This window comes from Aquipuribacter aurantiacus, assembly GCF_051216895.1.
Taxonomy (GTDB): domain Bacteria; phylum Actinomycetota; class Actinomycetes; order Actinomycetales; family JBBAYJ01; genus Aquipuribacter.
Map to the genome: position 1 here is coordinate 211,294 of NZ_JBPKAO010000002.1, position 51,892 is coordinate 263,185.

47 protein-coding genes, 1 pseudogene and 1 riboswitch (1 of these 49 cut by a window edge) are annotated in these 51,892 nt (G+C 74.4%); of the genes and pseudogenes, 30 read left to right on the plus strand and 18 right to left on the minus strand.

The features are described from left to right. The 12 genes from ACR80Q_RS03795 to ACR80Q_RS03850 all read left to right on the plus strand — a co-directional run. Window positions 1–1,295, plus strand: partial view of a glycerol-3-phosphate dehydrogenase/oxidase gene (locus tag ACR80Q_RS03795; protein WP_435376438.1) — the 3' portion only. The gene continues 364 nt to the left of window position 1, outside the view; only the last 1,295 of its 1,659 coding nucleotides appear in the window; its start codon lies off the left edge, out of view; its stop codon occupies window positions 1,293–1,295. A gap of 87 nt (window positions 1,296–1,382) precedes the next feature. Continuing rightward, window positions 1,383–2,957, plus strand: coding sequence for a succinic semialdehyde dehydrogenase (locus ACR80Q_RS03800; protein ID WP_435376218.1), 1,575 nt, complete (start codon window positions 1,383–1,385; stop codon window positions 2,955–2,957). Further along, window positions 2,954–4,696: an FAD-dependent oxidoreductase gene (locus tag ACR80Q_RS03805; protein WP_435376219.1), complete on the plus strand. Its 1,743-nt coding sequence runs from the start codon at window positions 2,954–2,956 to the stop codon at window positions 4,694–4,696. Before ACR80Q_RS03800 ends, ACR80Q_RS03805 begins: the two co-directional genes overlap by 4 nt. A 70-nt stretch (window positions 4,697–4,766) precedes the next feature. Continuing rightward, a complete protein-coding gene (locus ACR80Q_RS03810; protein ID WP_435376220.1) occupies window positions 4,767–5,876 on the plus strand; it encodes a hypothetical protein in 1,110 nt (369 codons plus the stop codon). 9 nt (window positions 5,877–5,885) lie between these two features. After that, window positions 5,886–7,466: a glutamine-hydrolyzing GMP synthase gene (guaA, locus tag ACR80Q_RS03815; RefSeq protein ID WP_435376221.1), complete on the plus strand. Its 1,581-nt coding sequence runs from the start codon at window positions 5,886–5,888 to the stop codon at window positions 7,464–7,466. Window positions 7,467–7,599: 133 nt separating this feature from the next. Then, the gene (locus ACR80Q_RS03820; protein WP_435376222.1) at window positions 7,600–7,899 is read left to right on the plus strand and encodes a hypothetical protein; all 300 of its coding nucleotides are present in this window, start codon (window positions 7,600–7,602) and stop codon (window positions 7,897–7,899) included. Window positions 7,900–8,006: 107 nt separating this feature from the next. Continuing rightward, window positions 8,007–8,555: a peptidase gene (locus ACR80Q_RS03825; RefSeq protein ID WP_435376223.1), complete on the plus strand. Its 549-nt coding sequence runs from the start codon at window positions 8,007–8,009 to the stop codon at window positions 8,553–8,555. A 44-nt stretch (window positions 8,556–8,599) separates the two neighbouring features. Next, on the plus strand, window positions 8,600–9,475 hold the full coding sequence (locus ACR80Q_RS03830) for an SURF1 family protein (protein ID WP_435376224.1): 876 nt from the start codon (window positions 8,600–8,602) through the stop codon (window positions 9,473–9,475). Further along, window positions 9,472–9,813 carry a DUF3817 domain-containing protein gene (locus tag ACR80Q_RS03835; protein ID WP_435376225.1) on the plus strand — a complete coding sequence of 114 codons (342 nt, stop codon included), beginning with the start codon at window positions 9,472–9,474 and terminating at the stop codon, window positions 9,811–9,813. Before ACR80Q_RS03830 ends, ACR80Q_RS03835 begins: the two co-directional genes overlap by 4 nt. Beyond that, window positions 9,810–10,790 (plus strand): NUDIX hydrolase, encoded by a 981-nt coding sequence (locus tag ACR80Q_RS03840; RefSeq protein ID WP_435376226.1) that lies wholly within the window; start codon window positions 9,810–9,812, stop codon window positions 10,788–10,790. Before ACR80Q_RS03835 ends, ACR80Q_RS03840 begins: the two co-directional genes overlap by 4 nt. Then, a complete protein-coding gene (locus tag ACR80Q_RS03845) occupies window positions 10,787–11,773 on the plus strand; it encodes a glutathione S-transferase family protein (protein ID WP_435376227.1) in 987 nt (328 codons plus the stop codon). The genes ACR80Q_RS03840 and ACR80Q_RS03845 overlap by 4 nt, the downstream gene beginning before the upstream one ends. Before the next feature lie 22 nt (window positions 11,774–11,795). Next, entirely contained in the window at window positions 11,796–12,155 is a 360-nt protein-coding gene (locus ACR80Q_RS03850; protein ID WP_435376228.1) for a hypothetical protein, read from the plus strand. A gap of 28 nt (window positions 12,156–12,183) precedes the next feature. Here ACR80Q_RS03850 and ACR80Q_RS03855 read toward each other — a convergent pair whose 3' ends face one another. Next, window positions 12,184–12,906, minus strand: coding sequence for a PIG-L deacetylase family protein (locus ACR80Q_RS03855; protein ID WP_435376229.1), 723 nt, complete (start codon window positions 12,904–12,906; stop codon window positions 12,184–12,186). 126 nt (window positions 12,907–13,032) lie between these two features. Here ACR80Q_RS03855 and pcrA point away from each other — a divergent pair, with 126 nt between their 5' ends. Then, window positions 13,033–15,486 (plus strand): DNA helicase PcrA, encoded by a 2,454-nt coding sequence (pcrA, locus tag ACR80Q_RS03860; RefSeq protein ID WP_435376230.1) that lies wholly within the window; start codon window positions 13,033–13,035, stop codon window positions 15,484–15,486. A gap of 6 nt (window positions 15,487–15,492) precedes the next feature. Here the strand turns inward: pcrA and icmB are convergent, their stop codons facing one another. After that, window positions 15,493–15,870 carry a coenzyme B12-dependent isobutyryl CoA mutase small subunit gene (gene icmB, locus ACR80Q_RS03865; protein WP_435376439.1) on the minus strand — a complete coding sequence of 126 codons (378 nt, stop codon included), beginning with the start codon at window positions 15,868–15,870 and terminating at the stop codon, window positions 15,493–15,495. A gap of 258 nt (window positions 15,871–16,128) precedes the next feature. On the opposite strand from icmB, the gene sucC reads away from it, so the two are divergent. From sucC to ACR80Q_RS03880, 3 genes are all read left to right on the plus strand, one after another. Further along, a complete protein-coding gene (sucC, locus tag ACR80Q_RS03870; protein WP_435376231.1) occupies window positions 16,129–17,301 on the plus strand; it encodes an ADP-forming succinate--CoA ligase subunit beta in 1,173 nt (390 codons plus the stop codon). 16 nt (window positions 17,302–17,317) lie between these two features. Beyond that, window positions 17,318–18,217, plus strand: a complete 900-nt coding sequence (gene sucD / locus ACR80Q_RS03875; protein WP_435376232.1) for a succinate--CoA ligase subunit alpha — start codon at window positions 17,318–17,320, stop codon at window positions 18,215–18,217. Window positions 18,218–18,359: 142 nt separating this feature from the next. Beyond that, window positions 18,360–19,802 carry a cell division protein PerM gene (locus ACR80Q_RS03880; protein ID WP_435376233.1) on the plus strand — a complete coding sequence of 481 codons (1,443 nt, stop codon included), beginning with the start codon at window positions 18,360–18,362 and terminating at the stop codon, window positions 19,800–19,802. Here ACR80Q_RS03880 and ACR80Q_RS03885 read toward each other — a convergent pair. Further along, window positions 19,783–20,232 (minus strand): hypothetical protein, encoded by a 450-nt coding sequence (locus ACR80Q_RS03885; protein WP_435376234.1) that lies wholly within the window; start codon window positions 20,230–20,232, stop codon window positions 19,783–19,785. The genes ACR80Q_RS03880 and ACR80Q_RS03885 overlap by 20 nt on opposite strands. 68 nt (window positions 20,233–20,300) lie before the next feature. Here ACR80Q_RS03885 and purN point away from each other — a divergent pair, with 68 nt between their 5' ends. Both purN and purH read left to right on the plus strand, forming a co-directional pair. Further along, entirely contained in the window at window positions 20,301–20,936 is a 636-nt protein-coding gene (gene purN / locus ACR80Q_RS03890) for a phosphoribosylglycinamide formyltransferase (protein WP_435376235.1), read from the plus strand. A 10-nt stretch (window positions 20,937–20,946) separates the two neighbouring features. Next, complete coding sequence (purH, locus tag ACR80Q_RS03895) at window positions 20,947–22,605, plus strand: bifunctional phosphoribosylaminoimidazolecarboxamide formyltransferase/IMP cyclohydrolase (RefSeq protein WP_435376236.1); 1,659 nt, start codon at window positions 20,947–20,949, stop codon at window positions 22,603–22,605. 87 nt (window positions 22,606–22,692) lie between these two features. On the opposite strand, the gene ACR80Q_RS03900 is transcribed toward purH, so the two are convergent. After that, window positions 22,693–23,700 carry a malate dehydrogenase gene (locus ACR80Q_RS03900; RefSeq protein ID WP_435376237.1) on the minus strand — a complete coding sequence of 336 codons (1,008 nt, stop codon included), beginning with the start codon at window positions 23,698–23,700 and terminating at the stop codon, window positions 22,693–22,695. 141 nt (window positions 23,701–23,841) lie between these two features. Here ACR80Q_RS03900 and ACR80Q_RS03905 point away from each other — a divergent pair, with 141 nt between their 5' ends. The 4 genes from ACR80Q_RS03905 to ACR80Q_RS03920 all read left to right on the plus strand — a co-directional run bounded on the left by ACR80Q_RS03905 (window position 23,842) and on the right by ACR80Q_RS03920 (window position 27,833). After that, the gene (locus ACR80Q_RS03905) at window positions 23,842–25,059 is read left to right on the plus strand and encodes an NADP-dependent isocitrate dehydrogenase (RefSeq protein WP_435376238.1); all 1,218 of its coding nucleotides are present in this window, start codon (window positions 23,842–23,844) and stop codon (window positions 25,057–25,059) included. Window positions 25,060–25,146: 87 nt separating this feature from the next. Beyond that, complete coding sequence (locus ACR80Q_RS03910) at window positions 25,147–25,680, plus strand: NUDIX hydrolase family protein (protein ID WP_435376239.1); 534 nt, start codon at window positions 25,147–25,149, stop codon at window positions 25,678–25,680. Window positions 25,681–25,738: 58 nt separating this feature from the next. Further along, entirely contained in the window at window positions 25,739–27,235 is a 1,497-nt protein-coding gene (locus ACR80Q_RS03915) for a GntP family permease (RefSeq protein ID WP_435376240.1), read from the plus strand. Window position 27,236: 1 nt separating this feature from the next. After that, the gene (locus ACR80Q_RS03920; protein ID WP_435376242.1) at window positions 27,237–27,833 is read left to right on the plus strand and encodes a gluconokinase; all 597 of its coding nucleotides are present in this window, start codon (window positions 27,237–27,239) and stop codon (window positions 27,831–27,833) included. Here the strand turns inward: ACR80Q_RS03920 and aqpZ are convergent. Together aqpZ and purU are read right to left on the minus strand one after the other, a co-directional pair. Beyond that, entirely contained in the window at window positions 27,763–28,479 is a 717-nt protein-coding gene (aqpZ, locus tag ACR80Q_RS03925) for an aquaporin Z (protein ID WP_435376243.1), read from the minus strand. The genes ACR80Q_RS03920 and aqpZ overlap by 71 nt on opposite strands. Before the next feature lie 82 nt (window positions 28,480–28,561). Continuing rightward, complete coding sequence (purU, locus tag ACR80Q_RS03930; RefSeq protein WP_435376244.1) at window positions 28,562–29,464, minus strand: formyltetrahydrofolate deformylase; 903 nt, start codon at window positions 29,462–29,464, stop codon at window positions 28,562–28,564. 56 nt (window positions 29,465–29,520) lie between these two features. Next, a riboswitch (ZMP/ZTP riboswitch) is annotated at window positions 29,521–29,603 on the plus strand. A gap of 26 nt (window positions 29,604–29,629) precedes the next feature. On the opposite strand from purU, the gene glyA reads away from it, so the two are divergent. Then, on the plus strand, window positions 29,630–30,937 hold the full coding sequence (gene glyA / locus ACR80Q_RS03935) for a serine hydroxymethyltransferase (RefSeq protein ID WP_435376245.1): 1,308 nt from the start codon (window positions 29,630–29,632) through the stop codon (window positions 30,935–30,937). Continuing rightward, window positions 30,934–31,815, plus strand: coding sequence for a bifunctional methylenetetrahydrofolate dehydrogenase/methenyltetrahydrofolate cyclohydrolase (locus tag ACR80Q_RS03940; RefSeq protein ID WP_435376246.1), 882 nt, complete (start codon window positions 30,934–30,936; stop codon window positions 31,813–31,815). The genes glyA and ACR80Q_RS03940 overlap by 4 nt, the downstream gene beginning before the upstream one ends. A gap of 6 nt (window positions 31,816–31,821) precedes the next feature. Here the strand turns inward: ACR80Q_RS03940 and ACR80Q_RS03945 are convergent, their stop codons facing one another. Then, entirely contained in the window at window positions 31,822–33,057 is a 1,236-nt protein-coding gene (locus tag ACR80Q_RS03945) for a M20 metallopeptidase family protein (protein WP_435376247.1), read from the minus strand. Between the two features lie 24 nt (window positions 33,058–33,081). On the opposite strand from ACR80Q_RS03945, the gene ACR80Q_RS03950 reads away from it, so the two are divergent. After that, complete coding sequence (locus ACR80Q_RS03950; protein ID WP_435376248.1) at window positions 33,082–33,951, plus strand: exodeoxyribonuclease III; 870 nt, start codon at window positions 33,082–33,084, stop codon at window positions 33,949–33,951. Continuing rightward, window positions 33,948–34,874: an SDR family NAD(P)-dependent oxidoreductase gene (locus ACR80Q_RS03955; RefSeq protein WP_435376249.1), complete on the plus strand. Its 927-nt coding sequence runs from the start codon at window positions 33,948–33,950 to the stop codon at window positions 34,872–34,874. The genes ACR80Q_RS03950 and ACR80Q_RS03955 overlap by 4 nt, the downstream gene beginning before the upstream one ends. A gap of 12 nt (window positions 34,875–34,886) precedes the next feature. Here the strand turns inward: ACR80Q_RS03955 and ACR80Q_RS03960 are convergent, their stop codons facing one another. The 11 genes from ACR80Q_RS03960 to ACR80Q_RS04010 are packed head-to-tail and all read right to left on the minus strand — an operon-like array spanning window position 34,887 to window position 48,030. Beyond that, complete coding sequence (locus tag ACR80Q_RS03960; RefSeq protein WP_435376250.1) at window positions 34,887–35,042, minus strand: hypothetical protein; 156 nt, start codon at window positions 35,040–35,042, stop codon at window positions 34,887–34,889. Between the two features lie 50 nt (window positions 35,043–35,092). After that, window positions 35,093–36,016, minus strand: coding sequence for an aldose epimerase family protein (locus tag ACR80Q_RS03965; RefSeq protein WP_435376251.1), 924 nt, complete (start codon window positions 36,014–36,016; stop codon window positions 35,093–35,095). Then, the gene (locus tag ACR80Q_RS03970) at window positions 36,013–37,386 is read right to left on the minus strand and encodes a CysS/YqeB C-terminal domain-containing protein (protein ID WP_435376252.1); all 1,374 of its coding nucleotides are present in this window, start codon (window positions 37,384–37,386) and stop codon (window positions 36,013–36,015) included. The genes ACR80Q_RS03965 and ACR80Q_RS03970 overlap by 4 nt, the downstream gene beginning before the upstream one ends. Next, a complete protein-coding gene (locus ACR80Q_RS03975; protein WP_435376253.1) occupies window positions 37,383–38,375 on the minus strand; it encodes an alpha/beta fold hydrolase in 993 nt (330 codons plus the stop codon). Before ACR80Q_RS03975 ends, ACR80Q_RS03970 begins: the two co-directional genes overlap by 4 nt. Continuing rightward, complete coding sequence (locus tag ACR80Q_RS03980) at window positions 38,372–39,505, minus strand: Gfo/Idh/MocA family protein (protein ID WP_435376254.1); 1,134 nt, start codon at window positions 39,503–39,505, stop codon at window positions 38,372–38,374. Before ACR80Q_RS03980 ends, ACR80Q_RS03975 begins: the two co-directional genes overlap by 4 nt. Beyond that, window positions 39,502–41,202 (minus strand): Gfo/Idh/MocA family protein, encoded by a 1,701-nt coding sequence (locus tag ACR80Q_RS03985; RefSeq protein ID WP_435376255.1) that lies wholly within the window; start codon window positions 41,200–41,202, stop codon window positions 39,502–39,504. Before ACR80Q_RS03985 ends, ACR80Q_RS03980 begins: the two co-directional genes overlap by 4 nt. A gap of 10 nt (window positions 41,203–41,212) precedes the next feature. Next, window positions 41,213–42,748: a dihydrolipoyl dehydrogenase family protein gene (locus tag ACR80Q_RS03990; RefSeq protein ID WP_435376256.1), complete on the minus strand. Its 1,536-nt coding sequence runs from the start codon at window positions 42,746–42,748 to the stop codon at window positions 41,213–41,215. 23 nt (window positions 42,749–42,771) lie between these two features. Continuing rightward, on the minus strand, window positions 42,772–44,001 hold the full coding sequence (gene galK / locus ACR80Q_RS03995; RefSeq protein WP_435376257.1) for a galactokinase: 1,230 nt from the start codon (window positions 43,999–44,001) through the stop codon (window positions 42,772–42,774). Further along, complete coding sequence (gene galT, locus ACR80Q_RS04000; protein WP_435376258.1) at window positions 43,998–45,173, minus strand: galactose-1-phosphate uridylyltransferase; 1,176 nt, start codon at window positions 45,171–45,173, stop codon at window positions 43,998–44,000. The genes galK and galT overlap by 4 nt, the downstream gene beginning before the upstream one ends. Further along, on the minus strand, window positions 45,170–45,973 hold the full coding sequence (locus ACR80Q_RS04005; RefSeq protein ID WP_435376259.1) for a DeoR/GlpR family DNA-binding transcription regulator: 804 nt from the start codon (window positions 45,971–45,973) through the stop codon (window positions 45,170–45,172). The genes galT and ACR80Q_RS04005 overlap by 4 nt, the downstream gene beginning before the upstream one ends. Beyond that, window positions 45,970–48,030, minus strand: coding sequence for a beta-galactosidase (locus ACR80Q_RS04010; RefSeq protein WP_435376260.1), 2,061 nt, complete (start codon window positions 48,028–48,030; stop codon window positions 45,970–45,972). The genes ACR80Q_RS04005 and ACR80Q_RS04010 overlap by 4 nt, the downstream gene beginning before the upstream one ends. Before the next feature lie 281 nt (window positions 48,031–48,311). Here ACR80Q_RS04010 and ACR80Q_RS04015 point away from each other — a divergent pair, with 281 nt between their 5' ends. The 4 genes and pseudogenes from ACR80Q_RS04015 to ACR80Q_RS04030 all read left to right on the plus strand — a co-directional run. Further along, complete coding sequence (locus ACR80Q_RS04015; protein ID WP_435376261.1) at window positions 48,312–49,667, plus strand: ABC transporter substrate-binding protein; 1,356 nt, start codon at window positions 48,312–48,314, stop codon at window positions 49,665–49,667. Window positions 49,668–49,672: 5 nt separating this feature from the next. Further along, window positions 49,673–50,599 (plus strand): carbohydrate ABC transporter permease, encoded by a 927-nt coding sequence (locus tag ACR80Q_RS04020; protein WP_435376262.1) that lies wholly within the window; start codon window positions 49,673–49,675, stop codon window positions 50,597–50,599. Next, window positions 50,596–51,510, plus strand: coding sequence for a carbohydrate ABC transporter permease (locus ACR80Q_RS04025; RefSeq protein WP_435376263.1), 915 nt, complete (start codon window positions 50,596–50,598; stop codon window positions 51,508–51,510). The genes ACR80Q_RS04020 and ACR80Q_RS04025 overlap by 4 nt, the downstream gene beginning before the upstream one ends. Before the next feature lie 56 nt (window positions 51,511–51,566). Continuing rightward, window positions 51,567–51,892, plus strand: a pseudogene (locus ACR80Q_RS04030) (hypothetical protein); the annotation flags it as partial.

The following is a 51,892-nucleotide window of genomic DNA, read 5'->3' on the forward strand; positions in this document are numbered from 1 at the left end:
CCGGGGTGCCCTTCCACAAGCACCTGTCCGGCAAGCAGGTGCAGCGGCTCGTCCCGTCGCTGCGCAAGGACGCCATGATCGGCGCGATCCAGTACTACGACGCGCAGATCGACGACGCCCGCCACACCATGGGCCTGGCCCGCACCGCCGCCGCCTACGGCGCGCACGTCGCGAGCCGCACCCGCGTCACCGGGTTCCTGCGCGAGGGCGAGCGGGTGGTCGGCGTCATCGCCACGGACCTGGAGTCCGGGCGCACCATCGAGGTCCGGGCCAAGCAGGTCATCAACGCCACGGGCGTCTGGACCGACGACACCCAGGACATGGTGGGCGGGCGGGGCCAGTTCAAGGTCCGCGCCAGCAAGGGCATGCACCTGGTGGTGCCCAAGGACCGGATCCAGTCCACCACCGGCATGATCATGCGGACCGAGAAGTCGGTGCTGTTCCTCATCCCGTGGGGCCGGCACTGGATCATCGGCACCACCGACACCGACTGGGAGCTGGACAAGGCGCACCCCGCCGCGTCCAGCACGGACATCCAGTACCTGCTCGACCACGTCAACGCCGTGCTCGAGCGGCCGCTGCACAAGGAGGACGTCGAGGGCGTCTACGCCGGGCTGCGGCCGCTGCTGTCGGGGGAGTCGGACTCCACGTCCAAGCTGTCGCGCGAGCACGTCGTCGCCCACCCGGTGCCGGGCCTGGTCGTCGTCGCCGGCGGCAAGTACACGACGTACCGGGTGATGGCCAAGGACGCCGTCGACGAGGCCGTGCACGCGCTGCCGTTCCGGGTCCCGGACTCCTGCACGGAGAACATCCCGATGGTCGGCGCGGCCGGGTACACGGCCGCCTGGAACTCCCGCGTCCGCAAGGCGGAGGCGTCGGGGGTGCACGTGGCCCGCATCGAGCACCTGCTGGGTCGCTACGGCACCGACGTCGACGACCTGCTGGCCCTGGTGGCCCGGGACGAGGACCTGGCCCAGCCGCTGCCCGGTGCCGAGGACTACCTGCAGGCCGAGGTCGTCTACGCCTGCACCCACGAGGGTGCCCGCCACCTGGAGGACGTCCTGGCCCGGCGGCTGCGGGTGTCGATCGAGACCTTCGACCGGGGGGTGGGCGCGGCACGGCCGGCGGCGGAGCTGATGGCCCGGGTGCTGGGCTGGGGCCAGGAGCAGGTGGACCGCGAGGTCGAGCACTACCTGGCCCGGGTCGAGGCCGAGCGCGGCAGCCAGGAGCAGCCGGACGACGAGACGGCCGACGCCGTGCGCCTCGGTGCACCGGAGGTCGTGCCGCTGCGCTGAGCCGGCGGCGTCGAGCGGCGCCGCGGTGCCCGGGGCGGTGGCCGGTGGGTCCCCGGGGCCACGGCGGTGCGGACGTAGGCTGACCGCATGCTCGCTCCGACGTCGGTGGTGGTCCCGGCCTCCCAGGTCGTGTCCCCGGACGTCGTCGCGGGGCACCTGCGTCGGCTGGTCGGCCGCGGGGAGCCGCTGGCGGTGGTAGCCCCGGCGACGGGTGAGACCGTCGCCACGGTGCGGGGCTCGAGCCGGGCCGACGTCGCCGACGCCGCGGCCCGGGCCCGGGCCGCGCAGCGAGGCTGGGCCGGTCGGAGCGCCCGCTCGCGCGCCCGTGTCGTGCTGGCCGTCCACGACCTCGTCCTGGCCCGCCGGGAGGAGATCACCGACCTGGTCCAGCTGGTGACGGGCAAGGCCCGCGCGGACGCCTTCCTCGAGGTGGTCGGCGTCCTGCAGGTGTGCCGACGCACGGCGGCCCGCGGCCCCGCGGCCCTCGCGCCGCAGCGACGCGGCGGCTACCTCCCGCTGGCCACGTCGGCGTCGGTGCGCCGCGAGCCGGCCGGGGTGGTGGGCAACATCGCGGCCTGGAACTACCCGCTGGTGTTCCTGCTGGGCGACACCGTCCCGGCCCTGCTGGCCGGCAACGCGGTGCTGCTCAAGCCGGACCTCCGCTCCACCCCGCTGGCCGGGGCGGTGCTGGGGCTGCTGGCCGACGCCGGGGTGCCCGACGGCGTGGTCGCGGGTGTCGCCGGGTCCTCCGCCGAGCTGGGCGAGGCGGTCGTCGACCACGTCGACCACGTCCTGTTCACCGGGTCGGAACGGGTCGGGCGGCAAGTCGCGGCCCGTGCGGGCGCCCGGCTCGTCGGGTGCACGCTGGAGCTGGGCGGCAAGAACGCGCTGTACGTGGCGGCCGACGCCGACGTCGAGCGGGCCGCCGCGGCCGCGGTGCGCGACTGCTTCGGCGGGGCCGGTCAGACCTGCACGTCCAGCGAGCGGGTGTACGTGCACGCCGACGTGGCCGAGCGCTTCACCCGCGCCTTCGTCGCCCGCACCGAGGCGCTGCGGCTCGGCTGGCGTCGCGACCACGAGGTCGACCTGGGCAGCCTGGTGTCGCCCGAGCACGTCCGGCACGTCCTGGCGCACGTGCACGACGCCACCGACCGCGGCGCCCGGGTGCTGACCGGCGGCACGGCGCGACCGGACCTGGGACCGTCGTTCATGGCCCCCACGGTCCTCGCCGACGTCCCGCCCGAGGCCCGCTGCGCCCGGGAGGAGACCTTCGGGCCCCTCGTGTCGCTGCGGGTGGTGTCCGACGACGAGGCGGCCCTGGCCGCGATGAACGACACCGACGCCGGGCTGATGGCGAGCATCTGGTCCCGCGACGTCGCTCGCGCGCAGGCGCTCGCGGCCCGGGTCCGCACCGGCACCGTCGTGGTCAACGAGGTGCACCTGGTCGCCTGGGGGTCCGTCGCGGCGCCCATCGGCGGCTGGGGCACGTCAGGGCTCGGTCGGCGCTACGGCGTCGAAGGGCTGCACGAGGTCACCCGCACGCGCACCGTCATCACCCAGCGGACCCCTGTCGCGGCGTGGGTGATGGGTGCGCCGCCCGCCGTCCGCACCCGGGTGCTGGGTGCCACCGCCACGGTGCTGCGGCGGCTGAGGCTGCCGTGAGCCGCCCCGGGCACCGCTCCGACGACCCTGCTGCGGACCCCGCCGGCGAGGGCCTCGACCACGACGTGGTCGTCGTCGGGTCCGGGTTCGGGGGGTCCGTCGCCGCGCTGCGGCTGACCGAGAAGGGCTACGACGTCCTGGTCTACGAGGCGGGTCGGCGGTTCGCCGACGCGGAGCACGCCCGCACGTCCTGGGACCTGCCGCGGTACCTGTGGGCGCCTCGGCTCGGCTGGTACGGGGTGCAACGGATCCACCGCCTGCCGCACGTCCTCGTCCTGGCCGGCGCCGGGGTGGGCGGCGGGTCGCTGAACTACGCCTGCACCCTGTACCGCCCGCCGGCCGCGTTCTACCGCAGCGGCCCCTGGGCGGACGTGGCCGACTGGCAGAGCGAGCTCGCCCCGCACTACGACACCGCGGAACGGATGCTCGGGGTGACGACCAGCACCTTCGACGGGCCCGTCGAGCAGGCCATGCGCCGCACCGCGGAGGACATGGGGGTCGGGGACACCTTCCGCCGGGTCCCGGTCGGGGTGTTCCTGCCCACGCCCACCGTTCCCGCCGGGCGGACCGGTCCCGACCCCTACTTCGACGGCCGCGGACCGGGCAGGACCGCCTGCACCGGGTGCGGCAACTGCATGGTGGGCTGCCGGGTGGGGGCCAAGAACACACTGGTCAAGAACTACCTGCACCTGGCCGAGCGGTCCGGGGCGCGGGTCGAGGCGCTGCGCACGGTGACGCGGGTCGAGCCCGTGGACCCGACCGAGACGTCGCGGGGCTGGCGCGTGACGACCCAGCGGACCGGGGCGCCGGGGCTGGGTGGGCTGCGCCGCGACCGCCGCACGGTCACCTGCCGCGACGTGGTCCTGGCCGCGGGTGCCTGGGGGACCCAGTCGCTGCTGCTGCGGCTGCGGGCCGAGGGCGTGCTGCCGCGGCTGCCCGCTGCGCTGGGCACCCTGACGCGGACCAACTCCGAGGCGCTCGTCGGGGCGGTCGCGGACCGGGTGCCCGACGTGGACCTGACCCGGGGTCTGGCCATCACCTCGTCGTTCCACCCCGACGCGGACACCCACGTCGAGAACTGCCGGTACGGGGCGGGCTCGGACGCCATGGGCCTGCTGGCCACGCTGCTGGTGGACGGCGGGGGCCGGTCCCGGCCGCTCGGCTTCGCGACGCAGGCGCTGCGGCACCCCCTGGTGTGGCTGCGCAGCCTGGCCGTGCGGGGCTGGAGCCGGCGGGCGGTGATCGGCCTGGTGATGCAGTCGCGGGACAACTCGCTGACGACGTCGTGGCGTCGGGGCCGGCTGTGGGGGGGCCGGCTGACCTCGCGGCACGGTCACGGCGAGCCCAACCCGACCTGGATCCCCGCCGGGCACGACGCGATCCGCCGGCTCGCGGCCCGCCTGGAGCAGACGACGGGGGTGCGGACGAGGGCGGGTGGCACGGTGGTCGACGTGCTCGACATCCCCATGACGGCGCACTTCCTGGGCGGCTGCCCGATCGGTCGTTCCGCGGAGGACTCCGTGCTGGACGCCCGGCAGCAGGTGCACGGGCACCCCGGCCTGCACGTGGTCGACGGGGCGGCGGTGAGCGCCAACCTGGGGGTGAACCCGGCGCTGACGATCACGGCGCAGGCCGAGCGGGTCTTCGCGCTGTGGCCCAGCAGGAGGTCACCCGGCGTCGTCACGCAGCGCAATCAGGAAACTCCGTCGGGTCAGCACATCACCCGGAAGGTGACGTAGCGGGACGACTCGCCCGGGCGACTGCGCCGAGCGGAGGACACGGGGCCCTCCGGCGCGGTGAGATCAGCCCATGCGTGAACCCGGGTGCCGCGACGCCCGCTCCACCGCGACCCTCCTGGTGTCGGCCGCCGTCACGACCCTGGTCCTGCTGGGCGGTGCGGCGCCCGCGCTCGCCGTGACCGACCCAGGGCACGGGGCGGCCGAGCCGCCCGCGGTCGTCGAGGTCGAGGTCGAGGTCGAGGTCGAGGTCGCGCCCGAGCCCGAGGTGGCGCCCGAGCCCGAGGTGGCGCCGGAGCCCGAGGTCGCACCCGAGCCCGAGGTGGCGCCGGAGCCGTCGGTCGAGCCTCAGCCCGAGCTGCCCCAGGCCGAGGTGCTGTCCCGCTCGACCCTGACCCCGGGGCTGGTGGTCGGGACCGGGTGCACGAGCGCCACCGTCCTGCTGCCGTCGGTGGGCCCGGTGACCTGGTGGGTCGACGCCTCGGGGCGCAGCTCGGTGGCCGGCGCGACGTCGGTCCCCGTGGACCCGCGGGCCACCACCCGGCTGCGCGCCGTCCTGTCCCGGGGGGCCACGTTCACCGACGGCGGGGACACGGCGGTCTGGGCCGTCGGGCCCGGCGCCGAGCTGGACACCCGCTGCCACTCCGCCCCGGACGCCCCGTCAGCCCCGCCAGCCCCGCCCGTCCCCGGCGCCCCGGCACCCACCACCGGGACCCCCGAGCCGTCGGCCGAGGACCCCGCACCCGCACCGGCCGCAGGGCCCGCCGCCGGCGACCCCGCGCGGGGTGGTCACGGGCGCCCGGCCCACCCGGACCGCACCGGCACGACCGTGGTCCGCCACGCCCCCGCCGCGACGCCCCGTCACACGCCCACGGCCCCCGCCGTCACCACGGCCCCCGCCGCTGCCACCGCCGTCAGCGGCCCCGCGGTCGCCGCCGCGTCCGAGGTCGCCGTCCCCGCCGCGGCCGAGGACCGGACCGGCACCGTCCTCCGGTCCAGCGCCGGGAAGGCCGCGCCCGTCGACACGGTCGAGGTGGCGGCCGCCTCGCAGGTCACCCCCGCCGGGGACCCGACGGCCCGCGCGCTCGGCCTGGCGCTGCTGCTCGGCGGCGGTGTCCTGGTCGGCCGGCACCTGCTGCGGACCGTCGGCCGCCCCGCCACCGGGACCCGCTCGCGCGACTAGCCTGGCGGGGTGACCGAACCCGCCACGACCCACCCGACCGTCCTCGTCGTCGACTTCGGCGCCCAGTACGCGCAGCTCATCGCGCGCCGGGTGCGTGAGGCCCGGGTCTACAGCGAGATCGTGCCCCACACCATGCCGGTGGGGGAGATGCTCGAGCGCAACCCCGCCGCGATCATCCTGTCGGGCGGGCCGTCCTCGGTGTACGCCGACGGCGCTCCCGACGTCGGGCCCGAGCTGTTCGAGGCCGGGGTGCCCGCGTTCGGCATCTGCTACGGCTTCCAGGCCATGGCCCGGGCCCTCGGCGGCACCGTCGAGCAGACCGGCCGCGCCGAGTTCGGCGGCACCGACCTCGACGTCGTGTCCGGGGACTCCACGCTGTTCCACGGCCTGCCGCTGCGGCAGTCGGTCTGGATGTCGCACGGTGACGCCGTCACCGCCGCCCCGGCCGGCTTCGAGGTCGTCGCCCGTACCGCCGGCACCCCCGTCGCGGCGTTCGAGGACCCGGAGCGTCGGCTCGCGGGGGTGCAGTTCCACCCCGAGGTGCTGCACTCCGCGCACGGCCAGGCCGTCCTCGAGCACTTCCTCCACGAGATCGCGGGTATCGCGCCCACCTGGACCATCGGCAACGTCATCCACGACCAGGTCGAGGCCATCCGCGCGCAGGTCGGCGACTCCCGCGCCGTCTGCGGCCTGTCCGGCGGCGTCGACTCCTCGGTGGCCGCGGCCCTGGTGCAGCGCGCCATCGGCGACCGGCTGACCTGCGTCCTCGTGGACCACGGCCTGCTGCGCGAGGGCGAGGTCGAGCAGGTCGAGCAGGACTTCGTCGCCGCGACCGGGGTGGAGCTCGTCGTCGTCGACGCCGCCGAGCGCTTCCTGTCCGCGCTGGCCGGTGTCACCGACCCCGAGACCAAGCGCAAGATCATCGGCCGGGAGTTCATCCGGGTCTTCGAGGAGGCCGCGGCCGACGTCGTCGCCGCCTCCCAGGCCGAGGGCGAGACCGTCGAGTTCCTGGTCCAGGGGACGTTGTACCCGGACGTCGTCGAGTCCGGCGGCGGCAACGGCACCGCCGTCATCAAGAGCCACCACAACGTGGGCGGGCTGCCGGACGACCTGCAGTTCGCCCTGGTCGAGCCGCTGCGGGCGTTGTTCAAGGACGAGGTCCGCCGCGTCGGCCTGGAGCTCGGCGTCCCCGGCGACATCGTCTGGCGCCAGCCGTTCCCCGGTCCCGGGCTGGGGATCCGGATCATCGGCGAGGTGACCGCCGACCGGCTCGCCACGCTGCGCCGCGCCGACGCGATCGTCCGCGAGGAGCTCACCGCCGCGGGGCTGGACCGCGAGGTCTGGCAGTGCCCGGTGGTCCTGCTGGCCGACGTCCGCAGCGTCGGGGTGCAGGGCGACGGCCGCACCTACGGCCACCCGGTGGTGCTGCGCCCGGTCAGCAGCGAGGACGCCATGACGGCGGACTGGACCCGGCTGCCCTACGACGTGCTGCAGAAGGTGTCGACCCGCATCACCAACGAGGTCCGTGAGGTCAACCGGGTGGTCCTCGACGTCACGAGCAAGCCGCCGGGCACCATCGAGTGGGAGTGAGGCGCGCGCCCCGGCGCCCCAGGTCGACGCAGCCGACGCCCTCGGCGTACCGACCAGCGACACGGTGCGGGGGGTCGACGGCCGAGCGGCGCTCCGGACGGCGTGTCGTGTCGCCGGTCGGTACGGTCCTCCGGTGCGCGCGCTGACCGAGGGCGAGCTGCAGGCCACCGTGAGCCCCCGACCACGCCCGTGCGGCGTCGGGGAGCAGATGTGGGAGCTGGTCGAGTCGTACATCGACGCGCTGCCGCCCCAGGAGTGGCAGGGCCACCCACCGGGTGAGCTCGGCGTCCCCAAGGCCTACGCCATGCGCGGCGGTCGCTGGGTGCACGTGCTCGTGGAGACCGTCGACCGCAGGGTGGCGATGGTGCTGGTGCTGAACCTCAGCGACGGCGAGGTGCACGGCCACCGGATGCTCGACCTGAGGGCCGGCTGAGGGCTGCTCGACCGCTGGCACTCAGGGGATCTTGTGTGCCAGCCGATCATGACCTCACGCTGTCGCTCTCACGGGACCGGTCCGGTCCCCGCGCCAGGGGAGGTGTCATGGACCCACGACAGGACCGGCCCGACGACATCCGCTCGGTCGGCGTCGCCCCGCTGCACCGCGCGGGCGAGGGCCTGGCCGGTTTCCTCGTGTCCGGCCGCTGGCCCGACAGCACCCGGGAGTGGGTGCAGCTGCTGACGCTGGCCGTGCGGGTGGCCACGACGCCGGGCCTGCTCCCGACCACCTCGCTGTTCAGCGCCACCGAGACGCGCCCCGACGGCGACGGCGTGCCCGACGCGGTGGGCCTGGTGCGCCTGGTCGGCCGGGCGCTCGACCCCTCCGCCACGTCGAGCCGGCCCCAGGAGCCGCCGGTCGCGCTGCTGCTGCTGCACCCACCCAGCGAGACGCCCTCGACCACGCCCGAGGCCGACGGCGTGGCCAGCGGCTGCGTGCTGCTCCCCGGGGCGCCCCACCTGGGGCTGGACCACCGGGCGGCCTGGGTCGAGGCCGAGCCGGACGGCACCATCACCCGGTTGCTGAGCCTGCGCGGCGTCGACCCGTCCCAGGACGTCGACACGGCGGTCCTGTCGCTGCTGATGGCCGCCTGAGGGGCCCGCACCGGCGACGGTCCCCGGGTCCGTACCCTGGTCTGGTGGTCAGGACCCTCCTCTCGTGGCGCTGGGCGGCCTCCACCGTCGTGCTCGTCGCGGCCGTGATCACCATGGCCGTGCTCGGCACCTGGCAGTGGGAGCGCAGCGTCCCCACGGCCGAGCGGGAGGTCGTCGACCTCGAGCAGGTCGACCCCGCCTCCCTGCCGGAGGTGACCACGGTGTCCCGGGCGCCCGGTGAGGGTGCGCTCGTCCCCGACGAGGCGTCCGGCGATCTGGTCCGCGTCGAGGGGACGTGGCGGCCCGAGCGCACCCTGCTGGTCGCCGACCGCGAGCTCGACGCGGCGGCGGGCGCGTGGGTGATGACGGCCGTGGAGCTGGCCGACGGCACCGGGCTCGCCCCCGTGGTGCGCGGCTGGGTCCCCGACGGCACCGCCGGGACCGACGTGGCCCCGGTGTCCGGCCCCGTCGTCCTGCTCGGCTGGGTCCAGCAGTCCGAGCCCCTGGACATCCCGGTCGACGTCGTGCAGCCGGAGGGCGTGGTCGGGCTGCTGTCCACCGCGGACCTCGCCAACCGGTGGCCCGAGCAGCTCGTGCCCGGGTTCGTCGTCCTGGCCTCGGCGCCCGAGGGGACCGGGGCCGAGGGAACCGGGGCCGACGGGGTGGTGCCTGCCCTGCTGCCGGCCCCGCCGGAGGAGCAGACCCAGACCCGGGACTGGCGCAACCTGGCCTACTCCGCGCAGTGGTTCGTCTTCGCGGCCTTCGCCGTCCTGCTGTGGTGGCGGATGCTGCGCGACGACGTCACCCGGCAGGCGGCCGTGGCCGGCGCCGCGGCCGCCGAGCCCGACCCGCCCGAGGACCCCTGGTCCCCGGAGGAGCCCCTGCCCCGGCAACGCCCGACCGAGAGGAGCACCACGTGAGGTCCGCCCTGCTCAGGTTCCGTGTCATCGCCTGGATCGTGGGGGTGTTCCTCATCCTGCTGACCATCGGCATCCTGCTCCGGTACACGGACCTGTTCGGGTACCGCACCGACGTGGTGTCGACCACCGTCAGCCCGATCCACGGGTTCGGGTACATGCTCTACCTGGCCGCCGGCATCGACCTGGCGAGCCGACGCAGGTGGCGACCGCTCACGACGCTGGGCGTGCTCCTGGCCGGCACGGTGCCGTTCCTGTCGTTCTACGCCGAGCGCCTGGTCAGCGCCGACGTCCGGGCCGCCCTGACCGAGCGCGAGGCGGCGGGCACCGGCGCCACGTGAGACCGGTCCAGCGCCTGGCCGCCTACGCCCGCGTGCGGCCGGGACCGGGTCCCGGCGTGCTCCTGGTCGAGGCGTCGAGCCGCTCGGACCTGGCCGGGCGGTGGTTCCTGCCCGGCGGTGGCGTCGACCACGGCGAGCACCCCGACGCCGCCGTCGTGCGCGAGGTGGCCGAGGAGACCGGGCTGCAGGTGCAGGTGGACCGGCTGGCCGAGGTCCTCACCGACGTGCTCGACCTGCCCCACCGGGGCGTCCAGGTCCACACGGTGCGCTGCGTCTACGACGTCACGGTGGTCGGTGGCCGGCTGCGCCCGGAGCTGGACGGGTCCTCGGAGCAGCTGCGGGTGGTGGCGCCCGACCGGGCCGGGACCCTCCCGCTGGCGCCCTACGTCGCCCGGGCGCTCGGCCTGGCGCCCGTGCCGCTGGGCCCGCTGCGTCCCGACCTCGACGCCCTCCAGCCGCTGTCCGGCGTGGGTGGGGCCGACCCGGCCGCGGTGCCCCCGGGCCCGGACGGGGCGGTCCCGCGGCTCCGGATCGGTGTCTACGGGGTGGCCCTGCGCGGCACCGGCCCGCGCGAGGAGCTGCTGCTCACGCTGCTGGCCGACCACGTCGGCGGGGCCCAGCGCTGGACCCTGCCCGGCGGCGGCCTGGACCACGGCGAGACCACCGAGCTCGGGCTGCACCGCGAGATGCACGAGGAGACCGGGCTGCTGGTCACCGGGGCGAGCGTGCTGGGCCTGAGCAGCACCCACTTCACCGGCCGCGCACCGTCGGGGCTGCTGGAGGACTTCCACGGCGTCCGGCTGGTCCACCGGGTCGACGTGAGCCGGGACGAGCCGCGGGTCGTCGAGGTCGGGGGCTCGACCGCCGACGTGCGCTGGGTGCCCGTGGCGCAGGTGGCGGACCTGGGGGTGGGCTCGCTGGTCCGGGACGCCCTGACCCTGCTGGAGCACCCGCTGGCTCGTAGCATCGGGGCGTGAGCACACCCCCGCCCAAGGCCGCCCAGTTCGGCAGCGAGACCTCGCCCCGGGGGGAGTGGACCCGTCAGGCCAACCACTTCACCGGCCGGATCAGCGCCGACAGCACCTCCGGCCCCGGCGAGGGGCCGGACGAGCAGGGCCGCTGGCCGGTCGAGGCCGGCCGCTACCGGCTCGTGGTCTGCCTGGCCTGCCCGTGGGCGCACCGGGCGCTGATCGTCCGTGGCCTGCTCGGGCTGCAGGACGCGATCTCGCTGGCCGTGGTCGACCCGATCCGTGACGAGGCCGGGTGGCGGTTCTGGCTGGACGACGGCCACCGCGACCCCGTGCTGGGCATCGAGCTCCTGTCCGAGGCCTACCTGCGCACCGACCCGGGGTTCTCCGGGCGCTTCACGGTGCCCTGCGTCGTGGACACCCTGACCGGGCACGTCGTCACCAACGACTACCCGCAGATCACGCTCGACCTGTCGACGCAGTGGACCGCCCACCACCGTCCCGGTGCGCCCGACCTGTGGCCGGAGCACCTGCGCGCGGACATGCAGCCCCTGATCGACGACATCTACGCCGACGTGAACAACGGCGTCTACCGCTGCGGCTTCGCCACCGAGCAGGACGCCTACGAGCAGGCCTACGACCGGTTGTTCGCCCGCCTCGACGAGCTCGAGGAGCGGCTGGGGTCGTCCCGGTTCCTCCTGGGCGAGGAGCCGACCGAGGTCGACGTCCGGCTGTTCACCACGCTGGTCCGCTTCGACGCGGCCTACCACGGCCACTTCAAGACCAACCGCAACAAGCCGACGGAGATGCCGAACCTGTGGCGCTACGCCCGCGAGCTGTTCGCCCGGCCCGGCTGGGGCGCCACCGTGGACTTCGACCACATCAAGCGGCACTACTACGGCACGCACCACCAGATCAACCCGACCGGGATCGTGCCGAAGGGACCCGACCTGACCGGCTGGCCCCCGGCCGTGCCTGCCGCAACCGGCTGACGCCGGCTCGTAGGGTGGAGCCATGGCCATCCTCTACGGCGTGATCGTGGTCCTGCACCTCATCGGCATGGCGGGGGTGGTCGGGGGCTGGCTGGTCGCCGTCCGCCAGCCCCGCATCCTGACCGCCATGGTCCACGGCTCGCTCGTCGCCCTGGTGACGGGGCTGCTGCTGGTCGGGCTCAGCTACCCGGTGTTCGACGGCGACAACATCGACAACGCCAAGATCACCGTCAAGCTGCTCCTGGCGCTGGTCATCGCCGTGCTGGTGTGGGTGAACCGCGGCAAGGACACCATCCCCAAGGGCCTCCTCCACCTGGTCGGTGGGCTGGCCCTGGTCAACGTGAGCGTCGCCGTGCTGTGGAGCGACCGCTTCCTCGGCTGAGCGGCGGGCCGGGCCCGAGCGGTCGGCCTCAGGTCAGCTCGGACACCAGGTAGATCTCGGCCAGCCGACCGTCGGCCAGCCCGCCCAGGGCGGCGTTGCGGGTGGCCCAGTCGTGCAGCAGCGACTCCAGCTCGGTCATGTGACCGGTCTGGCTGCGGTGCTCGAGCAGCGCGGCGACCTTGCGCTCGAAGGTGTGCGTCACGTCCACGGCATGGTCCGCGGCCGGGTGGCCCGCGATGAACACCTCGTTGACGATCCACGGCTCGAGACCTTCGTCGGCCAGCATCTCCGGCCAGGCGAACGGGTTGCGGGCCGTCGGGTAGATGGCGCGGATCGCGGCCTCGCCGGCGGCCAGGTGGTCGGAGTGCGAGGCCGGCAGGCGCTGGTAGTTGCGTTCGGGCGACTGGATGATCATGCGCTGCGGCCTGACCTGACGGATGACGCGGGCGATGTCGCGCTCCAGCTCCCGGGTGGGCTCCACCCAGCCGTCCCGGTACCCCTCGAGGAACCGGACGTCCGTGACGCCGACCGCCTTGGCGGCGGCGCGCTGCTCGGCCTCGCGCAGCGACGCCATCTGGTCGCGCGGGGTGTCGTCGAAGCCCCCCTGGTCGCCCCGGGTGATGAGCAGGTAGGTCACCTCGACCCCGGCGTCGACCCACGTGGCGACCGTGCCCGCGCAGCCGAAGTCGATGTCGTCCGGGTGCGCGGCCACCGCCAGGGCGCGCTCGATCTCGGTGTCGGGCTTGGGCACGGCAGGGCTCCTGGGGTCGTCACGGGTTCAACTTCCACCAGGGTAGGTCCGCGCGCGGCGATCCACCCACCGCGCCTGTGGGCGAGGCGTCCGGGCCCACCCGGTCGCCGTAGGATCGACCGGAGCATGAGCACCCTCTTCGACGACCTTCCCCAGGTCCCCGTCCTCGGCGGGGTCCGTCAGCGGCACCCGGCCCCCGGCGGGGCCGCGGACCTCGACCTGCTGCTCGCCGACCTCAACCCCGCGCAGCGTGAGGCGGTCACCCACGCCGGGTCCCCGCTGCTGGTCGTGGCCGGGGCCGGTTCGGGCAAGACCCGGGTGCTGACCTACCGGATCGCCCACCTGCTGGGCGCGCGCGGTGTCCGCCCGGGCGAGGTGCTGGCCATCACGTTCACCAACAAGGCCGCGGCCGAGATGCGGGAACGGGTCGAGGCGCTCGTCGGTCCGCGGGCGGGCTCGATGTGGGTGTCGACGTTCCACTCCGCCGCGGTGCGCATCCTGCGCTACGAGTCCAAGCGCCTCGGGCTGCGCTCGCAGTTCTCCATCTACGACGCCGCCGACACCCAGCGCCTGGTCGGCATCACCGTCCGCGACCTCGACCTGGACCCCAAGAAGTACCCGGCGCGGGTGCTCGCGTCGCGGATCTCCACGCTGAAGAACGACCTGCTCGACCCGGACGACTACGCGGCCAGGGTGTCCGACGGCACGGCCGACGAGCTGGTCCTGCTGGACGTCTACCGCGGCTACACCCGACGGCTGCGGGAGGCGCACGCCCTGGACTTCGACGACCTGATCATGCAGGTCGTCCACCTGTTCCAGACCTTCCCCGAGGTGGCCGAGCACTACCGCCGCCGGTTCCGCCACGTGCTGGTCGACGAGTACCAGGACACCAACCACGCCCAGTACACGCTGGTCCGCGAGCTGGTGGGCGGCTACGAGAAGGAGCTGCCCGGCACCGACCAGCAGGTGGCCGACGCGGACGCCGTGACGCCCTCGGGGCCGACCGGGTCCGCCCCGCCCGTGGGGCCCAGCGAGCTGACGGTGGTCGGCGACGCGGACCAGTCCATCTACGCGTTCCGCGGCGCGACGATCCGCAACATCGAGGAGTTCGAGGCCGACTACCCGGACGCCCACGTCGTCCTGCTGGAGCAGAACTACCGCTCGACCCAGACCGTCCTCGACGCGGCCAACGCCGTCATCGGCCGCAACCCCGGCCGCAAGGACAAGAAGCTGTGGACCGCGTCCGGGCCGGGCGCGAAGATCGTCGGCTACGTCGCGGACTCCGAGCACGACGAGGCCGCCTTCGTGGTGGAGGAGATCGACCGGCTGCGGGACTCGCACGGTGCCTCCTACGGCGACGTCGCCGTGTTCTACCGGACCAACAACCAGTCCCGGGCGGTCGAGGAGGTGCTGGTCCGCACCGGGGTGCCCTACGTCGTCGTCGGCGGCACCCGGTTCTACGAGCGGCGTGAGATCAAGGACGCGATGGCCTACCTGCGGGCGCTGGCCAACCCGGACGACTCCGTCAACCTGCGCCGCATCATGAACGTCCCCAAGCGGGGCATCGGCGACCGGGCGGAGGCGTTGGTCGCGGGCCACGCCGACGGGCGACGGATCAGCTTCGGCGCCGCGCTGGCCCAGCTGGACGACGTCCCCGGTCTGGCCGCCCGCTCGTTCAACGCGGTCAAGGCGTTCACCGAGATGATGGACGAGCTGCGCACCGTCGTGGAGTCCGGCGCGAGCGTCGAGGCCGTGCTGGCCGCGGTGCTCGACCGCTCGGGGTACCTGGCCGAGCTGCGCGGCAGCGCCGACCCGCAGGACGAGGGTCGCCTCGACAACCTGTCGGAGCTGCTGGGTGTGGCGCAGGAGTACGACGTGGCCAACCCGGACGGCAGCCTGGCGGAGTTCCTGGAGCGGACGTCGCTGGTCGCGGACTCCGACGCCATCCCCGACCGGCCCGAGGGCGAGGACGGCGAGCCCCTGGGGCCCGCCGACGCCGGCCAGGTCACCCTGATGACGCTGCACACGGCCAAGGGGCTGGAGTTCCCGGTCGTGTTCCTGACCGGGATGGAGGACGGCACCTTCCCCCACATGCGGTCCCTGGACGACCCGGCCGGCATCGCCGAGGAGCGGCGCCTGGCCTACGTCGGCATCACCCGGGCCCGGGAGCGGCTGTACCTGTCCCGCGCCGGCGTCCGCAGCGCGTGGGGCCAGCCGCAGTACTTCCCGGCCAGCCGGTTCCTCGACGAGATCCCGAAGGAGCTCGTCGAGTGGAAGCGCGACGCCTCGGCGGTCGACGCCGCCGGGATGGGGATCCGGTCGGGGTCGGAGGCGTACAGCACCGGCCGGGCGCTGACCCCGGCCATGGCGCGCCTCGCGATGCGGCCCGGGACCCGGAGCACCGGCAACCGCGAGGTCGTCAGGCTGGAGCCGGGGGACCGGGTGAGCCACGACTCGTTCGGACTCGGGTCGGTGGTCACCGTCTCCGGCGAGGGCGACAAGGCCGTGGCGACGATCGACTTCCGCGGGCTGGGGGAGAAGCGGCTGCTGCTGCGCTACGCCCCGGTGGAGAAGCTGTAGGTCGCCTCAGACGTTCGCGCGCACCCAGTCCACGATGCTCGCCATCGTCGTCCCGGGCGTGAACACCATCGCGACGCCCTGCGCCTGCAGCAGCGGGATGTCGTCCTCGGGGATGATCCCGCCGCCGAACACGACGACGTCGTCGGCCCCGGCGTCCTTGAGCAGGGCGATGACCTTGGGGAACAGCGTCATGTGCGCGCCGGACAGCACCGACAGGCCCACGGCGTCCGCGTCCTCCTGCACCACGGCGGACACGATCTGCTCGGGCGTCTGGTGCAGGCCCGTGTAGACGACCTCGACCCCGGAGTCGCGCAGCGCCCGCGCCACGACCTTGGCTCCTCGGTCGTGCCCGTCCAGGCCCGGCTTGGCGATCACCACCCGCACGGGGGGTCGCTGCTGCTCTGCCTCTGACCGGCCCTGCTCGGGTGCCTGGTCGCGTGCCTTCTCTGCCACGTCGTCCACCCCTCGAGACTAGACCGCCGCAAGCACCCCCTGCGGCGCCGGGGAAGGGTGTGAGCACCGTCTCGTCGGGGCGCGCGGTGGCGGGCGCTACCGGCGATAGGGTTGCGCCGCGCGGTCACGGCGCTACGTCGCGTCCTGACCGCCCCCCGACGTCGACGACCCAGAGGACGTGAACCAGACGTGGACCTGTACGAATACCAGGCGCGCGACATGTTCGAGAAGCACGGCGTACCCGTGCTGGCCGGCGAGGTGGCCACCACCCCCGAGGAGGCGCGGGCTGCGGCCGAGCGCATCGGCGGGGTGGTCGTCGTCAAGGCCCAGGTCAAGGTCGGCGGCCGCGGCAAGGCCGGCGGCGTCAAGGTCGCGAAGACCCCCGACGAGGCCGAGGCCCACGCCCGCGCCATCCTCGGCATGGACATCAAGGGCCACACCGTCCACCGCGTGATGATCGCCCAGGGCGCGGACATCGCCGAGGAGTACTACGTCTCCTTCCTGCTGGACCGCTCCAACCGCACCTGGCTGGCCATGGCCAGCAAGGAGGGCGGGGTCGAGATCGAGACCCTCGCCGTCGAGCGCCCCGAGGCCCTCGGCCGGGTGGCGGTCGACGCGCTGGCGGGCGTGGACGCGGCCAAGGCGGCCGAGATCGCGGCGGCCGGCGGCTTCACCGGTGAGCTGGCCGACAAGGTCGCCGGCGTCCTGGAGAAGCTGTGGACGGTGATGGTCGAGGAGGACGCGACCCTCGTCGAGGTCAACCCGCTGGTGTCCACGGGCACCGGCGAGGTGCTCGCGCTGGACGGCAAGGTGACGCTGGACGAGAACGCCGAGTTCCGGCAGGCCTCCCACGCCGCCCTCGTCGACTCCTCCGCCGAGGACCCGTTGGAGCAGGCCGCGAAGGAGAAGGGCCTCAACTACGTCAAGCTCGACGGCTCCGTCGGCATCATCGGCAACGGCGCGGGTCTGGTCATGAGCACCCTGGACGTGGTGGCGCAGGCCGGCGAGAAGCACGGCGGCGTCAAGCCGGCCAACTTCCTCGACATCGGCGGCGGCGCCTCGGCCGAGGTGATGGCCAACGGGCTGGAGATCATCATCTCCGACGCCCAGGTCGAGAGCGTGTTCGTCAACGTGTTCGGTGGCATCACCTCCTGCGACGCGGTCGCCAACGGCATCGTCAGCGCCTTCGAGCTGCTGGCCTCGCGCGACGAGCACGTCACCAAGCCGTTGGTGGTGCGTCTGGACGGCAACAACGCCGAGCTCGGCCGGTCGATCCTGACCGAGGCCGCGCTGGACGGTGTCGAGCAGGTCGACACGATGGACGGCGCGGCAGACCGCGCCGCCGAGCTGGCAGCTGGCTGAGAGGGCACGAGCAGACGTGGCAATCTTCCTGACAGGTTCATCCAAGGTCGTCGTGCAGGGCATGACCGGCTCCGAGGGGCGCAAGCACACCCAGCGGATGCTGACCTCCGGCACCACCGTCGTCGGCGGGGTCACCCCCGGCAAGGGCGGCCAGAGCGTCGAGTTCACCGGGCCGGACGGCTCGGGAGTGCAGCTGCCGGTGTTCAACTCCGTCGGTGAGGCGATGAGCGCCACCGGGGCCGACACGACCGTCATCTTCGTGCCCGCCAAGTTCACCCGCGGCGCGGTCGTCGAGGCCGTCGAGGCGCAGATCCCGCTGGCGGTCGTCATCACCGAGGGCGTCCCGGTCAAGGACTCCGCGGAGTTCTACCAGCTCGCGGCGAACTCGGGCACGACCCGGCTGATCGGCCCCAACTGCCCCGGCCTCATCAGCCCCGGCCTGGCCAACGCGGGGATCATCCCGGCCGACATCACCCAGGCCGGCCCGATCGGGCTGGTCAGCAAGTCCGGCACGCTGACCTACCAGATGATGTACGAGCTGCGGGACCTCGGGTTCACGACCTGCGTCGGCATCGGTGGCGACCCCGTCATCGGCACCACGCACATCGACTGCCTCGAGGCCTTCGAGGCCGACCCCGACACCAAGGCGATCGTCATGATCGGCGAGATCGGCGGGGACGCCGAGGAGCGGGCGGCGGCCTACATCAAGGACCACGTGACCAAGCCGGTCGTCGGATACGTCGCCGGGTTCACCGCGCCCGAGGGCAAGACCATGGGCCACGCCGGCGCGATCGTGTCCGGCTCCGCCGGCACCGCGGCGGCCAAGGCCGAGGCGCTGGAGGCGGTCGGCGTGCGCGTCGGTCGCACCCCGAGCGAGACGGCCCGTCTGATGCGGGAGATCATCACCGCCGGCTGACCGTCCGCGACACCCCGGCGGCCGGGTCCGACCTCACGTGGTCGGGCCCGGCCGTCGGCGTCGGGGGCCCTCACCCCGGATCGCCCCCCCGTCGTCGCGTGTCGCTCGTCCGCCGCGGCCCTCGGGCCGCGACCATGGTCCGGTGAGTGGCGTCCGCACCGACCGAACCCGACCCGGTGCCGGCGGACGACCGCGCGGCACCGGCCCGTCCCGTCGGGGCGGCAGCGGCTCCTCCGTCGCCCCGCCCGCCCGCCCGGCCCCGCGCCCGACGCCGCCCGGTGGGCGTCGCAGGCCCTGGGCCGCCGCCTTCGCCGACCTGCGGCTGGCCGTGTCGCACGCTGTCGGTGCGGTGGCGGTCGGGCTGCTCGCCTGCGTCGGTCTGGTGGTGCTGGGCTGGGCGACCGAGGCGTCGTCCGGGACGTCCTGGTGGCAGGCGGTGCGGCTCGGCGCGGACCTGTGGCTGCTGGCCCACCTCGGCGAGCTGGCCGTCGTCAGCGAGGTCGTCTCGTCCACCTCCCCGGCCGACCCGGCCACGCTGGTCCCGGGCACGGTGTCCCTGGCCCCGCTCGGGCTGTCCCTGGTCGCGGCCACGCTGGCCTGGCGGGCCGGACGGCGCACGGCCCGGCGGTGCACCCCGGTCCGGTCGCTCCTGCTCTGCCTGGCGGTGGCCGCCGTGTACGCCGGGGCCGCGTGGGGCCTCGCCTGGGCCGTCGACACCGCGGTGCTGGCCCCGGTGCCGTCGGCCTGCGCGGTCGGCGCGGCCGTCCTCGCCCTGCTGGGCTCCGCCGCCGGGGTGCTGAGCGTGCACGGCGGGTCCCTGACCGACCGGCTGCCCCACGTGGTGGCCGTCCAGCTGCGGCGCGTGCTCCCCGCCGCGGGTGTCGCGCTCGCGGTCTGGCTGCTGGCGGGAGCCGTGCTGCTGGCCGTCGGGCTGCTGCTCGACCTGCCCACGGCCGCCGGGGTGCACGGTGCCCTGGCGCCCGGTGCCGTCGGGGGGCTGCTCCTGCTGCTGGCGCAGGTCGCCTACCTGCCCGGTGCGACGGTGTGGTCCGGGTCGGTCCTCGCGGGTCCCGGCACGCGGTTCTCCGACGGGGTGGTCACCCTGTCCGGCTCCACGGTGGTGGACGTCCCGGCCGTCCCGCTGCTGGCCGCCCTGCCCGTCCCGGGGCCCTTCCCGCTGTGGGCCTACCTGGGCCCGCTGCTCGTGGTCCTGGCGGGAGCGCTCGCGGGCTGGCACACCCACCGGGACCCCAGCAGCCGCGGGGCCACGCTCACCGACCGGCTCGCCGACGCCGTGGCGGTCGCCGCGCTGGTCGGCATCGCCGTCGCCGGCCTCGTGCGGGTGTCCTCCGGGGCGCTGGGGCCGTGGGCGCCGCTCGGCCCCGACCTGCTGCTCGTGGTCGCCGCGGTCACCGCGGAGGTGCTGGTCGGGGGTCTGCTGGTCGGGGCGGCGCTGCACCTGCTCTCCGGTCGACCGATCGGACGCCGCCGGTCCGACCTGCGCCGCGCCGGAGCCGCGGGCGCGGCCGGGGTGCGGGCCGCGGGGGCCCGCGCGGTCGGGTCGATCAGCTCCCGGGGACGCTGACGCCCAGCTGCTCGATCCGGTCGAACAGCTCGTCGTCGCACCGTTCCAGCGCCGTCCGGGTGAGGGCTCGGTCGCGGCACGACTCCTGGTCCTGGACCAGGGGGTAGGCCGCCAGCATCGCCACCTGGACCACGGTGAGGACGACGGCGACGACGACCCCGACGAGCACCAGGACGCCACCGGTGGGGCCGGGGGGCAGACCGTCACGGTTCCCGGTGCGGTGGGCCCGGACCGCACGCAGCGCCCGGATGCCCTGCACCAGGGCCAGCACCGAGAACACCAGCCCGGCCAGGCGCCACGGCAGCGGCAGCGTCCGGGTGAGCTCGGCCCCCAGCAGCAGCAGGAACATCTCCAGGGCGAGCCGGACGTGCGGCTGGTTGAGGGTGCCGCCGACGGTCCTCGTGCTCCCGCTGCCACCGTCCGCTGCCACGGCACGATGGTCGCAGACGTGGGCGTCGTGGCCGGAGGCGCACCCTCGTCCCGTCTACCCTGGCGCCCGTGCCCCGTCTCGTCGTGCTCGCCTCGGGCACCGGAAGCCTGTTCTCGACGCTGGTCGACGCCGTGGCCGCGGGGACCGTGCCGGCCGAGCTGGTCGCGCTCGTCACCGACCGGCCCTGCGCGGCGCTGGACCGGGCCGCCGAGGCCGGGGTCGACGCGGTCACCGTGGTGCCCCGGGACTTCGAGGACCGTGCGGCCTGGGACGCGGCGCTGGCGCAGCGGCTGGTGGCCCTGCGTCCGGACTGGGTGGTGAGCGCCGGCTTCATGCGCATCCTGGGACCGGCGGTCCTGGCGGCGTTCCCGCAGCGCATCGTCAACACCCACCCCGCCCTGCTGCCGTCCTTCGCGGGGGCCCACGCCGTCCGGGACGCCCTGGCCTACGGCGTCAGGGTGACCGGCTGCACCGTCCACCTGGTCGACGAGGGCACCGACACCGGCCCGGTCCTGGCGCAGCGGGCCGTGGACGTCCGCCCCGACGACGACGAGCAGACGCTGCACGAGCGCATCAAGGTGGTCGAGCGCGAGCTGCTCGTCCAGGTGTGCGCCGGCCTGCTGGCCGACGGCACGACCGTCACGGGGCGGCACGCCTCCTGGTGGCCTCCCGCCGCGGACGGGGACGCCGCGGCGCGTCGATAGGCTCGTGGCCGTGACCCAGCAGACCTCCCCGTCCGAGGCGGGCCGCCGCCCCGTCCGTCGCGCCCTCGTCAGCGTCTACGACAAGACCGGGCTGGAGGACCTCGCCGCCCGGCTGCACGCCGCCGGCGTCGAGATCGTGTCCACCGGCTCGACCGCCGCCCGGGTCGCCGCCGCGGGGGTGCCCGTCACCGGCGTCGAGCAGGTGACCGGGTTCCCCGAGTGCCTGGACGGCCGCGTGAAGACGCTGCACCCCGGGGTGCACGCGGGTCTGCTGGCCGACCGCCGCAAGCCCGACCACCTGGAGCAGGTCGCCGAGCTGGGGATCGACCTGTTCGACCTGGTGGTGGTGAACCTGTACCCGTTCGCCGCGACGGTCGCCTCGGGGGCGGCGCCGGACGCGGTCGTCGAGCAGATCGACATCGGCGGTCCGGCCATGGTGCGGTCCTCGGCCAAGAACCACCCCAGCGTCGCCGTGGTCGTCGACCCGGCCCGCTACGACGAGGTCGTGGCCGCGGTCGAGGGCGGCGGGTTCACCCTCGCCGAGCGGACCCGGCTCGCCGCAGCCGCGTTCGCGCACACCGCGGCGTACGACGTGGCCGTGGCGACCTGGTTCGCCGAGCAGGTCGCGGCCGCCGACGAGGCCGTCGCGCGCGCGGCCGCCGAGCCGGGGAGCCCGCCGGCCCGGGTGGCCCCGGCCTTCACCGGCACGGTCGGCACGCTCGTGGCCGGGCTCCGCTACGGCGAGAACCCGCACCAGCAGGCGGCGGTGTACGCGACCGGCGGCGGGACCGGCGGCCTGGCCGGCGCCGAGCAGCTGCACGGCAAGGCCATGTCGTACAACAACTTCGTCGACACCGACGCGGCCGTGCGCGCCGCCTACGACCACGTCGTGCCCGCCGTCGCGATCATCAAGCACGCCAACCCCTGCGGCATCGCGGTGACCGGTCCGGCCGTCGGTCCGCCCGGCAGCACCACGGACGAGATCGCCGACGCCCACGCCCGCGCCCACGCCTGCGACCCGGTGAGCGCCTTCGGCGGCGTCGTGGCCGCCAACCGTCCGGTCACCCGCGCGATGGCCGAGCAGCTGGCCGAGGTGTTCACCGAGGTCGTCGCGGCCCCGGCCTTCGACCCCGACGCGCTGGAGGTGCTGACGGCCAAGAAGAACGTGCGCCTGCTCGTCGTCCCCGCCCCCACGGGGACCGGCCAGGAGTGGCGGCGCATCGACGGGGGGCTGCTGGTCCAGCAGGTCGACGAGGTCGACGCGGCGGGCGACGACCCCACCGGCTGGACGCTGGCCGCCGGACCCGAGCTGGACGAGGCCGGTCTGGAGGAGGCGGCGTTCGCGTGGCGGGCGGTCCGCGCCGTCAAGTCCAACGCCATCCTGCTCGCCCGCGACGGGGCGTCGGTCGGCATCGGCATGGGCCAGGTCAACCGGGTCGACTCCTGCCGGCTCGCGGTCGCCCGCGCGGGGGAGGACCGGGCCCGCGGGTCCGTCGCGGCCTCGGACGCGTTCTTCCCGTTCGCCGACGGCGTCCAGGTGCTGCTCGACGCCGGTGTCCGCGCCGTCGTGCAGCCGGGCGGGTCGGTGCGCGACGCCGAGGTCGTGGCCGCGGTCGAGGCCGCCGGCGCCACGATGTACCTGACGGGTGTCCGCCACTTCGCCCACTGATCCGCCGCTCGGCACCACGGACCTCACCCGCCCCGGGCAGCGGCGCCCGCCTCCCGGGGTGGGAGACGGGCGCCGGGGGCGGGTGGGTCAGGAACCCAGGAGGCCCATGCCGGCGACGGCGTCGCGCTCCTCGGTGAGCTCGGCGACGCTGGCGTCGATGCGGGCGCGGCTGAAGTCGTCGAGCTCCAGACCCTGGACGATCGAGTGCTCCCCGCCCGAGCAGGTCACCGGGAAGGAGCTGATGAGACCGTCCGGGACGCCGTAGGAGCCGTCGCTGGGCACGGCCATCGAGGTCCAGTCGGCCGCGGGCGTGCCGTGCACCCAGTCGCGGACGTGGTCGACCGCGGCGCTGGCCGCGCTGGCGGCGGACGACGAGCCCCGCGCCTCGATGATGGCGGCGCCCCGCTTCTGCACGGTGGGGATGAAGGTGCCCTCCAGCCAGGCCTGGTCGTCGACGACCTCGGCCGCGACCCGGCCGCCGACCTCGGCGCGGAACAGGTCGGGGTACTGCGTCGCGGAGTGGTTGCCCCAGATGGTCATGCGGCGGATGTCGGTGACCGGTGCACCGGTCCTCGCCGACAGCTGCGCCAGGGCACGGTTGTGGTCCAGCCGGGTCATCGCCGTGAAGCGCTCGCGGGGCACGTCGGGGGCGTTGTTCATGGCGATGAGCGCGTTGGTGTTGGCCGGGTTGCCCACCACGAGGACCTTGAGGTCGTCGGCGGCGTGGTCGTTCAGCGCCTTGCCCTGCCCGGTGAAGATGGCCCCGTTGGCGGACAGCAGGTCGCCGCGCTCCATGCCCTTGGTGCGAGGACGGGACCCGACGAGCAGCGCCACCTGGGCGCCGTCGAAGGCGACGGCCGGGTCGTCGCTGATCTCGATGCCGGCCAGCAGCGGGAACGCGCAGTCGTCGAGCTCCATCGCCACGCCCGAGGCCGCGCCCAGCGCCGGGGTGATCTCCAGCAGCCGGAGCCGCACGGGGGTGTCCGGGCCGAGCATGGCGCCGCTGGCGATGCGGAACAGGAGGCTGTAGCCGATCTGGCCGGCGGCGCCCGTCACGGCGACGGTCACGGGGGATGTGCTGGCGGGGGTGGTCACGACGATCTCCTCGACGAGTCGGTGTGCGGAAGTCTCCCCCGCGACGCTAGCGGCTGCGCCCGGTCGTGAGCGGCTCGGAGCGGTCCCGTCGTTCGTTAGGCTCGTCACGCAACCAGACCCGATGAGGAGATGCATCCACCAATGGCGAAGATCAAGGTCAACGGGCCCGTCGTCGAGCTCGACGGCGACGAGATGACGCGGATCATCTGGCAGTTCATCAAGGACCGCCTGATCCACCCCTACCTCGACGTCGACCTCAGGTACTTCGACCTGGGCATCGAGAGCCGGGACGCGACCGACGACCAGATCACGGTCGACGCCGCCCGGGCGATCCAGGAGCACGGCGTCGGCGTCAAGTGCGCCACCATCACGCCGGACGAGGCGCGGGTCGAGGAGTTCGGCCTGAAGAAGATGTGGGTGTCGCCCAACGGCACGATCCGCAACATCCTCGGTGGCGTCGTCTTCCGCGAGCCCATCATCATCAGCAACATCCCGCGCCTGGTGCCGGGCTGGACCAAGCCGATCATCATCGGCCGTCACGCCCACGGCGACCAGTACAAGGCCACCAACTTCAAGGTCCCCGGCGCCGGCACGCTGACCATGACGTACACCCCGGCCGACGGCTCCGCGCCGATCGAGCACGAGGTCGTGAAGTTCCCCGAGGACGGCGGCGTCGCCATGGGGATGTACAACTTCAACAAGTCCATCGAGGACTTCGCCCGCGCGTCGCTCGCCTACGGCCTCAACCGCGGCTACCCGGTCTACATGTCGACGAAGAACACGATCCTCAAGGCCTACGACGGCGCCTTCAAGGACATCTTCGAGGACGTGTTCAACGCCGAGTTCAAGGCCGACTTCGACGCGGCCGGCCTCACCTACGAGCACCGCCTCATCGACGACATGGTCGCCGCGGCCATGAAGTGGGAGGGCGGCTACGTCTGGGCCTGCAAGAACTACGACGGCGACGTGCAGTCCGACACCGTCGCGCAGGGCTTCGGCTCGCTCGGCCTGATGACCAGCGTCCTGATGACCCCGGACGGCCGGACCATGGAGGCGGAGGCCGCCCACGGCACCGTGACGCGCCACTACCGCCAGCACCAGCAGGGCAAGCCCACCTCGACCAACCCGATCGCGTCGATCTTCGCGTGGACGCGGGGCCTGGCCCACCGTGGTCGCCTCGACTCCACCCCCGAGGTCGTCGGGTTCGCCGAGGCGCTCGAGCAGGTCGTCATCGAGACCGTCGAGAACGGCCAGATGACCAAGGACCTCGCCCTGCTCATCAGCAAGGACCAGCCGTACCTCAGCACCGAGGAGTTCCTCGGCGCGCTCGACGAGAACCTCGCCGCCAAGCTCGGCTGAGCGCACGCACCCGTTCGTCGTGGACGGCCCGCGCCCCCCGGGGAGCGGGCCGTCGACGGGGCCAGGCAGGACGATGGAGGCAGGACCATGACCGACTACGTCACCGAGGCCGGCAGCCGCTGGCTGAGCCGGGAGGAGCTCGACTCCGCCCGGGAGCGGATGCCGATCCTCTACGTGGACGCCCTCCCCGTGCGGGTCGACGAGACCGGGACGGTCACCGCGTTCGGCCTGCTGCTGCGCGCCACCGGGGCGGGTGAGATCAGCCGGGCCCTGGTGTCGGGGCGGGTGCTGCACCACGAGCGGGTCCGGGGGGCGCTGCTGCGGCACCTCGAGAAGGACCTGGGACCGTTGGCCCTGCCCAAGCTGCCCGCCCACCCGCAGCCGTTCACGGTGGCGGAGTACTTTCCCGTCCCGGGGGTGACGCCGTTCCACGACCCCCGCCAGCACGCGGTGTCGCTGGCCTACGTCGTCCCGGTAGAGGGTGACTGCCACCCGCAGCAGGACGCGCTCCAGCTCACCTGGGTGACCCCGGAGGAGGCGGCCGACGCGGGCCTGCAGGCCGAGATGAGCAACGGCCAGGGGACGCTGCTGCGGCAGGCGCTGGCGGTCTGCGGCTTCTAGGTCGCACCGCGCCGCGGAGGAACTTGCCTGGGCCCCTCGGGCAGACCACGGTGAGGGGATGGATCCGATCGAACCGGTCTACTCCGGACCCGTCCTGCTCCTGATCGCGGCGGGCGCGGTCGCGCTCCTGCTGTTCCTGGTCATCCGGCTCAAGCTCCACGCGTTCATCGCGCTGGTGCTCGTGAGCCTGCTGACGGCGCTGGTGACGGGCATCCCGTTCGCGGACATCCCGTCGGCCCTGCTCAGCGGGTTCGGCAGCACGCTGGCCTCGGTGGCCCTGCTGGTCGGGTTCGGCGTGATGATCGGGCGGCTGCTGGAGGTGACGGGCGGCGCGCAGGTGCTCGCCGACACCCTGGTGGCCCGGTTCGGGGAGAAGCGCGCGCCGCTGGCGCTGGGTGTCGCGTCCCTCATCTTCGGCTTCCCGATCTTCTTCGACGCCGGGCTGGTCGTGTTCCTGCCGATCATCCTCACCGTCGCGCGCCGTTTCGGTGGCTCGCTGCTGCTGTACGCGCTGCCCGCCGCGGGCGCCTTCGCCGCCATGCACGCGTTCGTCCCGCCGCACCCGGGTCCGGTCGCGGCGTCCGAGCTGTTGGGCGCCAACATCGGCCTCACCCTGTTCGTCGGCCTGCTCGTCGCGATCCCTTCCTGGTACATCGGGGTGTACCTGTTCTCGCGCTGGGCCGGTCACAGGTTCTACATCCCGACGCCGGCGGTCATGGGCGGGGCCGGGCTGTCCGACGGCAGCGGCTCACCCGACGACGTCAGGGGCGGTACCGGCGGCGGCAGCGGCCACGGCAACGGCAGCAGCCCGGCCGGCACGGCCACCGCCACGGCCACCCGTCAGGAGACCGGCACGCCGCAGGACCTGCCGACGTTCGGCACCGTGCTCGGCATCCTCCTGCTGCCGCTGGTCCTGATCGGCCTCAACACCGGGATCACGACCCTCGGCACCGCCGGCGTCATCGACGCCGAGCAGACCTGGGCCCAGGCGCTGGTGCTGCTGGGCCAGACCCCCGTGGCCCTGCTCATCACCCTGCTGGTGGCCATCGTCGTGCTGGGCCGCCGTCAGGGCCGCAGCTGGTCCGACGTGGAGACCCTGCTCAACGACTCCCTGGGCCCGATCTGCTCGATCATCCTCATCACCGGTGCGGGCGGGATGTTCGGCGGGGTGCTCCGCACCAGCGGCATCGGCGCGGCGCTGTCGGACTCGCTGTCGGACCTGGGGCTGCCGATCATCGTGGCCGCGTTCCTCATCGCCACGGCGCTGCGTGTCGCGCAGGGCTCGGCCACCGTCGCCCTGACCACGGCCGCCGGACTCATCGCCCCGGCCGTCGCGGCCACGGACGGGCTGAGCGAGCTGCACCTGTCGCTCGTCGTCATGGCCATCGCCGCCGGGGCTACCGTGCTGTCGCACGTCAACGACTCCGGCTTCTGGCTCGTCAGCCGGTTCTTCGGGATGGACGAGAAGACCACCCTGAAGACCTGGACGGTGATGGAGACCACGCTCGGCACCACCGCGTTCCTCATCGCCTTCGCCGTCTGGGTGGTGATCTGAGGTGGTCGACGCGGTCGGGGCGGTGCCGACCGACGCGCCCGTCCACCTGGTCGTCATGGGTGTGTCCGGCACGGGCAAGACCACGGTCGCGCTGCAGCTGGAGGCCCTGCTGGGGTGGGAGTTCCTCGAGGGGGACTCGCTGCACCCCCGGCGCAACGTGGAGAAGATGGCCTCCGGGCACCCGCTCACCGACCAGGACCGGGCGCCCTGGCTGCAGGCGCTGGCCGACTGGACCGGGGTGCAGCACGCCGACGGGCGGTCCACGGTGATGACCTGCTCGGCGTTGCGACGCAGCTACCGCAACATGCTCACCGCCGACGCCCCGGGCACGTACTTCGTGCACCTGGTCGGGGACCCGGCGCTGATCCTGTCTCGCATGCAGGGGCGCCAGCACTTCATGCCGCCGTCGATGCTGCAGTCGCAGCTGACGACGCTGGAGCCGCTGGAGCCCGGTGAGGACGGCGGCGAGTTCGACGTGGCGGACCCGCCCGACGTGATCGCCGCCCGGGTCGTCGAGCGGCTCGGGCTCAGCCCTGCTGCGACTCCTGCAGCGACGCCGGCTCGGCCTGCTGGCGACCGAGCAGCACCCCGTAGCTGAGCCCGGCCACGGCCGCCCCCACCAGCGGCGCGAGGACGAACAGCCAGAGCTGCTCCAGCGCGACCCCGCCGGAGAACACGGCCTGGCTGAACGACCGGGCCGGGTTGACCGACGTGTTGGTCACCGGGATGGACACCAGGTGCACCAGCGTCAGGGCCAGCCCGATGGCGATCGGGGCGAACCCCTTGGGGGCGCGGGTGTCGGTGGCCCCGAGGATGACGTACAGGAACACCGCCGTGAGGACCACCTCGATCACCAGGGCCGCCACGAGGCCGTACCCGCCCGGTGAGGCCTCGCCCCAGCCGTTGGTCGCGAAACCCGTGCTCCGGTCGAAGTCGTCCTGGCCGGACACCACCGCGAGGATCACCGCCGCCGCCAGCGTCGCGCCGACCAGCTGGGCGGCGACGTAGCCCGGCACGTCCTTCCACGCGAAGCGCCCGGCGATCGTGACCCCGACGGTCACCGCCGGGTTGAAGTGGCCCCCGGAGACGTGGCCGACCGCGTACGCCGCCGTCAGGACGGCCAGGCCGAACGCGAGCGCCACGCCCACGAAGCCCACGTCCCCGCCGGCGATCACGGCGGTGCCGCACCCACCCAGGACCAGCCAGAAGGTGCCCAGGAGCTCCGCCCCCCACTTGTTCGTCATGGCGAGACGGTCGGGGAATGGCACCCCGGCCCACCTCATCCGTGGCGGATGAAGCAGCCGTGCGCGCCGGGGGGCCGTGGCCTCAGCGGAACACGACGGTCCGGTTCCGGTCGACGAGCACCCGCCGCTCGGCGTGCCAGCGGACCGCGCGGGCCAGGGCGCGGCACTCGACGTCCTGACCCAGCCCGACCAGGTCGTCCACGGCGTGGGAGTGGTCGACCCGCTCGACGTCCTGCTCGATGATCGGTCCCTCGTCCAGGTCCGCCGTCACGTAGTGGGCCGTGGCTCCGATGAGCTTGACCCCGCGGGTGTGGGCCTGGTGGTAGGGCCGCGCCCCCGCGAAGCTGGGCAGGAACGAGTGGTGGATGTTGATGGCGCGGCCGGCCAGCTCGTCGCACACCCGCGGGCTCAGCACCTGCATGTAGCGGGCCAGCACGACGAGCTCGACGTCCAGCTCGGACACCAGGCCCAGCAGCGTGTCCTCGGCGGCGGCCTTGGCGTCGGCGTCGCGCGGGGCGACCGGGACGTGGTGGAACGGCACCTGGTAGAAGTCGGCCAGGCCCTCCAGGTCGCGGTGGTTGCTCACCACGGCCACCGGGTCGACCGGCAGCCGGCCGGCGCGCTGACGGAACAGCAGGTCGTTGAGGCAGTGCCCGGCGCGGCTGACCATGATGAGGGTGCGCGTGGGGTCGGTGAGGGGGTGCAGCTGCCAGTCGAAGTCGAACTCGGCCGCCGCCCCTCGCAGCGCCGCGTCCAGCCGCTCCGGGGCCGCGGGGCAGGTGAACTGCACGCGGAGGAAGAACAGCTGGGTGTCGGGGTCCCCGAACTGCTGGGACTCCGTGACGTTGGCCTGGTGCCGCAGCAGCGCGCCGGTGACGGCGTGGACGATCCCGGGCCGGTCCGGGCAGGACAGCGTCAGCACGTAGTGCGGCGCGTCCGTGGTCGGGGAGGGGGGCGCGGCGCCGGGGCCGGTCGGGAGGCTCACGGGGTGGCAGCGTACGCGGGGTGCACGGCAGCCACCGCGGCGTCCGGTTGCTAGTCTCGGGGCACCGCGACTGGCGTTCAGGGGGTCACCCCCGGGGAGCGGTAGGCAGCCTGCTGGGTCGTTCGCCTGGGCCCGGGGATCGACCTGACGTCTGTGGAGACCCCCATGACCGGTACCGCTGTTCCCTCCCTCACGAGCGCCCACCTGACCGACGCGCCCCTGTCCGAGGTCGACCCCGAGATCGCGGCCGTCCTCGACGGCGAGGCGGACCGCCAGCGCGGCACGCTGGAGATGATCGCCAGCGAGAACTTCGCCCCCCGCGCCGTCCTCGAGGCCCAGGGCAGCGTGCTCACCAACAAGTACGCCGAGGGCTACCCCGGCAAGCGGTACTACGGCGGCTGCGAGCAGGTCGACGTCGCCGAGGAGCTGGCCCGTGAGCGCGCCAAGCAGCTGTTCGGCGCGGAGCACGCCAACGTCCAGCCGCACTCCGGCGCCAGCGCCAACGCCGCGGTGCTGCAGAAGCTCCTCACCCCGGGTGACACCATCCTGGGCCTGGACCTGGCCCACGGCGGCCACCTGACCCACGGCATGCGGCTCAACTTCTCCGGGATGCTCTACGACGCCGCCAGCTACGGCGTGTCCGAGACCGACCACCGCATCGACATGGACCAGGTCCGGGCCGTCGCGCTCGAGCGCCGCCCGAAGATGATCATCGCCGGCTGGTCGGCGTACCCCCGTCACCTGGACTTCGCGGCGTTCCGCGCCATCGCCGACGAGGTCGGCGCCTACCTGCTGGTCGACATGGCCCACTTCGCGGGACTGGTCGCCGCGGGCGTCCACCCTTCGCCGGTGCCCTACGCCGACGTGGTGACCTCGACGACCCACAAGACCCTGACCGGCCCGCGCGCCGGCATCATCCTGTGCAAGCAGGAGCTGGCCAAGAAGATCGACTCGGGCGTGTTCCCCGGCCAGCAGGGCGGCCCGCTGATGCACGTCATCGCGGCCAAGGCCGTCGCGTTCCGCCTCGCCATGACGCCGGAGTTCCGCGAGAAGCAGGAGCGCACCCTGCGGGGGGCGTCGATCCTGGCCGACCGGCTGCTGGGTGACGACGCCAAGGCCACCGGCGTGGACGTCGTCACCGGCGGCACGGACGTGCACCTGGTGCTCGCGGACCTGCGCAGCAGCGAGCTGGACGGCCGGCAGGCCGAGGACCGGCTGCACTCCGCCGGCATCACGGCCAACCGCAACGCCGTGCCGTTCGACCCCCGTCCGCCGATGGTGACCTCCGGCGTGCGGCTCGGCACCCCGGCCCTGGCCACCCGCGGCTTCGGCGACGAGGAGTTCACCGAGGTCGCCGACATCGTCGCGGGCGCCTTCGACCCGGCCTCCGACGTGGCTGCGCTGCGGGCGCGGGTGGACGTGCTCACCGAGCGCTTCCCGCTGTACTCCTCCGTCGGCAGCTTCAGCGCGTGACCGCGCAGGTCCTGGACGGCAAGGCCACCGCGGCGACGATCCGCTCCGAGCTCGCGCAGCGCGTCACGGCGCTGCGTGAGCGCGGCGTCGTGCCCGGTCTGGGCACGCTGCTCGTGGGGGAGGACCCGGGCTCGGCGTCCTACGTCGCCGGCAAGCACCGCGACTGCGCCGAGGTCGGCATCACGTCCATCCGCGAGGACCTGCCCGCCGACGCGTCGCAGGCCGACGTGCTGGCCGCGGTGGCCCGGCTCAACGCCGACCCGGCGTGCACGGGCTACATCGTCCAGCTGCCGCTGCCGGCGGGCATCGACCAGCAAACCGTGCTCGAGGCCGTCGACCCCGACCGGGACGCCGACGGGCTCCACCCGACCAACCTGGGGCGGCTCGTCCTGCAGGTGTCCGGCGACATCACCTCACCGCTGCCGTGCACCCCGCGCGGCATCGTCGAGCTGCTCGGCCGCTACGACGTGCCGCTGTCGGGGGCGGAGGTGTGCGTGGTGGGGCGCGGGGTGACCGTCGGTCGTCCGATCGGGCTGCTGCTGACCCGCCGTGGCGTCGACGCGACGGTGACGCTCACCCACACCCGGACCCGTGACCTGGCCGCCGCGGTGCGTCGCGCCGACGTGGTCGTGGCCGCGGCCGGGGCGGCGGGCACGATCAAGGCCGACTGGGTCAAGCCGGGCGCGGCCGTGCTGGACGTGGGCGTCACCCGGGTCGTCGACCCGCAGACGGGCAAGGCGCGCCTGGTCGGCGACGTCGACCCGGCCGTGCGCGAGGTCGCCGGCTGGCTGGCCCCGATGCCCGGCGGGGTGGGGCCGATGACCCGGGCCATGCTGCTGGCCAACGTCGTCGACATGGCCGAGCGCGCCGTCACCTGACCCGCCTCAGCGGGCGAGCTGGTCCAGGCGGCGCTCGGCGAGGTGGGCGAGCAGGGCGGCGCCGTCGGGCAGGACGGAGTCGTCGAACCCGGCCAGCGCCGAGTGGTTGTCCGGGGCGGTCTGCCAGTCCCGGCCTTCCAGGGCCGCGCCCAGGAACACCATCACCCCGGGGACCTCGGCGAGGACGCGGCTGAAGTCCTCGGCCCCGGCGATGGGGTCGGGCATGCGCGTGATCCGGTCGGCGCCGAACAGCTCGCCCAGAGCCCGCTCGACGAACGCGTGCTCGGCCGCGTCGTTGACCGTCACGGGGTACTCGGGCTCGAACCGGACCTCGGCGGTCAGCCCGTGGGCCGCCGCCACGCCCTCGCAGTAGCGGACCAGGGCGTCGCGCAGCTTCTCGCGCACGGCCGGGTCGACGGTCCGGACGGTGGCCTCGGCGTAGGCGGACGCGGGGATGATGTTGCGCCGCGTCCCCGCCTCCACCTTGCCGAAGGTGACCAGGCCGGTCTCGAACGGACCGACCGTGCGCCCGGCCACGGCCTGGGCGCCCAGGACGATCTCGCCGATCGCGGGCACCGGGTCGGCCGCGTTGTGCGGGGCCGAGCCGTGCCCGCCCCGCCCGTGCAGGGTGACGAACAGCCCGTCGCTGGCCGCCAGCAGCGGACCGGGACGCGAGGCGACCTGACCGCGGGGGGCGAGACCGGACATCACGTGCAGGGCGTAGGCGGCGTCGGGCCGGCGCCCGGCGGCGTCGAGGACCCCCTCGGCGATCATGTGCCCGGCACCGTCGAAGCCCTCCTCGCCCGGCTGGAACATCAGCACGACGTCGCCGGGCAGGGAGTCCCGCTGCGCCGACAGCAGGTGCGCGGCGCCGACGAGCGAGGTGACGTGCAGGTCGTGGCCGCAGGCGTGCATGACGCCGTCGACCTCGCTGCGGTAGGGGACGTCGAGCTCCTCCTGCACCGGCAGGGCGTCCATGTCGGCCCGCAGCAGCACGACCGGGCGCCGGCCGGGGTGCGCACCCGGTCCGTGGGGTCCGGGGGTGCCGCCGCCGCGCAGCACGGCCGTCACGCTGGACAGCGCGTCACCGGTGGTGATCTCCAGGTCCAGGCCGACCAGCGCCTCGAGGACCGTCTGCTGCGTCCGGGGCAGGTGCAGCCCGATCTCGGGGTGACGGTGCAGGGCGTGGCGCAGGCGCACCAGGTCGTCGGTCAGGGCCAGGGCGTCGTCCGCGACGGTCATGCCGCAAGCCTAGGGTGGTGACCCGTGCTGGTCGTCGCGAGCGTCAACGTCAACGGGGTCCGTGCGGCCCACCGCCGGGGCATGCCCACGTGGCTGGAGGAGCGTCGCCCCGACGTCCTGCTGCTGCAGGAGGTGAGGGCCGACGCCGAGATGGTGGCCGAGCACCTGGGGGAGGGCTGGCACGTCGTCGAGGCGGTCTGCGCGCAGAAGGGCCGTTCCGGCGTCGCCGTCGCCGCCCGCACCCCGCTGCGGGACGTCGTCCTCACCCTGCCGGGCTTCGAGACCGACGGCCGGTGGGTCGAGGCCACCGTCGGCGAGGGGGTCGACGCCGTCCGCATGGTCAGCGTGTACGTCCACTCCGGTGAGGCGGGCACCGACAAGCAGGTGGACAAGGTCCGGTTCCTGGCCGCGGCGAGCCTGCGGATGGGCGAGCTGCGCGCCGCGGAGGCCGCCGGCGGGCCACCGGTGCTGCTGGCTGGCGACCTCAACATCGGGCACACCGAGCGGGACATCAAGAACTGGAAGGGCAACCGCACGAAGGCCGGGTTCCTGCCGGAGGAGCGCGCCGTGCTCGACAGCTGGTTCGCGGCGGGCTGGGTGGACGTCTGCCGCCGGCTCGCCGGGGACGTCGACGGGCCGTACTCCTGGTGGTCGTGGCGCGGTCAGGCGTTCGACACCGACACCGGCTGGCGGATCGACCTGCACGTGGTCACCGAGGCGCTGGCGGCCCGGGCGGCGTGGTCGACCGTCGACCGTGCGGCGACCTACGACGCGCGCTTCAGCGACCACGCGCCGGTGGTGGTCGCCTACGCCGGGGTCGGGGAGGTCCACGAACCGGGAGTCACCGACGGCGCGGCGGCCGTCGGGACGGTACCCGGGGGGCCCGTGTCGTGACGTGGACCCTGGCCGACGCCCCGCCGCAGCACGGCCGGGTCGCCGTCGTCACGGGCGCCAGCTCCGGCCTCGGCCTGGAGGCCGCGGTGCAGCTGACCGCGACGGGCGCGCACGTCGTCCTGGCCTGCCGGGACGCCGGGCGCGGGGCGCGGGCCCTGGAGCAGGTCCACGCCCGGACCCCCGGGGCCTCGGCCGAGGTGTCGCTGCTCGACGTCGCCTCGCCCACGTCGGTGCGGGCCTTCGCGGAGCGCACCCTCGACCAGCACCCCCGCCTGGACCTGGTGCTGGCCAACGCCGGCATCATGGCCGTGCCGCAGGAGCGGACCGTCGACGGGTTCGAGCTGCAGCTGGGCACCAACCACCTGGGCCACTTCGCGCTGCTGGCCCGGCTCTGGCCCGCGGTGCGGGGCACCGCCGGGGCCCGGGTCCTGCAGGTCACCAGCGTCGTCCGCCACACCGGAGCCGTCCCCGGGCCCGCCGACCTGGACCCGCCCCGCTACGGCCCGTGGACCGCCTACGCGCGGTCCAAGACCGCGTGCGCCGTGACCGGGGTCGAGCTCGACCGCCGCATCCGCAGCGGCCCGGGTGAGCACCCGGGCACGGTGGCGAGCGTGCTCGCGCACCCCGGCTTCACCCACACCGACCTGCAGCACCGCAGCGCCCGCGAGCAGGGTGGTCTCGCGGCGCGGTTCTTCTCCGCCACGGTGCGCTCGCAGGGGATGCCCGTCCACCACGGGGTGCTGCCCCTGCTGCGGGCGGTGCTGGACCCGACGGTCACGTCCGGGCAGATGGTCGCCCCGCGGCTCGGCACGCACGGCCCGCCGGTCGTCCGTCGCCCGGAGCGCCGGCTGCGCGACCCGCGGGCCGGTCAGCGGCTGTGGGCCCTCAGCGAGCAGGCGACGGGCGTCACCTGGGACGTCTGAGGCCCGCGGGGCTCAGACCCCGCCGCCCTGGCCCCCCATCAGGGTCATGACCGGCCCGCGACCCTGGTGGCGGCCGCAGCGGCTGCACCGGTACACCCAGGCGCCGTCGACCCGGACCCGACGGTCCCGGTGCAGGTGCAGGCGGCAGAGCAGGTGACGTCGGACCATGGTGGTCTCCCCGGGTCGCGGTCGTCGTCCCTGACGACCTGGCCGTGACGCTACGGGACCAGCGGGCCGATCCACCAGCGAACCGCGTGCTCCTCACCCGGGGCGAGCAGGACCAGGTCGGTGCCCGACCGGAACGCGTCGCCCGGGCACGACATGGGTTCCACCGCGACCCCGGCACGGAACCGTGCCCCCGGGACCGTGTCGGAGGTGAACACCTGCCACCAGCGCGCCCAGGACGCGTCGGCGCCGATGGCCACACCCCGACCCTCGCCGTCCCGCACCTGAGCGACCACGTCGCCGTCGGGACCGGGGGTGACGGCGGTCAGCAGGTGGTCCAGCTCGAGGCCCGCCAGCGGGCGGGGCTCCCGCAGGTCCAGCAGGGTCCCGTCGACGGGGTCCAGCTCGCCCGTGGGCAGGCTGGTGCGGTCCAGCTCGGCGACCTCGGACGCGTCCAGGCGCAGGGTCCAGGCGTCGACCGGGCCGTCACCGGCCACCAGGTAGGGGTGCGTGCCCACCCCGTACGGGGCGGGGCGGTCCCCGGCGTTGACGACGTGGACGTCGGCCACCAGGCGCCCGCGCTCCAGCGCGTACCCGAGCGTCACGACGAGGTCGGACGGGTACCCGGCGGAGGCGGGGACCACCGCCCGCAGGCGCACCCGGTCCGCGTGCACGTCGACGACGTCGCTCACCACGGCGTCGAGCAGGCCGTGGATCGCGTTGTCGTGGTCCGGGTCGTCGGTCGGTGTCCGGTAGGTGGCGCCGTCGACGTCGTACCTGCCGCCACCCAGCCGGTTGGGCCAGGGGACGAGCACGGACCCGGCGAACGCCGGCCGGGCCGCGCCGTCGGGGTAGCCCAGGACGAGATCACGGCCGTCGGCGTCCAGGTGGGCCAGCGCCGCGCCCAGCGGGTCGATGCGGGCGGTCAGGCCGTGGGCCTGCAGCCGGACGTGGCGGGGCAGGCCCGGCGCGCTCACGCGGCCGGCTCCGTCATGACCCAGGTCGCGCCGTCCGGTGCGTCGCGGACCTCGACGCCCAGGGTGGCGAGGGCGTCACGGACCCGGTCGCTGGTGGCGAAGTCCTTGCTCGCGCGGGCCTGGGCCCGCAGCTCCAGCAGCAGGTCGACGTAGCCCCCGACGACGTCCCGCGGGTCGGCGGCGCCGGTGACGGCGAGCTCGCCGAGTCGGACGACCATGGCGCGCAGCACCCGCCGGGCGTGGTCGCGGTCGTCGCTCTGCAACGTGTCGCCCGACCAGTCCTGCATCGCCTGCTCGACCGCCAGCGTCGCCGCGACGGCGGCGGCGACGTCGGAGGCCTGCATGGCGTGGTCGAACCGGTCGCGCTCGGCCTCGACGGCCTGGCGCAGCGAGGTCGGGGCCGCCGTGGCGCCGCCGGACCCGTCGGTCACGTCGTCCACGACCGCTCCCCCGGGCCCCGGGGCGCCGTTCGTGGGCAGGACGGCGGCGGCCGGGCCGGAGCCCGCCCCGACGGCCGGGCCGGAGCCCGGGGCGGACGCCGGGGGAGCGGCGCCCGGCTCGGCCCCGCCCCGCCCGGACACGACGTCGGCGAGCCAGCCCAGCTCCACCGTCCGTCCGCCCTCGAGCTCGGTCGAGCGGTCCCGGTGCCGCAGGGTGACCACGCCGTTGCCGGCCACGGTCGCGGTGCCGGCGGCGGTGTCGACCAGCAGCGCGGTGTGCTCGTCGACCCCCAGCACCCCGACGTCGTCGGGCAGCAGCCGCTCCATGGCGGCGAGCCGGGTCGCCCCCAGGTAGCAGTACCGCGTGTCGTAGCTGCCGCCCTCGGCGTTGTCGAAGTGCGGCACGAGCGCGGCCCGCACACCGGTGACGGCGCCCAGGACGTCGAGCCCGTCGGCCCAGTGCAGGTCCGCGCCGGCCTTGTAGATCTCGTACACCGGCACCGCGTGCGCGCCGATGGTGCAGGCGGCGGCCGACCCCACGACCAGCGTGCCGCCGCGGGTGGTGACGTCGGTCATGGCGGCCGCCACACCCGTGCCGCGCCACTGCCGCAGCGCGTACGTCGGGCTGCCGGGGCCCGCGAACAGCCAGCGGGCCCGGCTCAGCTCGGCCAGCGTGCGCTCGGCCTGCGCGGTCGGCAGGTCCGCGCGCCGCCACCCGGCCACGTCGACCGGGTGCCCGACGCTCTGCCTGAAGTACTGGACGGTCTTGTCGACGAGCTCGTCGGCGTTGTCCTGGAACCCGAAGGTCGTGTCCAGGACCATCGCGGTGCCGTGGGCGTCGCCGGCGAACGTGTCCGCCAGCACCGCCCGGTGGGTGCGGACCATGGTGGGGGCGGTCTCGCCGGACCCCATGACGACCAGTCGGCTCATCGGTGCTCCACGTCGTCGGGTGCGGGCAGGGGGGCGCGTGCGGTGCTCAGCAGGTCGAGCAGGTCGGCGGCCAGGCGCGCCGGGTGCTGCAGGTGCAGGTCGTGGTGCGAGTCGTCGTAGCGCGAGACCCGGGCCCGGGGCAGCCCGGTCGCGGCCTCGTGGACCAGCGCGGAGGCGGGCCCGCTGCCGGCCGGCGCGAGCAGCACCGGGACCGGCACGAGGGGGTAGGCCTCGCGGGGGTCGGCGTCGTACATCGAGCGGAGGATCTGCTCGTGGGCCGCGCGGGGCAGGACGTTGCGGACCGTCCCGTCGTCGTCGGTGGTCAGGTTGCCGAGCACCGCGGGCAGGGCGTGCGGGCCCCAGGCGGCCAGCAGCGGGCCCAGCCGGTCGACGAGCTGGTCCCAGGTGGTGCCGTCCCACGTCGGCGGGGCCAACCGGGTCCACAGCTGCTCGAACGGCTCGTCCTGGTCGAAGCGCAGCCAGCCGCCGTCGACCAGGGCCAGGGCGTCGACGGCCGCCCCCGCTGCCGCGGCCGTGAGGACGACGTTGCCGCCCCACGACTGCCCGACCAGGACGACCGGGCCGGACAGGGTGCCGTCGCCCAGCAGGGCGCTGACGACGTCGGCGACGTCGGCGGCCGCGGTGCTCGTGCCGTGCGGGCCCGTAGCGCGGTCGGCGCTGCGGCCGTGACCCCGCAGGTCGACGGCGACCGACGTGACGCCCGCCCGGGCCAGCTCGGCCGCGCAGGCGTCCCACATCCGGGCGTTGGACGCCAGGCCGTGGACCAGGACGGCGCTCCCGGACGACGTCGACGCGGGCCCGTCCGCCGTCGGGCCGGTGGACCGGTGCACCCTGAGCGCCAGCACCGTGGCGGGGGTGTCGGGGCCCCGCCGGGACGCCACCTCGACGAACCGCTCGTGCGGCGCGGCGCCCGTCGACCGACCGGTCCGTGCCTGCTCCTGCGTGCCGGTCACCTCGGCGTCGGTCACCCGTGCGCCGCCGGGCCGAGCACCAGCGCGCGGAAGGCGTCGGTGACGTGGGCGATGTCGAGGCTGTCCTGCGCGGTGGGGAGCCAGACGTCCTCGCCCCGCACCGCCGCCGCGACGGCCTCGACCATCAACCGGTACGGGTCGACGGCGGGGAAGTCCTCCCGGGTCCCGCCGCCCTCGACACGACCGGTCCGGCCGTCGACCGGGTGCAGGAACAGCGAGCAGGGCACGTCCTTGGTCGCGAACGACTCGCCGCCGAGCACCATGGTGGCGCGCTCGCCGTACACCGCGACGAGCTGCTCGGGGCGCGTGCCGATGCCGCAGCGGACCTCGGCCACCGGCTCGTCCGGAAGACCCGGCGCGGCGCCCGGACCGTCGACCGGAGCAGGGGCGGCGGGTGCTCCCGGGGGTACGACCGCCCCCGACCCCGTGGCGGCATCTCCGCGGTGGGGCAGGCCGAGCCGCGCCGAGGCCCGGACGTCCACGCCGTCCCGCACCTCGCCCTCGGCGGACAGGACCTCCAGCGGCCCCGCCTGCAGCGCCCAGCGGGCGGCGTCCACCGCGTAGCAGCCCACGTCGTAGATGCCGCCCCCACCGCGCGTCGGGTCGACGCGGTAGTTGCCGGTGAGGTCGGCGTCGAAGGAGAACTCCGTCTCGACCCGCACCACGCGCCCGAGCGCCCCGCTGCGGACCAGGTCGACCGCCCGCAGGGTCCGCGGGTGCCAGCGGTACCACCACGCCTCGACCAGCAGCCGGTCGGCCGCGGCCGCGGCGTCGGTCATCCGGCGGACCTGGGCGGCGTCCAGGCCCAGCGGCTTCTCGCACAGCACGTGCTTGCCCGCCTCGAGCGCGGCGACCGTCCACCGCTCGTGCAGGTCGTTGCTGAGGGCGACGTAGACGACGTCGACGGTCTCGTCGGCCAGGACGGCCGCGTAGTCGTCGTAGGCCCGCCCGGCCGGTTCCAGCGCCGCCGCCCGCTGCTGCGAGCGGGCCGCGACGGCCTGCAGGTGCGCGCCGTCGGCCGCGTGGACCGCCGGGGCCAGCGCCCCGGTCGCGATGCCGCCCGCGCCCAGGAACCCGAACCCGGTGCTCCCGGTGCGACCTGGGTCCGACCGGCTCGTCGTGCTCACCGCGGCACCACCGGTCGGCCGCCGTCCAGCGCGGAGGCCGTCGCGGCCTCCATCACCGACAGCACCCGGCGGCTCGTGGCCCCGGTGACCGACATCGGCAGGCCCAGCAGGAGGTGGTCGGCCAGCTCGCGGTGGAACGGGTGCGGGGCCGACGCCGGGGTGGCGAGGCGGGTCACGGAGCCGTCGCCGTCGAACAGCTCCAGCACCGGGGGGGAGTCCGCCGGGGCCAGGACGTCCTCGGACAGCGTGCCGACCTCGTTGCGGGCGATCACGCGCTCCGTGCGCCAGGACCCGACGATCGCGGCCTCGGTGCCCAGCACGTACCAGCGGGGCTTGAGCGCGGCCGCCAGGTCGGAGTGGACGAACTCCGCCTCGGCCCCGTCGTCGAAGCGCAGCAGGACGCGGGAGTGGTCGGCGTTGGTGACGTCGAACCAGCGGCGCTTGTGGGTCGTCGCGCTGACGTGCTGCACCGGCGCGGGCACCAGGTCCAGGACCTGGTCCAGGACGTGGGCGCCCCAGTCGTAGAACGCCCCGCCGGAGGCACCGGCGTCGGAGTGCCACAGGTTGCACGGGTGGCCGTAGCCGCCCACGAAGGTCTCCAGGTGGAACACCTCGCCGAGCCGCCCGGCCAGCACCGCGCGACGGACGGCCTGGTGGTCGGGGTCCCACCGGCGGTTCTGGTAGACCACGGCCAGCAGCCCCGCCGCATCGGCCTCGGCCAGCACGGCGTCGGCCTCCTCCGTGCGGATCGCGAACGGCTTCTCGACCACGACGTGCTTGCCGGCCCGCAGCGCCCGCAGCGCCCACTCCGCGTGCGTGTCCGGCGGGGTGGACACGACCACCAGGTCGACGTCCGGGTCCTCGATCAGCGACTCGGGGTCGGTGGTGCCGCGCAGCCCGGGGGAGACGGCCTGGGCGGCGTCCACCCGGGAGCCGTTGCGGTCGCAGACCAGCTCCAGGGACAGCCCGCTGACCGCCCGGAAGGCGGCGGCGTGCTCGTGGCCGATCGCGCCGTAGCCGAGCAGCCCCGCCCGGACCACGGGGCGGACGACCGCGGTGCGGGGCAGGTCCGCCAGGAGCAGGGCCAGCAGCCGCCGGCTGGTCGGGGCGGACACCGACGCCGGGGTGGTGCCGAGGGTCCAGGCCAGCACGTCGCCGCGACGGGCCAGCACGGGGTGCACCGCCAGGCCCAGGGAGGCCGTCAGCAGCACCCGGACGTCGTCGGCGACCTTGTCGACCACGAGCACCCGGTCGGACACGTGGACGTGCTCGCCCAGGTGCGCCCCCGAGCCGTGGCTGTGGTCGCTGAGCCGGTCCGCGAGCGGGCCCGCGTCGTGCCCGGCGCGGACCCGGACGTCGTGCTGCGGGCTGGCCGTGGCGGTCAGCAGCCCGGTGTGCTCGTGCCAGACGCCGTCGGTGTCCGCGTGCAGCGTCGGACCCAGCAGCAGCAGCGGGGCCCCGACGCCGAGCAGCTGCCCGACCAGGGCCGGGCGGCTGGGTCGGTCGGTGACCACGAGGACCGCGTCCGGGCGGACGTCGGCGTCGTCGCGACGCTGGTCGGGACCAGCGGTGCCCCCGACGTCACCCAGGTCTCCGCCCAGGTCGGCACGCAGGCTGCGGAACGCCGCAGCGAGCCGGTCGTCGTCGAGGTCGATGTGCCAGAGCAGCCGTGGCCGCCCGGATCCGGTGGTGCTCACGGGGACCAACCTACGAGACGGGGTGGCCCACCCGCTCGGCCAGGTCCAGAGCAGCGGGTGTGATGGCCTCCGACCAGGACGGGAACGCCCGGACGTGCTCGGCCAGCAGGGACACGTCCAGCCCCGCCGTGACCGCGAGGGCCAGCTCGCCGCCCCAGGAGTCGGCGTGCGGGCCGACGACGGCTGCGCCGAGCAGCCGCCCGTCCGTGTCGGCCACCAGGCGCAGCCCGGCCGGTCCGGCCGCCGTCGAGCCCGCCGCAAGCCCCACCCGCTCGACGAACGCCCGGGCCGTCTCCGTGACGTCCTGGTGGGCGGTGAGCACGTCGTGACCGGCGTCCCGGGCGTCCTGCTCCGACAGCCCGACCGAGAACACCGGCGGCTCGGTGTACACCGCCCGGGGGATGCCGGCGTCGCGGCGCCGGACGTCCCGACCGGCCAGCTGCGACAGCACGACCCGCGCGTGGTGGTTGGCGGTGTGGGTGTAGGGCGCCAGGGCCGTGACGTCGCCCACGGCGACGACGCCGTCGACCGGGTGGCCGTCGGCGTCCAGGGCCCGGCACCGGTCGTCGACCGCCACCGCGCCGTCGGCCAGCGAGACGTCCAGCAGCTCCAGACCCAGGCCGGCGACGTTCGGGCGTCGCCCCGTCACCACCAGCACCCGGTCGACGACCAGGTGCTCCTCGACCTCGGTCCGGGCGCCGTCGCCACCGCCGTCGTCACCGCGGTCGTCGTCGCCGTCCCGTCGCAACGTCGCCCGGACGCCCCCGTCGACCTGCTCGACCCGCACCAGGCTCGTCCCGGCGCGCACGTCGACGCCCGCGCGGGCCAGGTGCTCCGCCAGCGTCTCGCCCACCCAGGGGTCCTCCCGGGGGAGCAGGTGCGGCGACGTCTCGACCACCGTCACGGCCACCCCGAAGGACGCGTAGACCTGCGACAGCTCGCAGCCGACCGCCCCGCCGCCGAGCACCAGCAGGCGCTCGGGCAGGTCCGGGCTGGTCAGGGCCTCGTCGGAGGTCCAGGTCGGCACGTCGGCCAGGCCGGGCAGGTCCGGCACCACGGGGGCCGAGCCCGTGCCGACGACCAGGGACGTACCCCAGCGCAGCGTCCGGGCCCCGCCGCCCTCGCCGCTCCCGTCGCCCGCCAGGTCGACCTGCACCGTGCCGGGCCCGCTCACCCGGCCCCGGCCCCGGACCAGGGTGACCCCGGCCTCGAGCAGGTCCTCGGCCTTGGCGGAGTCGTCCAGGTGGTCGGCCGCCTCGTCCCGCCCGGCGACCGCGTCGCGCCACGCGGCCGTCAGGTCGGTGCCGTCGCGACGGGCGCGGGTGGCGGCGAGCAGCAGCACCTTGCTGGGCACGCACGCCAGGAACGGGCACTCCCCGCCCACCAGGCGCGACTCGACCGCGGCGACCCGCAGCCCGCGTCGGGCGGCGGTCGAGGCGACGTACTCACCGCCGGAGCCGGTGCCGAGCACGACGAGGTCGAACTCCTCGGCGTCGGGGCGGGGGTGGTCGGCTGCGGGGGACGAGGACGAGGCGGGGTCAGGCATGGTCACCAGCCTGCCCCCGGCGCTCAGGCCACGCGACCGGCAGCCGCCGACGCCGTGACGGGCAGCAGCCCGGGAGCGGTGAACCCCGCGGCCAGGAACGCCTCGTGCACGGCCGCTCCGACCGCCTCGGCCGTGCCGTCGGTGCAGAGCACCACGGCCGAGCCGCCGAACCCGCCGCCGGTCATCCGGGCGCCGAGCGCACCCGCGTCCACCGACGCCTCGACCACCAGGTCCAGCTCGGCCACCGAGATCCGGAAGTCGTCGCGCATCGAGGCGTGCGAGGCCAGCAGCAGCGGCCCGGTCGCGGCCAGGTCGCCCGCGCGCAGCAGGGCCGCCACCCGGTGGACCCGGTCGGTCTCGCTGACCACGTGGCGCACGACGCGGCGCAGCTCGTCGTCACCGAGGCGGCTGGTGGCCGCCTCGAGGTCGTCGGGACCCAGGTCCGCCAGCCGGTCCAGCCCCAGGTCCGCGGCGGCCCGCTCGCACGCGGCCCGGCGCCCGCCGTAGCGGCCGTCGACGAGGGCGTGGTGGGCGCGGGTGTCCACGACGAGCAGCTCGGCCTGGCCGGCCTCGCCCGTCGGCAGCGGCACGTGCTCGGCGTCGAAGGTGCGGCAGTCCAGCAGCAGCGCGTGCCCGGCCCGGGCCCGCAGCACCACGGCCTGGTCCATCCCGCCGGTCGGGGCCCCGGCGAACTCGTTCTCCGCCCGCACGCAGGCCGCGGCCAGCACCCGGCGGCCGGCCTCGTCGGCGGCGTCGGCCCCCGGCAGGCCCAGCAGGTCGGCGACGGCCACGGCCACCCCGCAGGTGAGCGAGGCCGAGGACGACAGCCCGGCGCCCACCGGCACCCGACCGTCGACGACGACGTCGAACCCGGGCAGGTCGCCGCCGGGTCCCCGGCCCAGCGCCCACAGCACGCCCGCGGCGTAGCCGGCCCAGCCGGGCACGGCCCCGGGGACCAGGTCGGCCACGGAGCCCTCCCAGACGGCGTCGTCCTGCGCGGACACCAGGCGCAGGACGCCGTCGTCGCGACGACGCGCGGCCACCAGGCCGCGGTGGGCGATGGCCAGCGGCAGCACGGGTCCGCCGTTGTAGTCCAGGTGCTCCCCGACCAGGTTGACCCGGCCCGGTGCGGCCCAGACGCCCTCGGGACAGGTGCCGGTGACGCGCTCGAAGGCCGCCGTCACGTCGGTGAGGTGCGAGTGCTCCTGCGCCGGGGGCACCAGGTCCGGGCCCGGCCCCGGTCGCCCCGTCACGGCTGGACCACGGCGCCGGCGAACGCCGACGGCAGCCGGCGGATCCGGTCGGCGATCCGCTCGGGGGTGGTGTCGGAGACCCAGGCGCCCTGCCCGGACTCCGAGCCCGCGAGGAACTTGAGCTTGCCCGCGTCCCGCAGCACCGAGAACACCTGCAGGTGCAACCGGGGGAGGGCGGCGCGCTCGCCGTCGCGCTCCGGCCCGACCGGTGCCGCGAACCAGCCCGCGATGTAGGGCAGCGTGATGGCCTCGCCGTCGGGACCGGTGAAGAACCGGTCGAGGCGACCCAGCAGGTCGGGGTAGAGGTGGGCCAGCTCGTCGCGCTCGGCGTCGTCCAGCTCGGCCAGGTCCAGCACGTGCCGGTGGGGCACCAGGTGCACCTCGACGGGCCAACGGGCCGCCGCGGGCACGAACCCGGTCCAGTGCTCGCCGCGCACGACCACGCGCCGTCCGCTCGAGACCTCGGCCGCCAGCACGTCGCCGAGCAGGTCGCGCCCGGTGCGGGCGTGGTGCGCGCCGGCCTGGGCGGTGTGCTGGGCCGTGCGGGCCGGGACGTAGGGGTAGGCGTAGACCTGCCCGTGCGGGTGGGCCAGCGTCACGCCGATCTCGCGGCCGCGGTTCTCGAAGCAGAACACGGACCGGACGTGGGGCAGGCGCGACAGCTCGGACGTGCGGTCGGCCCAGGCCTCGACGACCGTCCGGGCCCGGGCCGGTGACAGCCCGGCGAAGGACGCGTCGTGCTCGCTGGTGAAGCAGACCACCTCGCACCGGCCCGCCGCCGCGCGCTCCGGCCAGACCTCCTCGCCGTCGACCAGGGAGTCCGGCTGCTCGTCGCGGGTGCTCAGCGACGGGAAACGGTTCTCGAACACGACCACGTCGTAGTCCGCGGCCGGGATCTCGGTCGCGGCGCTGCCCGTGGCCCCGGGGGCCGTCGGGCACAGCGGGCAGAGCTCGCGCGGGGGCAGGTGGGTGCGGTTCATCCGGTGCGAGGCCATCGGGACCCACTCGCCGGTCAACGGGTCGCGGCGCATCCGGGAGCCACCGCTGGCGGCGGGCAGGTCCCGGGTGTCGGTCCCGGGTCGCGGTGTGCCGGACAGCCACGGCTCGGTGTCGTCGTAGTAGAAGAGGTCGCGCCCGTCGGCCAGCGTGATGCGGCTGCGGTGGACCGTCATGACCGCGACTCCCCGGCCGGCAGCTCCGCGACGACCAGCCGGCCGACGTGACCGGCGAGCATGGCCTGGTCCTCCGTCGACAGACCGGAGTCGCTGACCAGGACGTCGACGTCGTCGAGGCCGACGATCGTGGCCAGGCCCACCAGGCGCAGCTTGGTGTGGTCGGCCACCACGACGGTCTTGCCGGCCGCCGCGATCAGGGCCCGGTTGGTCGCGGCCTCGGTCATGTTGGGGCTGGTGCAGCCCGTCCGCTCGCTGAAGCCGTGCACCCCGAGGAACAGCAGGTCCACGTGCAGGTCCCGCAGCGCCTGCACCGCCACCGGGCCGACCAGCGCGTCGGAGGGCGTGCGGGTGCCGCCGGTGAGGACCACGCTGCGGTCGCGACGGTCCGGGTCGTGCAGGGAGTCGGCCACCGGCACGGAGTTGGTGACGACGGTGAGGTCGGGGACGTCGCGCAGCTGCTCGGCCAGGGCCAGCGTCGTCGTGCCCGCCGACAGCGCCACCGACGAGCCGGGCGCGACCAGCTCGGCGGCGGTGCGGGCGATGGCGAGCTTCTCCTCGCGCTCCTCGCCGAGCTTGGTGCGGAAGCTGGGCTCGTAGCTGGAGTGCGGGGCGTCCGCCAGGGTCGCCCCGCCGTGCACCCGCACCACGAGTCCCCGGTCCGCCAGCTGCGAGATGTCCCGGCGCACCGTCATGTCCGACACCTGCAGGGAGTCCACGAGCTCGCTGACGCGGACCCCGCCGTTGCGGCGGATCTGCTCCAGGATCTGCTCCTGCCGCTGCCGTGCGAGCGCGCTCATGTCCCGAGTGTCCCGGACGTCTCGCGCACCACGGCCACCCCTCCCGGTGCCAGCACCAGCGGTCGGCCCGGTCCGCAGCCGGTCCCGGTGACCAGGTCGGTGCCCGTGAGCGGGACCTCGGCGCCGAGGCCGGAGTGGTCGATCAGGAACACCCAGCTGCCGGTGCTGCTGCGGCGGCGCACCGCGTCCACCCCCGGCGGCAGGCCGGGGACGGTGGGGCGGGCGGGACGAGCCGGTCCCGACGCGTCGACCAGGGCCGCGACCACGGCGTCGGTCCCGGCGGCGGGCAGGCGGGTGGCGCAGTACCAGGCCGCCCCGTCCCCGACCCGGCGACGGGTGAGCGCCGGGTCCCCGGCGGAGGGGCCGTCGGCGAAGGTGGCGACGACGTCCGTGCCGTCGGTGGCCCGCACCCACTCCGACCAGATGGTGCCCGCCACCTCGTCCAGCGCGGGGACGGCCGACCCGGGCGGCGTCCGCAGCGTCGTGCTCTGCTGCGGCAGCAGCGGCGCGAACTCCTCGACCCGGACGCCCAGCAGGTCGCGGAACGCCCCCGGGTAGCCGCCGAGGCGGATGTGGTCGTCGGGGTCGACCGTGCCCGAGAAGTACGTGAGGAGCACCTGCGCCCCGGCCTCGGCCGCCCGGGCGATGCTCGCCGCCCCGGCGTCGGAGACCAGGTGCAGGCTCGGGGCGATCACGACGGCGTAGCCGGTCAGGTCCTGCTCGGCGTGCACCCCGACGACCCCGAGCCCGGCCCGCCAGGCCGCCTCGTACCAGCACCGCAGCTCCTCGGGGTAGCGGTGCAGCGTCGTGGGGGTGGACGCCGCGTCGGTGGTCCACATCGACTCGTAGTCCACGACCAGGGCGACGTCGGCGTCGGTCCGGCTGCCGGCCACCTCGGCGCAGGCGTCCAGGATGCGGCCCAGCTCGACGACCTCGGCCCAGCGTCGGGTGTCGGTGCCCGCGTGGGGCAGCAGCGCCGAGTGGTACTTCTCCGCCCCGGCGGCCGAGGCGCGCCACTGGAAGAACCCGACGGTGTCCGCGCCCCGCGCCACGTGGCTCAGGCTGTCGCGCAGCATCTGCCCCGGTGGCTTGACCGGGTTCACCGGCTGCCAGTTGACGGCCGACGTGGAGTGCTCCATCAGGACCCACGGGTCCCCGCCGGCCAGTCCGCGCGTGATGTCGGCGCTCATCGCCAGCTCGACGTGCGGCAGCTCCAGGTGCGCCCCCAGGTAGTGGTCGTTGGACACCACGTCCTGGTGCGGCGCCCACGACCAGTAGTCCAGGCCCTCGAAGGAGAACCCGACCATGAAGTTGGTGGTCACCGGTACGCCCGGGGACAGCTCGTGGAGCAGGTCCCGCTCGGCGACGTGCTGGGCCAGCGCGGCGTCGGAGCAGAACCGCCGCCAGTCCAGCTCCGCGGTGGGGTTGGGGATGGCCGTGGTCGTCCGCGGGGGGACCACGTCGCCCAGCTCGGTGTAGCGCTGGGACCAGAAGGTGGTGCCCCACGCGTCGTTGAGGCGGTCCAGGTCGCCGTAGCGGTCCATCAGCCAGGACCGGAAGTGCTCGGCGGAGGTGTCGCAGAAGCACATCAGGTTGTGGCAGCCGAACTCGTTGCCCACGTGCCACATCCCCAGCCCCGGGTGGGAGTGGTACCGCTCGGCCAGGCGCCGGACCAGGGCGAGGCTGCGCCGGCGGAAGTCCGGGGACGAGGCGCACCAGGTCTGCCGGCTCCCGTGCGACAGCCGCAGGCCGTCGCGGGTGACGGGCATGGCGTCCGGGTGCAGCCGGGCGAACCAGGGCGGGGGGGACGCGGTGGCGGTGGCGAGGTCGACGACCACCCCGGCCTCGTGGAGGGTGTCCATCACCCGGTCCAGCCAGGCGAGCTCGTAGCGCTCGGGCTCCGGCTCGAGCAGGGCCCAGGAGAAGACCCCGACGGTGGCGAAGCCGACACCGGCTTCCACCATCCGGGCGACGTCGTCGTCGAGCGTGTCCACGGGCCACTGCTCGGGGTTGAAGTCCCCGCCCAGCAGCAGGCGGTCGGCCGGCCATTGCCTCATGCCGCGACACTCTTCCCCGGCCTGTTGAATAAGTCAACACAACCCAACACGCACGCACCGGATGGTGGATCGGGTGGGTTCGGCTGGTCGACCGAACGAACTATCGCCGTGGTTCGCGCCGTGGTCACACGCTGATAACGGTTGTCCGGGCCTGCACTCATCAGCCTTGACAGGGAGGGGGGGCGGTGTTTAGGTCACCGACATCCGATGTCGAGTTGTGTTCGACTCTGAGCGAAGTTCAGGGCGGACCCACTCAGTGAAGAGTGACTCAGGAGGGCCACGTGCCTACTCGTCCCCGCTCCACCGACAAGCTCTACCTGCCCTCGTCCGGCCTGCGCACGCCCGTCGCCCGGCGCAGCGTGCTGCACGGGGCCATGGGCGCCGGTGCGGTCGGCGCCCTGGCCGCCTGCGGCGGCGACGACACGTCGTCCGACTCCGCGACCGGCGGCGGCGGCGGCGAGGCCGCGGGCTCCACGAGCCTCGGCTCCAACCGCGGCGACGAGGTCCCCCGCGCCGCCGAGGACGCCATGATCGCCGCCTTCACCGAATCCACCGGCATCGAGGTCGTCACCAACGTCCAGGACAACGAGACGTTCCAGGAGTCGATCAACAGCTACCTGCAGGGCACCCCGCAGGACACGTTCACCTGGTTCGCCGGGTTCCGGGCCCGCTTCTTCGACGACCAGGGCTTCATCGGCGACATCACCGACGTCTGGGACGACATCGGCGACGGGTTCACCGACGGCTTCCGCGAGGCCTCGGCCAACGGCGACAAGCAGATCCTCGTCCCGCTGTACAACTACCCGTGGGCGATGTTCTACCGGAAGAGCGTCTTCGAGGAGAACGGCTACGAGATCCCCGAGGACCGCGAGTCCCTCATCGCGCTCTGCGAGCAGATGCAGGGTGACGGCCTCAACCCCATCGCCCTGGGTGACTCCGACGGCTGGCCGGCCATGGGCACCTTCGACATCCTCAACATGCGCCTCAACGGCTACGACTTCCACATCGAGCTGATGGCCGGCGAGGTGGACTGGGACACCCCGGAGGTCCGACGGGTGTTCGAGGAGTGGGCGGCCCTGCTGCCGTTCCACCAGCCCGACCCCGTGGGTCGCACCTGGCAGGACGCGGCCGCGTCGCTGCTGCAGCGCGAGTCCGGGATGTACCTGCTCGGCATGTTCGTCGGCGAGCAGTTCCCCGAGGGCGAGGACCGCGACGACCTCGACTTCTTCAACTTCCCGGAGCTGGACTCCTCGATCGGCGCCGGCGCGATCGACGCCCCGATCGACGGCTACATGATGACGGCGAACCCCGAGAACGAGGAGGCGGCCAAGGAGTTCCTGCGGTTCATCGGCTCGGCCGAGGCGGGCAACACCTACATCGCCACCAACCCCAACAACATCGCCGCGCACAGCGACGCCGACACCAGCGCGTACTCCCCGCTGCAGCTCAAGGCCCAGGAGCTCATCGGCAACGCCGAGAACATCGCGCAGTTCCTGGACCGCGACACCCGGCCGGACTTCGCCTCCACCATCGTCATCCCGACCCTGCAGACGTTCCTGCAGAGCCCCGACGACATCGACCGGGTGGTGTCGGACCTGCAGGCCGGCAAGGAGCGCCTGTTCACCGGGGAGGCCTGAGCCCCATGGCCACGACGACGGCCCCGCCCCGCAAGCCGGGGCGAGGGCTCCAGCTGCTCACCAGACGCGACAAGACGGTCCTCACGCTGATGGTGGGGCTGCCCGCGCTGCTGGTCGGGGCCGTCGTCTGGGTCCCCGTGGTGCTGACGATCCTGCTGTCGTTCACCAGCTGGAACGGCTTCGGGCTGCCCGGCCCCTCGGACTGGGTCGGCACGCAGAACTACGTCGACATCACGACCAACTACCCGCCGTTCTGGATCGCGATCCGCAACAACGCGCTCTGGCTCGTGGTGTTCTTCCTCATCGCCACGCCCCTGGGCATGCTCATGGCCGTCCTGCTGGACCGCGAGCTCAAGGGCTCGTGGTTCTACCGCAGCGCGCTGTACATGCCGGTCGTCCTGTCGCTGGCGCTGTCCGGCTTCATCTGGCAGCTCATCTACAGCCGTGACCAGGGCCTGCTCAACCGCGTCCTCGGCCTGGAGAGCGCCGACCGGATCGACTGGTACGGCGACCCGGACGTCAACATCTGGGCCGTCCTCGTCATCGCGTCCTGGCGCCACGTCGGCTACATCATGCTGCTGTACCTGGCCGGCCTGAAGTCCGTCGACCCCGCGCTCAAGGAGGCCGCGGCCGTGGACGGCGCGTCGGAGGCCCGGACGTTCTTCAGCGTCGTGTTCCCGACCCTGGCCCCGATCAACATCGTCGTGCTCGTCATCACCGTCATCGAGTCCTTGCGCGCCTTCGACCTCGTCTGGGTCATCAACCGCGGTCGCAACGGCCTGGAGGTGCTCGGGGCGCTCATCACCGCCAACCTCATCGGCGAGGCGAGCCTCGTCGGGTTCGGCTCGGCCCTCGCCTCGATCCTCATCCTCGTGAGCCTGGTGTTCATCGTCATCTACATGACCAACATCCTCCGGGAGGACAAGCGATGAGCACCTCGACCGACCTGGACCGCAGCAGCGGGACCACGGGGGCGGGCGGCACGGGGCACGGCGCCGGGCCCGGGCAGCGTCCTCGCCGCAAGGTGACCCCCGCCCGGGTGGTGCTCTACGTCGCCCTGGTCGTCGTGTCGCTGGTCTGGCTGTTCCCCGTGGCGTGGGCGGTGATGACGTCGTTCCGCTCCTACGAGTACACGGCCGTCAACGGCTACGTGTCCTTCGGCGGGTACACCCTGGACAACTACCTGGACGCGTGGAGCCAGGGCAACTTCGCCCAGTACTTCGTCAACACACTCATCATCACGGTGCCGTCGGTGCTGGTGACGCTGGCGCTGGCGTCGATGGCCGCGTTCGTCCTGGCCCGGTTCAGCTGGAAGCTCAACATCGCCATGCTGGTGTTCTTCACCGCGGCGAACCTGCTGCCCCAGCAGTCGCTGCTGGTCCCGCTGTACCGGTTCTACCTCTACGTGGGGCTGTACGACACCTACTGGGCCGTGATCATCACCCACATCGCGTTCCAGATGGGGTTCTGCACCTTCGTCCTCAGCAACTACATGAAGACGCTGCCCAAGGAGCTCGGCGAGGCCGCGTTCGTCGACGGCGCCGGGGTCTGGCGGCAGTACTGGCAGATCGTCCTGCCGCTGTGCCGCCCGCCGCTGGCGGCCCTCGCCACCCTGCAGGTGACGTGGGTCTACAACGACTTCTTCTGGGCCGTGGCGTTCCTGTCCACGGGGGACAAGTTCCCCGTGACCAGCGCCCTGCAGAACCTGCAGGGGCAGTTCTTCGTCGACTACAACCTGGTCAGCGCCGGGTCCGTCATGGTCGCCATCCCGACCCTGGTCGTGTTCTTCGCGCTGCAGCGGCACTTCGTGTCCGGGTTGACGCTGGGCGCCAACAAGGGCTGAGAGCCTGTCGCCCGGCACCGCACCGCACCGCACCCCCGACGGAGGACCCCCACCGCATGAGCGCGCCCACGACCCCCCGCCCGCCCCGGCTGCACGGACTCAGCGCGGCGGGGGTCCAGCTGCTGCTGCTCGAGCGGCCCGACGGCCTGCCCGAGCTCGTCCACTTCGGGGTGGACCTGGGCTGGCGGCCCGAGGACGGGCCGGACGCCGCCGAGCAGCTGCTGCGGGCCGGTGCGCCGCCCGTGCCGCGCAGCGCGCTGGACTCCGCGTGGCCGCTGACGCTGCTGCCGGGGGAGCCCGACGGCTGGTCGGGGCGGCCGGCGCTGTCCGCCCACCGCGGTGGTCGGGCCGTCGTGCCGCGGTGGACCGCGGTCGTGGGGGG

What these genes read in the sequence shown, in the direction of transcription:
- ACR80Q_RS03810 (WP_435376220.1), top strand. Translation starts at nt 4,767, where the DNA reads ATGCGTGAACCCGGGTGCCGCGACGCCCGCTCCACCGCGACCCTCCTG.
- ACR80Q_RS03960 (WP_435376250.1), bottom strand. Translation starts at nt 35,042, where the DNA reads ATGGTCCGACGTCACCTGCTCTGCCGCCTGCACCTGCACCGGGACCGT.
- galT (WP_435376258.1), bottom strand. Translation starts at nt 45,173, where the DNA reads ATGACGGTCCACCGCAGCCGCATCACGCTGGCCGACGGGCGCGACCTC.
- pcrA (WP_435376230.1), top strand. Translation starts at nt 13,033, where the DNA reads ATGAGCACCCTCTTCGACGACCTTCCCCAGGTCCCCGTCCTCGGCGGG.
- ACR80Q_RS03825 (WP_435376223.1), top strand. Translation starts at nt 8,007, where the DNA reads ATGGACCCACGACAGGACCGGCCCGACGACATCCGCTCGGTCGGCGTC.
- ACR80Q_RS03945 (WP_435376247.1), bottom strand. Translation starts at nt 33,057, where the DNA reads ATGACCGTCGCGGACGACGCCCTGGCCCTGACCGACGACCTGGTGCGC.
- ACR80Q_RS03990 (WP_435376256.1), bottom strand. Translation starts at nt 42,748, where the DNA reads ATGCCTGACCCCGCCTCGTCCTCGTCCCCCGCAGCCGACCACCCCCGC.
- ACR80Q_RS04005 (WP_435376259.1), bottom strand. Translation starts at nt 45,973, where the DNA reads ATGAGCGCGCTCGCACGGCAGCGGCAGGAGCAGATCCTGGAGCAGATC.
- aqpZ (WP_435376243.1), bottom strand. Translation starts at nt 28,479, where the DNA reads ATGACGAACAAGTGGGGGGCGGAGCTCCTGGGCACCTTCTGGCTGGTC.
- ACR80Q_RS03800 (WP_435376218.1), top strand. Translation starts at nt 1,383, where the DNA reads ATGCTCGCTCCGACGTCGGTGGTGGTCCCGGCCTCCCAGGTCGTGTCC.
- ACR80Q_RS04010 (WP_435376260.1), bottom strand. Translation starts at nt 48,030, where the DNA reads ATGAGGCAATGGCCGGCCGACCGCCTGCTGCTGGGCGGGGACTTCAAC.
- ACR80Q_RS03915 (WP_435376240.1), top strand. Translation starts at nt 25,739, where the DNA reads ATGGATCCGATCGAACCGGTCTACTCCGGACCCGTCCTGCTCCTGATC.
- glyA (WP_435376245.1), top strand. Translation starts at nt 29,630, where the DNA reads ATGACCGGTACCGCTGTTCCCTCCCTCACGAGCGCCCACCTGACCGAC.
- ACR80Q_RS03850 (WP_435376228.1), top strand. Translation starts at nt 11,796, where the DNA reads ATGGCCATCCTCTACGGCGTGATCGTGGTCCTGCACCTCATCGGCATG.
- ACR80Q_RS03905 (WP_435376238.1), top strand. Translation starts at nt 23,842, where the DNA reads ATGGCGAAGATCAAGGTCAACGGGCCCGTCGTCGAGCTCGACGGCGAC.
- ACR80Q_RS04025 (WP_435376263.1), top strand. Translation starts at nt 50,596, where the DNA reads ATGAGCACCTCGACCGACCTGGACCGCAGCAGCGGGACCACGGGGGCG.
- ACR80Q_RS03910 (WP_435376239.1), top strand. Translation starts at nt 25,147, where the DNA reads ATGACCGACTACGTCACCGAGGCCGGCAGCCGCTGGCTGAGCCGGGAG.
- ACR80Q_RS04020 (WP_435376262.1), top strand. Translation starts at nt 49,673, where the DNA reads ATGGCCACGACGACGGCCCCGCCCCGCAAGCCGGGGCGAGGGCTCCAG.
- ACR80Q_RS03970 (WP_435376252.1), bottom strand. Translation starts at nt 37,386, where the DNA reads ATGAGCCGACTGGTCGTCATGGGGTCCGGCGAGACCGCCCCCACCATG.